Here is a 57671-nt window from a genome sequence, read left to right on the forward strand (position 1 = left end):
GTTTGTGGCAGCAATGACGATGATGCCGTCATTCACTTCAAAGCCGTCCATCTCAACCAGCAACTGGTTAAGTGTTTGTTCGCGCTCGTCATGACCACCGCCCATGCCTGCACCACGATGCCGACCGACTGCGTCGATTTCATCGATGAAGATGATGCACGGCGCATGCTTCTTGGCTTGTTCAAACATGTCACGGACACGACTTGCGCCGACACCCACGAACATTTCAACGAAATCAGAACCGGAAATGGTGAAGAACGGCACCTTGGCTTCGCCGGCGATTGCCTTGGCGAGCAAGGTTTTACCGGTACCCGGAGGTCCGACCATCAATACGCCACGAGGAATTCGTCCGCCCAGACGTTGGAACTTGCCCGGATCGCGAAGGAATTCAACCAGCTCGCCAACTTCTTCTTTGGCTTCATCGCAACCGGCAACATCGCCCAGCGTGGTCTTGACCTGATCTTCGGAGAGCAGTCGTGCCTTACTCTTACCGAAGCTCATCGGCCCGCCTTTACCGCCAGCACCACCCTGCATCTGCCGCATGAAGAACATGAAGACGGCGATGATCACCAGGATCGGGAAGCTTGCTACCAATAGCTGAGTCCAAATGCTCTGCTGCTCTGGCTGCTTACCTTCGATAACCACGTTGTTATCAACCAAGTCACCAATCAGGCCGTTGTCCTGAATTGCAGGACGAATGGTCTTGAAGGTGTCGCCATCAGCGCGTTTACCGGTGATGACGTAGCCGTCTACGGCAACCTTCTCGACCTTGCCATCCTTAACCTGCTGGATGAACTCGGAATAATTGAGGGTTTGCGGCTCGTTTGGACTGGAGAAGTTGTTCATCACTGTCACGAGGACAGCGGCGATGATCAACCACAGGATCAGATTCTTTGCCATATCGTTCAATTAGCTACCCTCTGAAGCAAGCTCCACGCAGGAGCGTGCCTCGCATGATTTCACCGGCCTAACTTACTACATTACCTGCGGGTGTTGCAGGCGCCGTCTGTAACCCTTTGTGAAACTTTGACTACACGATGTTCGTTTATGCTTCGCTGACAGGCTATTAAATAAAAGCTATCGCCTCTACATCAAAGCCGCTCATCGCTTTCAGCCCCTTTAATGCCGCGGAATCCACGACCCAACAAGTACTGCTCACGGGACCGATCACGGGAAGCCGCCGGCTTGCGCATCTGGACCTTGTCAAACACTTGGCGAACCGACTTGTGGAACACGTCGAAACCATCGCCCTGGAAAACCTTGACCAGGAAATCGCCACCTGGGCGCAAGACCCGACCAGCTAAATCAAGCGCCAACTCGCATAAAAACATCGCGCGCGGCATGTCAACAGCAGCCAGTCCACTCATATTGGGGGCCATATCGGAAATCACAAGGTCTACTTGTGTATTACCGACCGCTTCGAGGATTTGTGCCAGCACAACATCCTCGGTGAAGTCACCTTGAATAAAGGTCACATCCGGGATGCTGTCCATCTCTAGAATGTCCGAAGCGATCAAACGCCCCTGACCACCGATCAGACGACTGGTGACTTGCGACCAACCACCAGGCGCAGCACCGAGGTCGATTACGGTCATTCCCGGACGGATCAGTCGGTCCTTCTCCTGGATCTCTAGCAGCTTGTAACTGGCGCGCGAACGGTAGCCATCTTTTTGCGCCATTTTGACGTAATGGTCATCGAAGTGTTCTCTCAACCAGTTATGGCTTGTTTTGGAACGGGCCACGGGCCACCTCAAAAAATAAACGAGTCGTGATTAACTGGGCGGTCCCGGACTCGCTCGGGTAAACTGGCCGCCGCTTTTTACAAGATCAGACGCAGGGGTCAGATTATGCCGCTCACTCAAGAGCAGAAGAAACAGTACAAATCTATTGGTCACCATCTGAAACCGGTATTGACTGTGGCTGACAATGGTTTGACTGAAGGTGTTGTAGCCGAACTAGAACGCGCATTGAGCGATCACGAGCTGATTAAAATCAAGCTCAACATCCTCGACCGCGAAAGCCGCCTGGCGCTCATTGCAGAGTTATGCAAAGTCGGCAAGGCAGACCTAGTACAAATCATCGGTAAAATGGCGTTGATTTATCGCAAGAACGCCAAGGTAAACAAGCTACTGTCCAACGTACACCGCGCCGTATAACTGTATAAGAGGTCAAGGGCGTGCATTGTGCGCCCTGCCACTTTCACCCGGTATCGGCTGAATAACCAGCAGTAGACCGGACAACGCTAACACCAGGTAACTCAACAATTGCCAACGCACAGCGTCCGGCAACCATCGATACAGCACGTAATGGCTGGCTGAAGCCAAGGTCGCAATCACCAACAATTGCCCGCGCACATCAAGCCAAAGACTTGACAGGCGCTCGACCTGTACCAGCACAATCATCTGCAACGCCGCGCAAAAAGCCGCGAAACCCACCAGCAACGCTCCCGACAGATTTGCAACCTCATCAATCAGTAACGGCGCCAGCCCTGCCTGATCAAGCACCGTCAACATCGCTAGATGCAGCAGTACAAGACCGCCCACCCAGAGCGTTTGAGCGACTTGCCAGATGATTGCGCCCGCACGTAGCGGGCGACCGCGGTTAAAGGTGACTGACTTCGACAATCTCGTACTCAATCACGCCACCCGGCGTCTTGACGATGACCACATCACCCTCCTCCTTGGCAATCAAGGCGCGAGCAATAGGCGAGCCCACCGAGAGCTTGCCCTGTTTGATATCAGCTTCGTCTTCGCCGACGATCTGATAGCGCACACGCTCGTCAGTTTCTACGTTTGCAATTTCTACGGTCGTGCCGAAGATCACCTTGCCGGTGTGGGCAATGGTTTTCACATCGATGACGACTGCGTTCTGCAGACGACCTTCGATATCACGAACACGTGCTTCAACCATGCCCTGCTGCTCACGAGCGGCATGGTACTCAGCGTTTTCCTTGAGGTCGCCCAGCTCTCGAGCAGTGCCGATGTCCTGGCTAAGCTTGGGACGAATCACCTTGGTCAGGTGATGTAATTCCTCTTCGAGAGCGCGCGCGCCCTCGACGGTCATTGGGTATTTAGTCATACGTTCAATCCTGCATGTAGATCCTGCAAGCGACGCACGGTCTTCTCTGGACCGAACTTGAGCGCTTCACAGATAGCCTCGCCCGCAGCGATGGTCGTCGTGCAGTAAATCTTGTGCTGCAAGGCGTTTCGACGAATGGAGTAAGAATCAGCGATCGATTGACGGCCTTCAGTGGTGTTGATGATCAGCGTGACTTCGTCATTTTTGATCATGTCGACAATGTGCGGACGACCTTCGGTCACCTTGTTCACACGGCGCACTTCCAAACCTGCCGCCTCGATGACTTTAGCCGTGCCCGCGGTTGCAACGATTTTGAAGCCGAGCTTGATCAGGTCGCGTGCGACGCCGGCCACCAAAGGCTTGTCGTCGTCACGGACGCTGATAAACGCAGTACCGCCGACCGGCAATACTTCACTGGCGCCCATTTGGGCCTTGGCAAATGCTTCGCCAAAGGTGTCGCCCACGCCCATCACTTCGCCGGTAGACTTCATCTCTGGGCCAAGGATAGGGTCAACGCCGGGGAACTTGGCGAAAGGGAAAACGGCTTCTTTCACGCTATAGAAGTTCGGAATGATTTCTTTGGTGAAACCAATTTCCTTCAACGTCTTACCAGCCATGACCCGTGCAGCGATCATTGCCAGCGAAACGCCGATGCACTTCGATACGAACGGCACGGTACGCGACGCGCGCGGGTTGACTTCGATGACGTAGATGTCTTCGCCTTGCAGCGCCAACTGTACGTTCATCAAACCGACCACACCCAGTTCGAGGGCCATTTTCTTGACCTGCTCACGCATCTCGTCCTGGATATGCGCAGGCAGCGAGTACGGAGGCAGTGAGCAGGCGGAGTCACCGGAGTGAACGCCGGCTTGTTCGATGTGCTGCATGATGGCGCCGATCACAACATCGGTACCATCGCAAACTGCATCGACATCCATTTCGATGGCGCAGTTGAGGAAGTGGTCCAGCAGCACAGGGCTGTCGTTGGACACGCTTACTGCATCGCGAAGGTAACGTTTCAATTCGTCTTCTTCGTAGACGATTTCCATCGCTCGGCCGCCCAATACGTAGGACGGACGCACGACGAGCGGGTAACCAATCTTGCCGGCGGCACGAATCGCTTCTTCTTCGCTGCGCACAGTCGCGTTTGGCGGCTGACGAAGGTTCAGGCGCTCGACCATTTGTTGGAAGCGTTCACGATCTTCCGCACGGTCGATGGCGTCAGGGCTGGTGCCGATGATCGGCACGCCCGCTTCTTCCAACGCACGGGCCAGCTTCAATGGGGTCTGACCACCGTACTGGACGATAACGCCTTTAGGCTTCTCGACGCGGACGATTTCCAGCACGTCTTCCAGGGTGACAGGCTCGAAGTACAGACGGTCCGAGGTGTCGAAGTCAGTGGACACAGTTTCCGGGTTGCAGTTGACCATGATGGTCTCGTACCCGTCTTCGCGCAGTGCCAGTGCCGCGTGGACACAGCAATAATCGAATTCGATGCCTTGACCGATACGGTTAGGACCGCCGCCCAAAATCATGATCTTGTCGCGGGTCGAAGGATTGGCTTCGCACTCTTCCTCGTAGGTCGAGTACAGGTAAGCAGTGTCTGTCGCGAACTCGGCCGCGCAGGTGTCAACGCGCTTGTAGACCGGGAAGATCTCGAGCTTGTGACGATGACGCCGCAGGTTTTTCTCAGTAACACCCAGCAGCGTGGCCAGACGACCGTCAGAGAAACCTTTGCGCTTGAGGCGGAACATCAGGTCACGATCAATCGTCGCCAGACCCAAGGTTTTGATTTTGGCTTCTTCTTTGATCAAGTCTTCGATCTGCACCAGGAACCAGCGATCGATCATGTTCATGCTGTAGATCTGGTCAACCGTCATACCGGCACGGAAGGCGTCTGCCACATACCAGATGCGCTCGGCGCCCGGCACGGTGAGTTCGCGCTTGAGCACGGTCATGCTTTCCGGGTTGGTCAGGTCCAGCTTAGGGTCCAGACCGTTGACGCCCACTTCCAGACCGCGCAAGGCTTTCTGCAGGGACTCCTGGAAGGTCCGGCCGATGGCCATGACTTCGCCGACCGACTTCATTTGCGTGGTCAGACGAGCGTCAGCCTTCGGAAACTTCTCGAAGGCAAAGCGTGGCAACTTGGTGACGACGTAATCAATCGATGGCTCGAACGATGCCGGGGTCTTGCCACCGGTGATTTCGTTCTGCAATTCGTCGAGGGTGTAACCGATGGCTAGCTTGGCTGCGACCCGAGCAATCGGGAAGCCGGTGGCTTTGGAGGCCAGGGCCGAGGAGCGAGAAACCCGCGGGTTCATCTCGATCACAACCATACGACCAGTGTCAGGGCAGATGCCGAACTGGACGTTGGAGCCGCCGGTTTCAACGCCGATTTCACGCAGTACCGCCAACGAGGCGTTACGCATGATCTGGTATTCCTTGTCGGTCAGCGTTTGAGCTGGCGCAACAGTGATGGAGTCGCCGGTGTGGACGCCCATCGGGTCAAAGTTTTCGATGGAGCAGACGATGATGCAGTTGTCCTTTTTGTCGCGGACCACTTCCATCTCGTACTCTTTCCAGCCAATCAGCGACTCATCGATCAGCAGCTCTTTGGTCGGTGACAGGTCGAGACCGCGTGTACAGATTTCTTCGAACTCTTCGCGGTTGTACGCGATACCGCCACCGGTGCCGCCCATGGTGAACGATGGGCGGATGATGCAGGGGAAGCCCAGCTTCTCCAGCACAACGTACGCTTCTTCAAGGGTATGGGCGATGCCGGAACGCGGGCAGTCGAGGCCGATGGACTTCATCGCCTTGTCGAAGCGCGAACGGTCTTCAGCTTTGTCGATGGTGTCGGCGTTGGCGCCGATCATCTCAACACCGAACTTCTCCAGAACGCCTTCGCGCTCCAGGTCCAGTGCGCAGTTCAATGCCGTCTGGCCGCCCATGGTTGGCAGCAGAGCGTCTGGACGCTCTTTCTCGATGATCTTGGCAACCGTCTGCCACTTGATCGGCTCGATGTAGGTCGCGTCGGCCATCGACGGGTCGGTCATGATGGTGGCTGGGTTGGAGTTCACCAGAACCACGCGATAACCCTCTTCGCGCAGGGCTTTGCAGGCCTGGGCGCCGGAGTAGTCGAATTCACAGGCCTGGCCGATCACGATGGGACCGGCGCCGAGAATCAGGATGGTTTTTATATCTGTACGTTTTGGCATGGGGTTGTCACTCAAATCCTTGGGTCAGTCGGCAAGCCGTCTTGAACATTTGTCTCAGGGCGTTGGGCGGATCAGCCAGACACTTTCGTCTGGGCTCAGCCCAACCCTCTGCGTGCTAAATCTCAAGTCAGCCGGTTAGCGCCGCTTGGCCATAGCGTCGATAAAGCGATCAAACAGGGGTGCAACGTCGGTAGGTCCCGGGCTCGCTTCAGGGTGACCCTGGAAGCTGAACGCGGACTTGTCGGTACGCTCGATGCCTTGCAAGGTGCCATCGAACAGCGACTTGTGAGTAACGCGGACGTTGCTCGGCAAGGTGCTTTCGTCGACGGTAAAACCGTGGTTCTGGCTGGTGATCATGACGACACCGGTGTCCAAATCCTGGACCGGGTGGTTCGCGCCGTGGTGGCCGTGATCCATTTTCAGGGTCTTGGCGCCGGAAGCGAGTGCCAGCAACTGGTGACCCAGGCAGATACCGAAGATCGGCGTCTCGGTTTCCAGCAGCTCCTGGATAGCCTTGATCGCGTAATCGCACGGCTCAGGATCGCCAGGTCCGTTGGACAGGAAGATCCCGTCGGGACTGAGCGCCAACACGTCGCTGGCCGGGGTTTGCGCCGGGACCACCGTGACGCGGCAACCACGATCAACCAACATACGTAGAATGTTCAGCTTGATGCCGTAGTCAAACGCCACTACGTGGTAAGGCAGATCAGCGGCAGCGATCTCTGGGTGGCTGTCAGTCGCCAGATTCCAGACCCCCGAACGCCACTCGTAGCTTTCTTTAACGCTGACCACTTTCGCCAGATCCATGCCTTTCAGGCCTGGGAAGCCGCGTGCGGCTTCGATCGCAGCCTCTTCGGAAATGTTGTCGCCAGCCATGATGCAGCCGTTTTGTGCGCCTTTCTCACGCAGGATGCGGGTCAGGCGACGGGTGTCGATACCGGCAATCGCCACCACGTTATTGGATTTCAGGTAGTCATCCAGGGACATCGTGTTGCGCCAGTTGCTCGCTACCAGCGGCAAATCGCGGATAACCAACCCGGCCGACCAAACGCGGTCAGACTCGGCATCTTCCGGCGTCGTACCGGTGTTGCCGATGTGCGGGTAAGTCAGGGTAACAATCTGTTGGGCATAGGAAGGATCGGTAAGAATTTCCTGATAACCGGTCATTGCGGTGTTAAACACCACCTCACCAACGGTTTGACCGTCGGCTCCAATGGCTTCGCCGCGAAAAATGCTGCCATCAGCAAGGGCGAGTATGGCTGGCTTAGTCAAGAAGACCTCCCGGTAAATAAAGCCTGAAAGGGCGTTCGCAGGTTGTAAAAAAGCGGAATGACGTAGACACGTCACCCCGCTTCTTCTCGAATTATCTGCGCTTTTAGTGGACACACTAAAGCTGTAGGTTACAGAAAAGAGGTGTTTTGGTCTACCGCCAATGAGTCTGAAAGACAGGGGAATACGACGGAACAGCGCTAGGCGGGTAAAAACGGGGCCAAAACCCATGAAAAACACCGGCCAAACTTTCTGTGAGCCGGCAGAAATCTTTATGTGGGGGCGAACTTGTTCGCAAATCTAACGAGTCGGTTCAACTGCAACACCGCGCCGCTGCTTTCGCGAACAAGTTCGCTCCCACCAGATTTTCGCTGCTTCAAGAATAATTAACGCAGATCCAGTACGTCTTGCATGTCATACAGACCAGGCGGTTGATCGTTGAGCCACAGGGCGGCCCGGACGGCGCCCTTGGCAAAGGTCATGCGACTCGACGCCTTGTGCGTGATTTCCACGCGCTCTCCGTCTGCCGCGAACAACACCGTGTGATCACCTACGATGTCGCCGGCGCGAATGGTCGCAAAGCCAATGCTTTGGCGATCACGCGCACCGGTCTGGCCTTCACGACCATAAACCGCAACCTTCTCTAAGTCTCGACCCAACGCACTGGCGATGACTTCACCCATGCGCAGCGCGGTACCTGAAGGGGCATCGACCTTGTGCCGGTGATGCGCCTCGATGATTTCGATATCAACATCATCACCCAGCACTCGAGCAGCCGTATCCAGGAGTTTCAGGCACAAATTGACGCCGACGCTGAAGTTGGCGGCAAATACGATGGGGATATCCTTCCCCGCCTCAGCCAGACGCTGCTTCTCTTCCAGCGTGAATCCGGTGGTGCCGATGACCATGGCTTTGCCTGCCTTGCGGCAAAACGCCAGGTTTTTCAGGGTCACCGACGGGTGGGTAAAGTCGATCAGCACATCGAACTCGTCAGCCACTTTGGTTAAATCACCCGATAACTGAACACCGATCCGACCCAACGCGGCCAGTTCACCTGCGTCCGCGCCCACCAACGAGCTGTCTGGACGGTCGACCGCCGCCGTCAAACCTGCGCCAGGCGCTTGCTGAACGGCTTCAATCAGGGTTTTACCCATGCGCCCAGCGGCGCCCATAACTGCAATACGTCGCATGCCCAACCCTCTTGGTAGCCCTTACAAATCGCCGAAGAAACGCTTAACACCTTCAAACCAGCCACTGGCTTTAGGTGAATGCGAACTATCGCCCTCAAGGGTTGCACGGAACTCTTCGAGCAACTCACGCTGACGTCGGCCCAGGTTGACCGGGGTTTCGACTGCAACACGGCACATCAAGTCGCCTGCGCCGCCGCCACGTACCGGGGCTACACCTTTGCCTTTCAAGCGGAACTGTTTACCGGTCTGCGTACCTTCCGGGATTTTCAGTTTGACCCGACCGTCCAGCGTCGGCACTTCCAACTCACCGCCCAATGCGGCATCGGCGAAGCTGATAGGCACTTCACAGAACAGATGCTTGCCGTCACGCTGGAAGATCGCGTGTTCGCGCACATTGATTACAACGTACAGATCACCGGTTGGCCCGCCTTGGGTGCCGGCCTCACCTTCACCCGACAGACGAATGCGATCGCCGGTATCCACGCCAGGCGGCACTTTCACCGACAGTGTTTTGTATTCTTCAACTCGGCCTTCGCCTTTGCACGACTCGCACGGGTCGGAAATGATCTTGCCGTGCCCGTGGCAACGCGGGCAGGTTTGCTGCACAGAGAAGAAACCCTGCTGCATGCGCACCTGGCCAATACCACCGCACGTCGGGCACGTAATCGGCGCGGAACCTTTTTTGGCTCCCGAACCGTCGCACGGCTTGCAGTTGACCAAGGTAGGTACGCGAATGCTGACGGTAGTACCGCGCACTGCCTCTTCGAGGTTCAGCTCGAGGGTGTAGCGCAAGTCGCTGCCACGCTGAGCGCCACCACGCGCGCCGCCACGGCCACCGCCGAAGAAGTCACTGAATACGTCGCCGAAGATATCGGAGAAGTTTGCACCGCCAGCACCGAAACCGGCACCGCCGCCCGACTCAACACCCGCATGACCATACTGATCGTAAGCCGCGCGCTTGCTGGTATCGGAAAGCACTTCGTAGGCCTCATTGGCCTCTTTGAACATGTCTTCGGACGCTTTGTCGTCGGGGTTGCGGTCTGGGTGGTGTTTCATCGCGAGACGGCGATAAGCCTTTTTCAGGTCCGCTTCACTGGAGCCGCGCTCCACACCCAATATCTCGTAATAGTCACGCTTTGCCATAAGTCTTCCGCACTCTAGAGGACGTCCGGCAAAACCCTCCTGAGTTTTGCCAAACTCGTTGAGCCCGATACTGACCCGGACCCAACTCACGTCGATTCAACCACCCTGGCTTTTCGCACAACGGCCAGCCGGCCGGCCGCACGCGTCTACCGAGGGAAAAAGGACAACATAGGTCAGCCACAGGAGCGTCTGACTTTGCCGCATGGCTTTCGGGTCAAACCCGCCAGCCTGAAAAAATCGTCTATTCCAGACACGCCAACGCGGGAGCAAGCTCCCGCGCGGCGACATCCTACCAGTGACCGCCTGACTGCGGTCAACTGGCTTTCAAGTAGGCTTGCGCTTACTTGTGGTCTTTCACTTCTTCGAACTCTGCATCAACGACGTCGTCGGCTTTTGCAGGCTCTTCAGCGTGAGCGTCGCCCGCGCCTTGCGGCTTCGCGGCTTCTTCGGCGTACATTTTCTGAGCAACCGGAGCCGTCAACTTGGACAACTCTTCAACCTTGGCTTCGATGGTCGCTTTGTCGTCGCCTTTAACGGCAGCTTCCAGAGCAGTCAGCGCAGCTTCGATGGCGGTTTTTTCTTCCGCAGTTACTTTCTCGCCAGCATCGACGATCATTTTACGAGTCGAGTGGACCAGTGCATCACCTTGGTTGCGGGCAGCGGCCAGCTCAACGAACTTGTTGTCTTCTTCAGCGTGGGCTTCAGCATCACGCACCATCTGTTGAATTTCTTCTTCAGACAGACCGGAGTTGGCCTTGATGATGATCGACTGGGTTTTGCCCGTTGCCTTGTCTTTGGCGCCTACGTGCAAGATACCGTTGGCATCGATGTCGAAGGTCACTTCGATCTGAGGCACGCCGCGTGGAGCTGGCGGAATGTCGGCCAAGTCGAACTTGCCCAGCGATTTGTTCTGCGCCGCTTGCTTACGCTCGCCCTGCAGAACGTGAATGGTCACTGCGCCTTGGTTGTCATCGGCAGTCGAGAACACTTGGGATTTCTTGGTAGGAATCGTGGTGTTTTTCTCGATCAGCGCAGTCAACACGCCGCCCATGGTTTCGATACCGAGGGTCAGCGGACTAACGTCCAGCAGCAATACGTCTTTAACGTCGCCAGACAATACCGCGCCTTGGATAGCAGCACCCATTGCAACCGCTTCGTCCGGGTTAACGTCTTTACGCGCTTCTTTGCTGAAGAACTCAGTCACCAGCTTCTGCACTAGCGGCATACGTGTCTGGCCACCGACCAGGATCACGTCGTCGATTTTGCCGACTTCGATGCCCGAGTCTTTCAGCGCGATACGGCAAGGCTCGATCGTGCGCTTAACCAGGTCTTCAACCAGTGCTTCCAACTTGGCGCGAGAGATTTTCACGTTCAAGTGCTTAGGACCGGTTGCGTCTGCAGTGATGTACGGCAGGTTAACGTCGGTCTGCAGGCTGGAAGACAGCTCGATTTTGGCTTTTTCAGCAGCTTCTTTCAGGCGCTGCATAGCCAGCGGATCACCCTTAAGGTTCATGCCGCTTTCTTTCTTGAATTCGTCAACGAGGTAGTCGATCAAACGAATGTCGAAGTCTTCACCACCCAGGAACGTATCGCCGTTGGTGGCCAATACTTCGAACTGGTGCTCGCCATCAACTTCAGCAATTTCGATAACCGAAACGTCGAATGTACCGCCGCCCAAGTCATAAACGATGACGGTGTGATCGCCCTTCGCTTTGTCCATGCCGTAAGCCAGAGCGGCTGCGGTTGGTTCGTTGATGATGCGCTTAACGTCCAGACCCGCAATACGGCCGGCATCTTTAGTCGCCTGACGCTGGCTGTCGTTGAAGTAAGCCGGCACGGTAATAACCGCTTCAGTCACCGCTTCGCCCAAGTAGTCTTCGGCGGTTTTCTTCATCTTCTTCAGAATTTCAGCCGAAATCTGAGGAGGCGACATTTTTTGACCGTTCACTTCGACCCAAGCATCGCCGTTATCAGCTTTGACGATCTTGTACGGGACCATTTGAATGTCTTTTTGCACAACTTCTTCGTCGAAGCGGCGACCGATCAAACGCTTTACTGCATACAACGTGTTGTGCGGATTGGTCACTGCCTGACGCTTGGCGGATTGGCCAACCAGAATTTCGCCATCGTTTGCATAAGCCACGATAGAAGGCGTGGTGCGCGCGCCTTCGGCGTTTTCAATAACTTTAACATTGCCGTTTTCGAGAATGGAAACACACGAGTTGGTGGTCCCCAGGTCGATACCGATGATTCTGCCCATGTTTACTTTCTCCTGAAACTTGGATTTGGTTGCCGCAACTGCGTTTACAAATTGCGGTAGCACTTAAACGCATGACTTCTAAATGGGGGCCTGATGGCTGATTTCAAGCCTGTTCATCAATCGATGGCCTTACCGGCGCAACAGGCTTACTAACCACGACCATGGCCGGACGCAGCAGGCGACCGTTGAGCTGATAACCCTTTTGAAACACCTTGAGCACACTATTAGGTTCGACCTCTGCACTTTCCTGCATGGCCATCGCCTGATGGTGTTCAGCGTTGAACGGTTCGCCGTGTGGATCAATAGACTCCAACTGATAACGCTTCAGGGTGTCCTGGAACATTTTCAGCGTCATCTCAATACCTTCGCGCATCGGACGGATGCTTTCATCGTCCGGGCTGGACAAGTCCAGACCACGCTCCAGGCTATCGATGATCGGTAACAGATCGCCTGCGAATTTTTCCAGGGCGAACTTGTGAGCCTTTTCTACATCCTGCTCGGCACGACGGCGGACATTCTGCAGATCCGCAGCAACTCGCAGGGATTGGTCCTGCGCGGCAGCCAGCTGCTCTTCAAGCCCTTGCACACGCGCCAACATGTCATCACCCGAAACCGCTTCAGCGGTCTGATCTTGAGTCTGCGTATCCAGATTCTGTTCGTCAGCCATAGATTTCTCCTTTCAATTACATCCGTGAGCTCAACTCACGCTTCTGTCCCGCTATATGGGGTCTTAATTTTCAGCTTCAAGGGCATTGAAGCGTGCAACCACGCTGAGTTTCGTCAGCGCCTGACTGCACAAAATCGCTCAACGGACTTAAAACCGCGTTAAATCATCCAAATCGAGCTAACGGTGGGCATTGTCAGCCAGAAACAAAACACTGTATAAATAACCAGACAAATTGCTTGGGAGCCGCCTCTATGCTGGTGCACCTGTCCGTTCATAACTATGCCATCGTCGAACATCTCGATCTCGAGCTGGACCGAGGCATGAGTGTCATTACTGGCGAAACCGGCGCCGGCAAATCGATCATGCTCGATGCGCTAGGCCTGACGCTGGGCGACCGCGCCGACAGTGGCGTGGTCCGCCCCGGCGCTGACAAAGCCGATATTCTTGCCACGTTCGACCTGACCGACATTCCCGAAGCGCGCGCCTGGCTTCAAGAGCGTGACCTGGACAACGAGGGTCCGTGCATCCTGCGCCGGGTGATTACCGCCGAAGGTCGCTCGCGCGCCTATATCAATGGAACGCCCTGCCCCCAAGGTGATTTGAAGGCGCTCGGCGAATTTCTGATCGACATTCATAGCCAGCATGAACATCAATCACTGCTTAAACCTGACACCCACCGCCGTTTACTCGACGAATACGCGGGTGCCAACGACCTTGCCCGGCAGGTCCAGCTGGCCGCGCAACGCTGGCGTCAGGCGCGACAAGAGCTGGAACGACTGTCCAACTCTGGCGACGAACAACGCTCGCGTCATCAACTGCTCAGCTACCAGCTTGAAGAGCTGGAAAGCCTGGGTCTTGGTGAAAACGAACTGGAGCAGTTAGAGCAAGAACACAAAACCCTCACCAACGCCGAAAGCCTGCTGAGCATTTGCCGACAGGTCGTTGAGCAATGCAGTGAAAACGACTCAGGCAATGTCTTGACTGCGCTGACTGCCAGCCTGAACCGCTTGAGCGCTGTCACCAGCTCGCCGACCGCCATGAGTGAAGCCGCGAGCATGCTGTCCAGTGCGCAGATTCAGGTTGAAGAAGCCGTGGGCGAACTGAATCGCTTTCTGGACCATTTTGATGCCGATCCGGCGCGCCTTCAGCAGTTGGAAGAGCGCCTGGATATCATTTACACCCTGGCACGCAAACACCGCATTCAACCCACGGATGTTGCCGCGCTCCAGCAACGGCTACTGGACGAGATTGATTCGCTCAACGCAAGCGATGAATCCATTGAACGTCTCGAAAATGAATTGGCGTCCTATGCCCGTCATTATCAGGACAAGGCGCGGGAACTGAGTGACCTGCGTCAACTCTCGGCACCAAACCTTGCGTCGGCCGTCGAGCAGGAAATTCAACGGCTCGGGATGCCCGGCGGACGGTTCAGCATCGAACTACGACCCAACACCGGCAAAGAGTTGCTGCCCAATGGCCTGGAACAGGTCGAGCTATTGGTCAGCGCCAACCCAGGTCAGCCGCTCAAAGCATTGGCCAAGGTGGCCTCGGGTGGCGAGCTGTCCCGTATCAGCCTGGCAATTCAGGTGATTACCGCGCAAACCTCGCGGGTGCCGACGCTGGTATTCGACGAAGTCGATGTCGGGATTGGTGGACCCACCGCAGAAATCGTTGGCCAGCTCTTACGACGCTTGGGCGACCGCGGACAAGTGATGACTGTCACCCACTTGCCGCAAGTGGCTGCGCAGGGCCACCAACATCTGTTCGTGCATAAAGTGCGCGACAGCGAAGTGACACGCACCGCGGTGTCAAAGCTGAGCAAGAATGAACGCATCGAAGAAGTGGCACGCATGCTCGGCGGCATCGACCTGACCAAGGAATCCCTTGCCCACGCGAAAAAGATGGTTATCACCGCTAAGGTTTGAACGCCAAAAAGCCGAACACCAGACAGCACAAAGGCGACCCTGGGGTCGCCTTTGTCGTAGCTGCCGGAAGGTTAAACCTTCTTCTTGCGCACGTAGAGCACCAAGTTGTGGTCCACCAACTCGTACCCATGCTTTTCGACAATCCCTTTCTGGAGCTTTTCGATTTCTTCTTCGAAGAATTCGATCACTTCACCGGATTCCACGTTGACCATGTGGTCGTGGTGGCCGCCGTCAGCCAGTTCGAATACAGCATGACCGCCGTCGAAATTGTGGCGAACCACCAATCCAGCAGCTTCGAACTGAGTCAGTACACGGTAAACCGTGGCCAGGCCAACATCTTCGTTGGCTTCCATAAGCGCCTTGTAAACGTCCTCGGCACTCATGTGACGTTGCTCGGCGGAATCGAGCATCTGTAGAATTTTGACCCGTGGCAGGGTCACTTTAAGTCCGGCTTTGCGTAGTTCGCTATTTTCAACCATGGTCAGCTTTCTCGCGGATGCTGCTTCGCAGCTTCTCTTATTGCGGGTATGATCGGGGTTTTGTTTCCCCCAGCCAAGATAGTGGAAGTCGCCCACCGATGCAAAACACCAAGCTCCTGCTAGCCAGTTTCACCTTCGTGGGACTGATCGCACTCGCCGGTTGTTCAATCCCCGGGGTTTACAAAATCGACATCCAGCAAGGCAATGTCGTCACGCAGGACATGATAGACCAGTTACGCCCGGGAATGACCCGTCGGCAAGTACGGTTTATTATGGGCAATCCCTTGCTGACTGACACCTTCCATACGGATCGTTGGGATTATCTTTATAGCCTGCAGCCTGGGGGTGGTGAACGCCAACAGGAGCGCATGACGCTTATTTTTAATGCCAATGACCAACTGGCCAGTCTTTCCGGTGATTTCAAGCCGGGCGTAAGCCGTGACGAAGCCATTCTTGGCAAGCACAGCGACACGACTGTAGAGCCAGGCAAGGGTGAAACACCTAAAGCCGACGAGCCGCCAAAACCGGGCTCGTTGCTTGAACAGATCCAAAATGATGTGGATAAAGTCGAGTCCGTACCGGTGCCGACCCAGGTACCGCTGCAAACGTCGCCACAGTGACGTTGCCGCAACACCCATAAAAAAGCCCGGTTCGCCGGGCTTTTTTACGTCTGCCGATAATCGGTAAATCCAGGCGACCTACGGTGTATCGCCCTTACTCTTGGCCAACGCCGCTTTGGCAGCGCGCAACCGACGTATTTCTTTCGGGTCAGCCAGCAGCGGTCGGTAGATCTCGATTCGATCACCGGCCTGCAGTACGTGGGTATCCGCGCCGCTCAATACTTTGCCAAATATTCCTACCGGACAGTGCATCAGGTCCAGCTCGGGAAAGTGTTTACCAATGCCGGACGCGAACAACCCACTGCGCACCGTGGTTCCGGCGGGCAGGTCAAGACTTAGCAGCATTTGCCGATCGATAGCGGCATAGACCACCTCGATTGTGATCATTGCCTCAGCCATGCAGTTGTTTTGCCCGCTGACAAAACGCGTCGACCAAGGTGTTGGCCGCTTGATTGAACAAAGGTCCCAAGGTCGCCCGGATGATCGGCCCCGCGTAATCGAACGACAGATCGAGACTAATCTTGCAGGCCTTCTCACCCAACTGCTTGAACGTCCAGACGCCATGCAACTGACTGAAAGGCCCCTCTTCCAGATTCATCTCAATCGATTGCCCCGCCACCAGCGTGTTGCGCGTCACAAAATGCTGGCTCAGCCCCCCTTTGGCGATTTCTACCCGGGCGCGCATGTGCACATCGCTGACGTCCAGTACCACGCCCGAAGAACACCACGGCAGAAATTCCGAGTAGTGAGCGACATCGTTTACCAAGTCATAAAGCGCCTGAGCCGGGTAAGGCAGCAGGGCTGAACGTTGAATATGGGTAGTCATGTCAGCGTCACTTCCAAATAAATTGCGTCTGCATCATTCACGAAAATTTGGCCTGATGCCAACGTGCAATGCTCAAACCACTGGAGCAATGGATGAATATCGAGCGCACATTGTCCGGGATTCAATCAAGGTGCTCAAGCACGCAGGTTCACCGTAGCCGACAGCGCACTGACTCCCTATACTGCGTCCCCTATGGCTAAGCTCAAGAAACACCCCACAGGGACCATCGCGCAAAATAAAAAAGCGCGTCACGATTACTTCATCGAACACAAGTTCGAGGCCGGTCTGGTCCTGGCTGGCTGGGAAGTAAAAAGTCTGCGTGCCAGCAAGGTGCAGTTGGTCGACAGTTATGTGCTGCTCAAGGACGGTGAGGCTTGGCTGATGGGTAGCCATATCTCGCCGTTGACGACCGCTAGTACACACGTCATCGCTGACCCGACACGTACCCGAAAACTATTGCTCAACCACCGAGAGCTCGAAAAGCTCAACACGGCGGTCCAGCAAAAAGGCTATTCCTGCGTAGCCCTTTCCATTTACTGGAAAGCGCATTTGATCAAGTGCGAAATCGCGCTGGGCAAAGGCAAGAAGGAATACGACAAGCGCCATACCGAGCGTGAGCGCGACTCTGACCGCGAGCTGCAACGTGCGGTTCGGAGCAAGGGTAAGGACGACTGAGTTCGACGCAGAACCGTGTTGCACCCTTCGCGAATGCATTCGCTCCCGCAGTAGATTTGCGTCTTTGTGTGGGAGCGAATTCATTCGCGAAAGCGTCAGCTCAGACAACCCTGATTTTCCTCAAACCCCCTTGCGCCGCTCCGCCCTCGCCGTTCGCTGCACTTGTTGCCGCACCTCTTCGAGCACCTCTTGAACGTACAACAGATGACGACTGGAAACCTCGCGGGCGTCGTCCGCCCGACCTTCGATGATCGCCAGGTACAACTCACGGTGCTGATTGATCAGCATGTCGCGGGTCTCGGTGCGCTGCTTGTACATGCCGCCGATGTTGGTCACTACGTTACGCTTGAGCAAATCAAACAAGCCGCGAATCGTGTGCAGCAGAACCGCGTTATGGCTGGCTTCAGCGATAGCCAAGTGGAAATTGGCATCGGCTTCGCCCTCTTCGGCACGGCTAACCTCGCCGACCCGAGAATAACAACTTTGCAGCAACTCGAATGCCGCCCTCAGACGATCGCGATCAAGGTCGGTGGCACGCTGAGCAGCGTAGTAGGCGCACGACGCTTCGAGCGTTTGCCGGAATTCAAGCAAATCACGTTGAGCCTCTGGGTTGCTTTCCAGCAAGTGCAGCAACGGATCGCTAAACGTGGACCCAAGATTCTCGACCACATAATTACCGCCGCCCTGACGACTGATCAGCAGCCCTTTAGCGGTGAGCTTCTGGATTGCCTCACGCAAAGACGGGCGAGACACACCAAACTGTTCAGCTAAGGCACGCTCGGCAGGCAAGCGCTCGCCCGACTTCAAGGTGCCCTCAAGAATCATTCCTTCGAGTTGTTCGACAATATCGTCAGACAAACGCCGCTGACGCACCTGATCAAACCCCATAACGCTCTCCAAACCCCCGGACATTTACCGAGATTGCCTATTCTCGCCGATAGCCACAGCGCTGGCACCCTTCAGAAACCACCGAAAACAGCCCATCAGCGGATTACTTTCAGTAAATCGACGAAAGTATTAGCAGGGCAAATTGACACACCCGTAGTAACGCTTCTAACCTAGCGCCCAGACATTGTAAATTGGTATTACCAATTATCCAATGCCGACGTTCGAAGGACACTCTCCACGGCGTCGCAATGCCTTTCGCCATAACGAAAGGTTTGACTGGTGAACTGCGCAACTCGTTTGTCAGCATCGGTTCGATGGCAGCTATGCTCACTGCTGGCCCGAATCAACATGCGACCTACAAGCGACACAGGGCACCGGGCCTGACCAACAATAATTAGGGGCCTCCACCTATGCAAACCTGGCAACAGCTGTACACCCCACTTGGCAGTCTTGGCCTTTCGGCCATCGCAGCAGTCATTCCCATCGTGTTTTTCTTCGCGGCACTGGCCGTATTTCGGCTTAAAGGGCACGTTGCGGGCACGATCACCATGCTGCTGTCAGTGTTGATTGCGATTTTCGCTTTCCACATGCCGACTGACATGGCAATTGCTTCTGCCATTTATGGCTTTGGTTATGGCCTGTGGCCCATTGCCTGGATCATTGTTGCAGCCGTATTCCTCTACAAACTGACCGTCAAGAGCGGCCAGTTCGAAATCATCCGCAGTTCTGTACTGACCATCACCGATGACCAACGCCTACAAGTGTTGCTCATCGCGTTCTGCTTTGGTGCCTTCCTTGAAGGTGCGGCAGGGTTCGGCGCTCCGGTAGCGATTACCGCAGCACTGTTGGTCGGTCTTGGCTTCAACCCACTGTACGCTGCAGGCTTGTGCCTGATTGCCAACACCGCGCCTGTTGCGTTCGGTGCACTGGGTATCCCAATCATCGTTGCCGGGCAGGTTTCCGGGATTGATGCATTCAAAATCGGCGCAATGGCCGGCCGTCAATTGCCGCTGCTGTCGCTGTTCGTACCGTTCTGGCTGATGTTCATCATGGACGGCAAGCGCGGCGTCAAAGAAACCTGGCCAGCAGCGTTGGTTGCCGGTGGCAGCTTCGCGGTTTGCCAGTTCTTTACGTCGAACTTCATCGGCCCAGAACTGCCGGACATCGTGTCCGCACTGGCCAGCCTGATTTCTCTGACCTTGTTCCTGAAAGTCTGGCAGCCAAAACGCACTGCCGGTGCCACCATGGCCGGTGCAACCTCGTCGGCAGTAGTTGTCGGCAGCCCAGGCGGCTTTGGTCTGCCACGCACCTCAATCGCGTCGGAATACAACGGCGGCCAGATCTTTAAGGCATGGTCCCCGTTCCTGATTCTGACCGTCGTCGTCACTATCTGGACGCTCAAACCGTTCAAAGCATTGTTCGCCGCAGGTGGTGCGCTGCAAGCCTGGACCATCGCTATTCCAGTCCCGCACCTTGATCAACTGGTCTACAAAGTCGCACCGGTCGTCGTCAACCCAACCGTGATGCCTGCGGTGTTCAAGTTCGACATGATTGCCGCCTCCGGCACTGCTATTTTGATCTCGGCGCTGCTGTCGATGATTGTGCTACGGATCAAGCCGCAAACGGGTCTGAGCACGTTCAAAGAAACATTGATGGAGTTGCGTTGGGCGATCATCTCCATTGGCATGGTGCTATCGTTTGCCTTCGTGATGAACTACTCGGGCATGTCCACCACCCTTGCGTTAGTACTGGCATCTACCGGCGCTGCGTTCCCGTTCTTCTCGCCGTTCCTCGGCTGGCTGGGCGTGTTCCTGACGGGTTCCGATACGTCTTCCAATGCCCTGTTCGGCTCACTGCAAGCCACAACGGCTCACCAATTAGGCGTCAGTGACGTGCTCATGGTGGCAGCGAACTCATCGGGCGGCGTGACCGGCAAAATGATCTCGCCACAATCGATTGCAGTCGCTTGCGCGGCTACCGGTCTGGTTGGCCAAGAATCCGACCTGTTTAGGTTTACCCTCAAACACAGCCTGTTCTTTGCTGCCATCGTCGGTTGCATTACGTTGATCCAGGCTTACTGGCTCACCGGCATGTTGGTGATCTGAGTACCTGATTAATAGCAAGACGCACCACCCGTAACTGCACCCTGCAACGACCTGGCGCCGGACTAACCACCCGGCGCCAACCATTCATAACCCGGTCTGCAACGCGGCAGAAAGTTTCAGCGATTCATCTTTCAGTCGCTGCGCTGGACGGATAACCGGGCCCACCCGGAGAAACCGCCTGATGAGCGAGCTTTATTACAACGCCGTGCCGAATGCGACCCGTGTCGCACCGCCACGCGCCGCACCACGCCAATACCCTGACGTGAAGCCCGAGCGGGTTTACCTGTTCGGCACCTGTGTGGTCGACCTGTTTTACCCAGAAGCCGGCATGGACGCGATCCACTTGCTCGAACGCGAAGGCATTCGGGTTGAGTTCCCCCAAGGACAAAGCTGCTGCGGACAACCGGCGTACACCTCCGGCTATACCGACCAGGCCCGTGAGGTAGCGCGCTCGCAACTGGCGTTATTTGCTGGCGACTATCCCGTTGTCGTGCCGTCGGGTTCCTGTGCCGGCATGCTGCGCGAGCACTATCCCGACTTGTTCAAGGACGAGCCGGAAACACTGAAACAAGTCCATGCCCTGGCTGCTCGCACCTATGAGTTGGCCGAATTTCTGCTGTTCGTGTGCAAAGTTCAACTGCACGACAACGGCGCACCGACCAAAGTCGCACTGCACACGTCCTGTTCCGCACGCCGGGAAATGAACACCCACCTGCACGTCAGAACGCTGCTCTCGCAAATGAGCAACGTGGAGCGGGTCGAACACGGCCATGAAAGCGAATGCTGTGGCTTCGGCGGTACGTTCAGCGTGCGCATGCCAGACATTTCAGGGGCGATGGTGGCTGACAAAACCCGCTCGCTGAAAGAGTCCGGCGCGCACCAAGTGGTGACGGCCGACTGCGGCTGCTTGATGAACATCAATGGCTCGCTGGAAAAACAGCGCGAATCACTGCGTGGCCAGCACTTGGCCAGTTTCCTGTGGCAACGCACTGGAGGTGGGCAATGAACACCCATACGCGAATTCCTGTCGTCGAAGTCGAAGAAGACTTCCGCACCCGTGCCCACAAAGCCTTGGGCGACCCACAGTTGCGTAAAAACTTCCGCACCGCCATGGACTCGCTGATGACCAAGCGTGCCGTGGCCTTCAGCGATGCCGACGAACGTGAACGCCTGCGTGAGCTGGGCAATGCGGTCAAAGCCCGTGCGCTGTCCAAACTGCCCGACTTGCTGGAACTGCTTGAAACCAACCTGACCCGCAATGGCGTGATCGTGCATTGGGCAGAAACAGTAGATGAAGCCAACGCCATTGTTCTGTCGATCGTCCAAGCCCATGAAGCCAAACAGGTGATCAAGGGCAAGTCGATGGTCAGCGAAGAAATGGAGATGAACGATTTTCTTGAGGCTCGCGGCGTCGAGTGCCTGGAAGCCGACATGGGCGAATACATCGTCCAGCTCGACCACGAAAAACCGTCGCACATCATCATGCCGGCGATTCACAAAAACGCGGTTCAAGTGGGCAACCTGTTCCACGAAAAGCTCGGCGTGGACTACACCAACGACGTTGATCAACTGATCCAGATTGGTCGTCGGGTCCTGCGTCAGAAATTCTTTGAAGCGGACATCGGGGTCTCTGGTGTGAACTTCGCCATCGCCGAAACCGGCACGCTGTTGCTGGTGGAAAACGAAGGCAATGGCCGGATGTGTACCACGGTCCCGCCGGTGCACATTGCCGTCACCGGGATTGAAAAAGTCGTGGAAAACCTACGCGACACGGTGCCGTTACTGTCACTGCTGACCCGCTCGGCGCTGGGTATTCCGATCACCACTTACGTCAACATGATCTCCGGCCCGCGCAAAGCCCACGAACTGGACGGCCCGCAAGAAGTGCATTTGGTGCTGCTGGATAACGGTCGCAGCCAGGCCTTTGCCGACAGTGAACTGCGCCAGACGCTGAACTGCATCCGCTGCGGCGCGTGCATGAACCATTGCCCGGTTTACACCCGCATCGGCGGCCACGCCTACAGCGAGGTTTACCCCGGCCCGATCGGCAAAATCATCACGCCGCACATGGTCGGCCTGAAGAAAGTCCCGGATCACCCAAGCGCTTCGTCGCTGTGTGGCGCGTGCGGCGAAGTGTGCCCGGTGAAAATCCCGATCCCGGCATTGCTGCGTCGCCTGCGGGAAGAAAACGTCAAATCCCCGGACGACCCGCACAAAGTCATGCGCGGCCAAGGCAGCAAATACTCGCGCAAAGAACGCTTCGTCTGGAACGCTTGGGCATGGCTCAACAGCTCGCCAATGATCTACCGCGCATTCGGTTTCTTCGCCACCCGCTTGCGCAACTTGACGCCTGGCAACATCGGCCCTTGGACGCAAAATCACAGCGCGCCGAAACCGGCTGCGCGCTCATTGCATGAACTGGCCCGCGAGCATTTGGCCAAACAGGGTGAGAACAAATAATGAGCGCCAGACAGAACATCCTTAACAAGCTGCGTAACAGCCTGACCGGCGCGACGCCGATTGCCGATAATTTCGACGAAGACCTGGTCACCACGCCGTGGAGCTACGCCCCCGAGCTGCGGGTCGCGCAACTGCGCAAACTGATGGAGGCGGTGCATACCGAAATCCACCTCAGCACCGAAAACGCATGGCCGCAGTTGCTCGGGAAGTTGGTCAGCGACCGGCAATTGCCGAGCCTGCTGATAGCCCCTGGAACGCCCCACGGTCGGCGGATCAGCGAGCACTGGTCGATCCACCCTGAACTGCCGCAGCTCAAGGCTTATGACCAGCCCATAGAAGCCTGGAAAACCGAGTTGTTCGATGACACCCCGGCCAGTTTCACGACGACTTTGGGCGCGATTGCCGCGACGGGCAGCCTGATTATCTGGCCGACCCGCGAAGAGCCACGCCTGATGAGCTTGGTACCACCCGTGCATTTCGCCCTGCTCAAGGCCAGCGAGATTTACGAGAACTTTTATCAGGTCCAGCAAAAACAGCAGTGGGCGGACAACATGCCGACCAACGCACTGCTGGTGTCCGGCCCGTCGAAAACCGCTGACATCGAACAAATCCTGGCTTACGGCGCCCACGGCCCGAAAGACTTGATCGTACTGATTTTGGAGGACGCATGAGTCTGCCCGCCGCATTTTTGCGCGAAGCCGAACGACTGATCCCGCAGAACAGGCGCTTCGACGATCCGTTGTCGACGCTCGCCTTCGGCACCGATGCCAGCTTTTATCGGCTGATCCCAAAACTGGTGATCCGCGTCGAGTCCGAAGACGAAGTGGTAGCACTGCTGAAACTGGCCCAGACCGAACGTGTTCCGGTGACATTCCGTGCGGCGGGCACCAGTTTGTCGGGCCAAGCCATCAGTGACTCGGTGTTACTGGTGCTGGGAGACAACTGGAACGGTCGAGAGATTCGCGAGCAAGGCACGCAGATTCGTTTGCAACCCGGCGTTATCGGCGCTCAGGCCAACGCTTGGCTCGCGCCATTCGGACGCAAAATCGGCCCGGACCCAGCTTCGATAAACGCCTGCAAAATCGGCGGTATCGTGGCTAACAACTCCAGCGGCATGTGCTGCGGCACCGCGCAAAATAGCTATTACACCCTGGCGGGCATTCGCTTGGTATTGGCGGATGGCAGCCGAGTGGACACTGAGGACGCAGGCAGTGTCGCCGCGTTTCGCGACAGCCATTCAGACCTGCTGGAAAACCTCGCGCGATTGGGCCGCGAGACCCGAGCCAACCCTGAATTGGCTGCAAAAATTCGCCACAAATACCGTCTGAAAAACACCACCGGTCTATCGCTGAATGCGCTGGTGGATTTTGACGAACCGCTGGATATTCTCAGCCACTTGCTGGTCGGTTCCGAAGGCACGCTGGGATTTATCAGCGCCGTCACCTACGACACCGTTATCGATCATCCGTTTAAAGCGTCAGCCCTGATTGTGTTCCCAGACGTCGAGACCTGCTGCAACGCGGTCACCGTTCTGAAAACCCAGCCAGTGGCCGCCGTCGAGTTGCTGGATCGCCGGAGCATGCGCTCCGTGCAGAACAAACCGGGCATGCCTGGGTTCGTACGTGAGCTGTCGGAAAACGCCTGCGCCTTGCTGATCGAGTCCCGCGCAGCGTCGCAACTGCTGCTGCACGAACAACTCGTCCAGATCATGGCCTCACTGACGGCGTTTGCGGTGGAGAAGCAGGTCGACTTCACCGAAGACCCGCTGGAAAACGCGCGCCTGTGGGCCATCCGCAAAGACACCTTTCCGGCCGTCGGCGCGGTGCGTAAAACCGGCACCACGGTGATCATCGAAGACGTGACCTTCCCGGTCGAGCAGTTGGCGATTGGCGTGCGGCGCTTGATCGCGCTGTTCGAGAAACACCATTACGACGAGGCGATCCTGTTTGGCCATGCGCTGGAAGGCAACCTGCACTTCGTCTTCACCCAAAGCTTTGAGAACCCCGTGGAAGTCGCGCGCTATCAGGCTTTCATGGAAGACGTCACGCAGTTGGTGGCCGTGGAGTTTGGCGGCTCATTGAAAGCGGAGCACGGCACCGGCCGCAACATGGCGCCGTTTGTTGAGCTGGAATGGGGCAGCGATGCCTATCAACTGATGTGGCAACTCAAACGCCTGCTCGACCCTAACGGCATCCTTAACCCGGACGTCGTGTTGAGCAATGACCCGCAGATTCACTTGAAGCATTTGAAGCCGCTGCCTGCTGCGGACGAAATCGTCGACAAATGCATCGAGTGTGGTTTTTGTGAGCCGGTGTGTCCGTCAAAGGGACTGACACTCAGCCCACGGCAACGCATCGTTATCTGGCGTGATATTCAAGCGAAGAAACGCGCAGGCATCGACACCACCGAGCTGGAACGCGATTACCACTACCAAGGCATCGACACCTGCGCGGCCACTGGCCTGTGTGCGCAACGTTGCCCGGTGGGGATCAATACCGGTGAGCTGGTCAAGAAGCTGCGCAGTCGAGACGCCACCCATGGCAAAACCGCCAATTGGTTGGCCGAGCATTTCAAAACCACCTTGCAAGGCGCACGCTTTACCCTGCACGTGGCCAACGGCGCAAGGATGTTTCTGGGCGCACCCCGCCTGGCAAAACTCTCTGCTGCGCTGACCAAAGCATCAGACGGCCGTGTGCCCTTGTGGACCGCCGCCATGCCGCAACCGGAACGGGCGATTCGCTTCAGTCCGCCGGTGACCGATCTGCGTCCTCGGGTTGTGTATTTGGCAGCCTGTGTCTCGCGGGTCATGGGCCCGGCAGCCAGCGATAGCGAACAAATGTCGCTGCTGGAAAAAACCCAAGGCTTGCTGGAAAAAGCCGGTTATCAGGTGGTGTTCCCGGACAATCAAGACAGCCTGTGTTGCGGCCAGCCGTTTGCGTCCAAAGGCTATAACGAACAGGCCGAACACAAACGCCAAGAACTGCTCGCCGCCTTGTTAACGGCCAGCCGTGGCGGGCTCGACCCGATCTATTGCGACACCAGCCCTTGCACCTTGCGCCTGGTCCAGGACCTCAAAGACACACGCCTGGATCTGTATGACCCCGTGCGTTTCATCCGCACCCACCTACTGGATAAATTGCACTTCACGCCACAGCAAGAGCCGATTGCCGTACACGTGACCTGCAGCACCCAGCACTTGGGCGAAAGTCAGGCATTGATCGAATTGGCACGGTTGTGCAGCGTCAACGTGGTCATTCCCGAAGGCATTCACTGTTGCGGGTTCGCTGGCGACAAAGGCTTCACCACGCCGGAACTGAACGCGCACTCGTTGCGTACGCTGAAAGAAGCAGTGCAGTTCTGCAACGAAGGCATTTCAACCAGCCGCACGTGTGAAATCGGGCTGTCCCAACATGGCGGCATCGATTACCACGGGCTGGTTTATCTGGTAGATCGAGTGACTCAGCCTAAGTCGCTTTAACCGTCGTGAGGGGCTGAAAAACGCCCTTTCATGGTGCCAAACCGTCTAAAGATGGCTTTTTCACATGAGATAGCAGAAATAATAGAACCCCTGTGAACTGCAACAGTCCATCTCTGTAGGCCCTTTACGAACGGGCTTATAACAGACCTCGGACGGCCTCATCGACCGGCTATTCCGAGTCCATAGGCTTAGGAGATACACATGAAGCGTACCGTACTCACAGGGTTGTTCCTCACTGCCGCACTGTTGGCTTCCCCGGTATTCGCCGCTGAAGACCTGTGTGGAGCGAATCTGCAGACCATCAAGGACAGCTTGTCGTCGAGCACCAACCTGGGTAATGACGAGAAGATGAACCTTGAAGAAACTCAAAAATCAGCCATGGCCGCCCACAAGGCCGGTGATGACAAGAAATGTATCGAACTCACTACCAAAGCAATCGAACAAAACGACAAAACCGATACCGGTAATGGCGACGGTAGCGGCGCGAAATAATTTGGGCACACGCACACGGCCAGCCTCTGGCTGGCCTGTTTTTCAGCAGCGCTGCCAGACAGGAGAGGTCGACGGACTCCGTTCATTGGGGTAGACTCCGCCACCTGACTGCTCACGCGGTTGCTATCGGGGCCGATTAGGATTCGACGCTGGTTGCGAAACTCTAGGTGCATGCCGAGTTGGTAACAGAACTCGTAAATCCACTGTTGCAACTTTTATAGTTGCCAATGACGAAAACTACGGCCAGGAATTCGCACTCGCCGCTTAATTGCGACGACTAGAGCCTGAGCTTCTGGTTACTTCGGTACCAGCAATCACTAGAGGATGCCTGTAAACTCGAAGTGATTGTCATGCAGAACAGGATCGCCGTGCAGTACGTTGTGGACGAATCGGCTAAAACTTACACAACTCGCCCAATGCACCCTGCCAGTCGGGTCGCTGAGGGTTAACTTAATAGACACGGCTACGCATGTAGTACCGACAGCGGAGTACTGGCGGACGGGGGTTCAAATCCCCCCGGCTCCACCACTTCAACATCTAAAGACGTCCACGGACGTCTTTTTTTGTGCCTGAAATCCAGTAAATACGGGGGTTTCAGCGCTTTTGCGGTCTTTTGAGAGTTTTGGAGTTCCAGCCATTCGGGTATTCCAGACGGTATTCCAGACGGTATTCCAGCTTATCCGGTGCTAATCTTTGGAATACCGAATCAGTGCCTGAGGACAATCTCATGCCTGCTCAAACCCTCCGCCTCTCCGATCGACAGCTCAAGGGAGTCAAACCCGCGTCCAAGGATTACGTCCTTACTGACGGTGACGGTTTGCAGCTCCGAGTACGCAGCAACGGCTCGTTACTGTGGAATTTCAATTACCGCGAACCGGTGACCAAGAAGCGTATCAACATTGGCTTCGGGACTTATCCCGAACTGTCACTGGCGAATGCACGAAAGATGGCAGTCGATGCGCGCGAGCTGCTCGCCCAGGGCATCGATCCGAAGGTGCAACGCAATACGTTGAATGAAGCTAAGCGCGCAGAAACGGAACACACCTTTGAGAATGTGGCCACCGCCTGGTTCGAGCTCAAGAAAGACTCGGTCACTCCGGCCTACGCCGAGGACATCTGGCGGTCGCTCACGCTGCACGTGTTCCCAGATTTGAAGACGACTCCACTCGCGAAAATCACTGCGCCGATGGTGATCGGATTGCTTCGCCCAATCGAAGCGAAAGGCAGCCTGGAGACGGTCAAACGTCTTAGCCAGCGGCTAAACGAGATCATGACCTACGGCGTAAACTCCGGCCTGATCTTCGCCAACCCGCTCAGTGGCATACGGGCGGTTTTCAAGAAACCCAAGAAAGAAAACATGGCAGCGCTTCCACCCGAAGAGCTCCCCGAGCTCATGCTGGAAATCGCAAATGCCATCATCAAGCGCACGACCCGTTGCCTCATCGAATGGCAGTTGCACACGATGACTCGGCCCGCCGAGGCGGCGACTACCCGATGGGCAGACATCGACTTCGACAAACGCATCTGGACCATCCCTCCGGAGCGAATGAAAAAGCGTCGTCCGCACACAATCCCGCTGACCGAACATGCACTCTCGTTATTGGAGACGCTTAAGCCCCATAGCGGCCACAGGGAATATGTGTTCCCGTCAGATAGAAGCCCGCGCACCCATGCGAATAGCCAGACAGCCAACATGGCGTTGAAACGAATGGGCTTTCAGGACCGCTTGGTCAGCCACGGCATGCGCTCCATGGCCAGCACAATCCTGAACGAACATGGATGGGATCCGGAGCTAATCGAAGTCGCGCTGGCGCATGTCGATAAAGACGAAGTTCGAAGCGCCTACAACCGGGCGGATTACATCGAACGCCGACGCCCGATGATGGCGTGGTGGAGTGAGCATATTCAGAAGGCGACAATGGGCAGCTTGTCTGTAACTGCACTCAATGATGCTAGAAACCACGAGCCTGTGACCGACAGACGCTAGCTACCAGATGATTTAGACGGGGAAGAGGTCTTGGGTAAATATATGCAGTGGTTGAAAAGCAAGTTCGCGGAGACACCAGTACCTTATCGATTTTACTCGGCCTCCTTGGCTTTGTTCGCTCTTGGGGTTCTCCTATCACGCGTCTGGGATAAAGCCGCTATCGATATTGCGAACACAATATCTTCAGCCTTGATCATTGGCGGATTTCTCATGTGGTGTCTTCCTGCAGCACGTTGGATGCGAGACGTTTGGGAGAGGCCATTTGGCAAGACACCTATCGTTCTGTTGCATGTGCTGGTCTTGCTCGTGGCAACCAGTCTCTCGCGCTTTGTAGTTTCCGACGCACTCGGCTTGCCACCGCAGTCGTTTGATTTAACCGTGGGATTTCTCGCTTTACTCTTTTACCTGCCTGCATGGATGGCGGTAGCTGCCGTAATTTTTGTGATTTTTGGTTTCCTGCTATTTGTAGCCGTTTTGATCGTAATGTTCGTCGTAGGATCAGTCCAAATTCTCGCGCCTTTATTGAAGGTCGTCGGATTCAATTATTCGCCTACGCGAAATTCGGCCATGGCTCTTTTTCACTCGGCGGGCGCCATTGCGACTGGGCTTGTTTTGCTCACAAGCTACTCCTTCCTAACCGAGGCATACCAACCTTGGATTCTATCGGCGATCAGGCTTGTCGCCGTTAAAGCCGACTTCCATTCAGCGCCTAATTATCCAGGTGTAAACCCAGGTGAGAGGGTGCATCCACTCGAAAATGGGTACATAGCCTACGCCCGTGTCCAAGACGACAAAAGCCTAGTTATCGGCGTGAGATCTCAGGATACGAATAGGTATGATCAGTCGCTCCCTAACCCGATTCCCTCGGTTAAAGAAATGAAGCTGCCTTTTTTTGAAATACACCGTTTGCCGGAAGAGCGTAGCTCCTCCAACTGATTCATAGCACGTCATGCCGCAGGCAGAGTGGCACCGCTGCCATCTGCAACTGAACCAGCACAATTGGAGTCATCGGTGGCGACCAGTGCAGTCGGTGGCGACAGTCGCCGAATCCTGAATTTCCGCGCCCCTCCGGCCAAGCCCCTGCGCATGGCAAGGCTCTGCATCCCCATGCGCAGGGGCTCACATTTAAAGACAAACGAATGGTTAATCGCGTATCCCTCACGACTCACGATTATGTTCAAAAGCAGCTCGATAACCTTTTCATGGCGACAGTGGCGACAGTGGCGACAACCCACGTCCTGCCTGGCCTGGCGCATGGCGACAAAAGTGGCGACAGTCGCCACTTTGTCGACGACATCGGTTAAAGGCTTGACCACTTTTAACCACAGGCGTACGAATCATCACGTAAGCCGCTGTCATCGACAGCAACCCTTAGAGGAAGCCTGAACCTAAAAGGTTACGCCACCGTGTGGATGGTTCAACCAAGTGCGATTAGCGTCCGATAGCTCGCACGGTTACAGCTCCGGCTGTGATGGATGCCTACTTCACCTCAATGCCGTCCGCGGCATCTGCTCTCCACATCGCTGCCCAGCAGCAACTTCACTCCTTGGCTCATGTCCTGAACCAACTCGTGCCTGTCTCTTTCTTATGGAAAGAGACAGGCACTCAAACCACTGCTGCAGCCCATGCCGTACGGGCCTTTGCGGCAGTTCACTTAGTGACAATCGGTGTGACAAACACCAACGTCACCCGCCACAGCGTTGCCGATGATGGTGCCGCAGCCCACGGAATGGACTGCACCTGACTGACAGTCAGGCATGCCCCGGTCATCGACATCACTGCCTGCACTCACCTCAGGATCTCGCGGCATTGGTCTCGTCAGCCAGCGCAGCCTCCACCCGCCCATCTCTTCGAGATGTTCAGGAGGCCAGGTCATGAGATGCCCACGCTCCCGGTCGTAAGGAGCCGCCCAGTCCCGCGTCAGTGGACACCCTAACAGGCCGCAGGGGCCTTGATCCCTGATAACACTCAGCATTCGTGGCGGGATGACGTGGGGAAAACCGGGAGAACAGGAGAGACGCGTGATGCTGCAACGAATCTGGCGCTCGCCGCCACAGCCATTGCTGGAGGCCAACCCAGCACCCTTGGATTATCCGGTGGCCGCACTCGGTGATCTACTCGCCTCCGCCGTTGAACGCCTGGCCCAGGTACTCGGCGTACCTCAGGCCATGGCCGCACAATCGGTACTGGCCACGTCGGCACTGGCGACTCAAGGCCACGCCAACGTAGAACTGGACGGGCGGATTTATCCGCTGTCGCTGTACCTGCTAACCGTGGCGTCGTCCGGAGATCGCAAAACCGCCGTGGACCGCTGGGCACTGCAACCCGCCCGCGAATGGGAACGCCAGCAGTGGAAGGCATACCGGGAAAAGCTTGCCCGCTATCGCGCCAACGTCGCGAAGTCCCAGCTACTTCTGACCACTAACGAGGGAGGCGAAGACCCGCCGATCTTTACCGAGCCGGAGCCAGCCACACCTCGATTGATCAGCAGCGAACCAACCATCGAAGCACTGACCAAGAGCTTGTGTTTTGGTTTGCCCAGCATGGGCCTATTCAGTGACGAAGGCGGTCAATTTCTCGGCAGCAGCACCATGAGCCGCGACAATCGCCTCAAGGCCGTGACCACTCTATCAGCGCTGTGGGATGGCAGTCCCATTGACCGCTCGCGGTCCATGCCAGGCGAAAGCCTGCGGGCCTATGACCGACGCCTCAGTCTGCACTTGATGCTGCAACCTTGTCTCGCGGGACAATTGCTCAAGGACCCGCTGCTCAACGGTCAGGGCATCTTCGCCCGCTGCCTGATCATCTGACCAAACAGCCTCGCCGGGCAGCGCCTTTATCAGCCGGTCGATCTGAGCAAACACCCCCAACTGCAACGTTATCGCCAACGCATCAGCACCTTGCTGCATCGCCCCTGGAGCGTGGGCAACGATGGGTCGCTGGAGCCTAAAGCCCTGCCCCTCCGAAGCCTGGCCCGACAAACCTGGATCAACCTGCACGACACCATCGAAACGCAACTCGGCGAGTTCGGTGAACTGGCCAATGTCCGGGCCAGCGCCTCCAAGACTGCGGACAACGTGCTGCGCATCGCCGGAGTGTTTGCCGTGCTGGAAGACAGCGAAATGATCGAGGTCACGCACATCCAACGCGCCTCGACGTTGATGGACTACTACCTCACCGAAATCCAGCGCCTGACTGAACAGGAACCCGCCAACACCTTGCTGGAAGAGTCCGACCGGCTGCTGCGCTGGCTGCAGGAAAAGCACTGGTCGACGTTTACCGTTCGCGACCTGCTGCGCAACGGTCCGCGCTTCGCCCGCAAAAGCAGTCATCACACCCTGACCCTACTGGTCGAGCTGATGGACCACCAATGGCTGAGCACTGACGGCCGCAACTTCGAGGTGCGTGATGTTTCGACTCAATGAAGCCCTGCGTAACCGACGCAGCCAAGTCAAAAAAGCCCCGCCCTTACAAGTTGTCGCCACGTCCCGCGCTAGCTACCACGCGGGTTGTCGCCACCGTCGCCGTTGTCGCCAAAAACCAAGCCGACGACGTCCTCATTGAGGATTTGATGGATCAACTGCGCAGGGAAGGTGCAGATCTATTTTACCTGGATAACCAGCTGTGCCTACGACCGATGGACTGGAATCAATTCCACCGGGTGAGTGATAACTGGCGTGATCTGCTGGCCTACCTGCACAGGCATGAGGAGGAGAACCAAAATGGCTCTCGTCGGCAGGCGTGACGGCCGCAATTTTGGCTACGGCCGCCAGTTGAGTTATGCCGGTCCGCAAGCGCTCAAGGATCTGTTCGGCGGCGGTCACTTCGCCACGGTGAAAGCGCATAGCGATCGCTGGAAGGCGTTCATGCATTGGTGTCGGTCAGAGGACGGTCCCGGCTACAACGATGCGCGTCAGATTGATCGCAGCACGTTGCAGAACTACGCCGCGTACCTGCGTCAGCAGATCCAGCAAGGCGACCTCGGAATCGCTACCGCGCAGAACCGCCTGAGCAGCGTCAACCGTGCCCTCGCCGCGCTGCGCGGTGATCAGGACGTCAAGATCGTCAGTCCGAGCCGGGCGCTAAGCATGCAGCGATCGACCATCCGCACCTGCGCACCAAACGGCCAGGATCGCCAACACGTACGGCGAGTGCTTGAGGCACTAAGCGAACAGCGCCACAACCGGGTGGCCGCGATTGTTCTGTTGGCGAGAGAAACGGGCATGCGCCTGCGCGAAGCGATCCTGGCTGACCTGCCACGCCTGCAACGCGAGGCAGAACAACTAGGTCGCATCAATATTCAAGACGGTACCAAGGGCGGTCGCTCAGGGGCATCAGCGCCGCGATGGATCGCGGCTACTCAAGAGGTGAAGACGGCGGTGGAGTTGGCTAGAGATGCGTCGCCGCCCGGTAGCCGCAATTTGCTGGCTGGAGAAGAAAGCTACGCTGCGTTCTTGCAACAGACCGTGCGTCCTGCTCGAGAAATTTTGCATGAGCAAGGAATTAAAGGCTTTCATGAATTGCGAGCGGCCTACGCCTGCGAACGTTACGAGGAGCTTACGAACCACTCCGCCCCCATTAATGGTGGCAATTGCTATCGCCTTAACCGCGACCTTGATCGACAGGTGCGCCAACAGATCAGCGTTGAGCTCGGGCATAACCGGAATGATGTGGTATCGGCTTACATTGGAGGTCGAGCGTGACCAGACCCTTTGATATGGCGCTGTTCCTGAGCGGTGTCCTGACCGGTTCGAAGGCCACGCAGCAACGTCACTTAAAGCAAGCCCAGATCATGCAAGCGGCCATTCAACAACGATGGCAACAAGACAATCCCTGGGCTTGGCAGCGCAAGTATGTGCGTTGGTTCTTCACCCAATACCTGAAAAATCATTCCGATGACACCCGATGTTACTATCGACTCACTGCTCTATTGATCGGAAAACGATTAGGGCGTCAGCTGTGCTCACTGAGTACTCGATAAACTGAATGCGAGTAGCGGGAGACGCCGTTTGAGGACTATCTCTGTCACCGAAGCGGTATCGAAAAGTAGCGTGAGCAGAGCAAAAGGATATGCACAAAAATATCAAACTAGATGTACTTTCCACCAATATCGGTTGATAGTATCAATTATGCATATTCAAGCCCTGGAGGTGAATAGTAAATAATCACAACTACTCTAGGATCGACTTCAAACACGACTTAAACCTACTAATATCGGATCACTCGAGAGATTCACCGAAATAACTAACACACCATCCGCATTACATATAAAAACAGCGCCTGCCCTACCGATCTCACGAAAGGGGCAAACTTCCTATATCATCTGACCTACAAAAATCACCGCGACATAGAAAAAATCTTAACTGTAACTATATTACACTGATACGAAAATCTTCAGATCAACATCGTTGCTGTGAGCCGTCGATATCCAGCTCTGAACTAACTGGTATGCCTGAAGGGATTCCGGACTTCCTCCATGGCCTTTATTAAGTTGCCCTTCGAAATGAGACGCCGAAAAACTATTTGCGGCGACTATCCAAACTTCCTTTCGTACGCGGCTTGACTTCCGTCTTTGAGCGATAATTTTCCAAGCTTCTTCAACTGCTGCCTCTCTCGCTTTCTCGTCAGGAGCTTCAAACCTAACACCCTGCAGCAGTCTTACCCTTTCTGCCATTTTCTCCGGTGCATTTCGCGTGGGCCAAGCCACTGCTAAAACACCCCAGTTTGCAGCCTTGAGATTTTTGTCGCCAGATATGAGCATCTCTATATTTTTGATGGCTTGCCCACCTACCTCTGCTAGCGCACCAGCGGATGACTGCGGGTTCACTACAGCACTGCCACACTTGACATGAACATAAATCAGCTTACTCACTGATGAGATTATAAAATCAGCAGGCTCGGTGTCCATGTCTGTACAAAACACAAGATCAACATCAGGGATATACCTGTGAAATGGGCCTAACTGGGATCTTGTAGGATCGAGACGAGAGTTCTCTTTCAGCTTATCAAGCAGGAAAAATATAGAATCTTCATTAAATTCCTCACCGACTACCTGAATGACTTTCTTCTTACCCTTAATTTTTTCAACATAACCTTTCTCATCAAGTTGATCGTTGAGCAGGTCAGGCATACCGATTACTATATTTTGCAAACTAGAAGTGGCAATTTTAAATTCACCCTCAACAGGAAGCTTTAGCTCGTAAAACCTGCCCTTGGAGTAACTCACGCCACCATCCAAAAGAACCTTGTGCAGATTATCATGTAAAGGCTCAAGAAAATCTCCGTATTGCTCACCGCGTCCGTTGATATCGTATAAAATTTCAACCTGCGACTCGAAAACCACAAAAGGGCTATGAACACAGAGGGAAATATTAACTTTGAACTCCGGAAAGCCCGAATCAAAAATCAACCCATTGTTATTTTCAAAATATATAAAATTATTATCTATTGCAACATCTTTCCCATCATATTTTACCTGGATAGGCTGGGGAAAATCACTAAAGTCAATTATCACACTTTCGATACAAAGAGCGAGATTAACCGGAATAGGCTTAGCAAATGAATGTAAAAGATTACTATTTACCACCCTATCAACAGAGATCACACCTTCCATAAACTCAAGCCATTGATCTAGCTCATCCAGCATATATTGACCATCTTTTTGATCAGAGATTCTTCCTGAGTCAACTCCTACGTAATAACTACTTTGTTTCCCGCCAAGAATGTCAAAGTTATCACATTTTACAGTTGCAACACGATACGCCGAATTCCGCTGCAGATCAGCTATAGCTTCGAGATCTCGCCCCTTTATCGAAACACTTTCCGGGCGTTTATTTGTTGTCCCAACAGACTTACTGCTTGCTTCCTTTGTAACGGTCTTATCACCCAAACCCATTACATTGAGTAATCTTGCGGGCTCGATAGCGCCACCGATACATAATTCCGCATCGTAGCTAAATTTTCGCCCCCTACTATCATAGACAGCAACAATTTCCTGCTGGAATTTTTTTAGAAGCGTAATTTCTAGCGAGGGTTCAAAAAAGAATTGATCTTTTAAAAATCTCGACCTATTAAAGGCTATTGAAACAATAACCTTAATCCCCCCCGCAACCTGGAAGGTCTTGGCCAGCTCGCCAGACTGATTACTTCTCCAATAAAGCAAATCAGTAGCTGCTTGAACATTAAAATTACTAAACGTATTAACAAAGCAAACCGATGCAGTAGGAATTACTAGCGAGGCTTCAGGCCTAAAATCATTTATATCAAATTTCTTCAAAAACCTATTACCATAATAACTGGCATCTGGAAAAGAGCTTAGATAGATTTCAATGAGCTTGTTAACATCCAATGAGGATATAAACTTACGGGCTGCCGCGGGCGTACTAAGTGACTTGTCGAAGTACCGATAATTTATCCAAATCCTTTCATTAGCGTTAACACCACACTCGATAACTAACGGCTTAACCCCCTTATATAACCTAACAATACGACCTATCGTCTGAACTAGCTCACGACCTGAGTTCACCGCATACGTGAGAACCAGCAGCTTTGCCTGAGGAATGTCAACACCTTCATCAAGCTTTCTCTGATGAATAATTATCTCATATTCCGAATCGCGTAAATTTGCAGGGACATCCACTTTCACATTTGCTCTAGGATCTTTTACGTATTGTTCATGAACCGCCAAGACCGTAAAAGACTCATTCAACAAATGGTAGTAACGCTCTATATCCGAAAATTCCTTACACTTAACAATGCATTTAGCACCAGGGTTATCTTTCAAAAAAAGACTTATGCTGTCCACTAGCGCATCAAATTTCGCCACGCAGAATTCTGGCTCCGTCAACACTCCTTGATGTAAAGCCTCTTCAAATGTATAGATAAAACTTGAGCCATCATCGATATCAAATTGAAATAAATCGTTCCGATACGGAGTTGCCGTAATCACAATTTTATGTGCTCCAGCATTACGCACTAGCCCTTTCCAAATAGGTGAGGGTTCGGAGTGCCCCTCATCAACTATAATTAGATCAATATTACCCTTAAGATCTTCAAGTTCCCCTGAAGAAAAACTTACAAGCTTTTGAAAAGTAGATACATATATTCCGGGCTTACTAGTATCATCAACATCATCGAAAACGCTTTTCTTGATTCCTTTGTAGTTCGGCACAAGCGACTCAAAAAAACGTCCATTTATTTCTTTAACTAGCTGATCACAAACAGCTCTACGATGGCATAAAACAAGCACTCTAGATTGCTTGCATGCGTGTGCTACAACAGCTATGACTCCTGATTTACCTGCTCCCGTTGGCAAGCTTATCAGGCAAGATTTTGAATCCAGTGTATCAACTGGTCTTTTTACGTATTTCAAGGCTGTCTCGATGCTGCGCTTCTGGCAAGTCCTCAGCGCATCCCACAACTCTGAAACCAAAAAGAAACCTCCAACTTTAACATTCATAAATTACATCCTTGTATGGTGACCACTTAAAAACCACGTACATAGGCAGAGAGCTGCCCCGAGCAGAGCAAGGTAGCATTATGCCAGCCCAACGAAAAGCGCACCACACCTGAAATCATCCATACTAAACAAAAATAGCTTACGGAGCAGCGCGATCAATATATTTCATTCCTATGCACTCCCCTCTCGCCATACGAACACTAGTGACGGCTTTTACTACTTTGATCACTCGCACTAACTATAATGGTGAATTACCTAAAGTTTTTCGGTTGATGCGCGAGGGTAATCTGCTACTTCAGCAAAATGCCAGAAACGACAAAAGCAGTCAGAAGCGAATTTGCTGATCCTGATTGCTTGGCCAGTGTGTTAGAGACTGGTCTCAACGAGACGATCAAAAACCAAGCTTGCGGTTAATGGGTGTGTGCATCTGGCCGATACGCTGGAAGCGCTACCAAAAAACACCACCAACTCGGACAACCTGAGCTCTAAGGACTACCAGTGATCGTTTACGCTGCGACCAAACAGCAATTTCTCAAAGACAGCGATAACGACGACATTGAGGAGGTGATTCTCAGGCATTTCAAAGAGGCCACCGGCAAAAAAGTGGGGGCGTCGGAGATAAGGTCATGGCAGGGCTCATTGAGCTATATGGCGAAGGTGCTTCGAGACGACGGCCTGCCCAACGATGCGGGGTTGGCCATTGAGCTGCATATTCCACAATCGTCGAAACGAATCGATTTTTTGCTCACCGGCCGAGGTGAAAATCAGATCAAAAACGCGGTGCTGATCGAGCTCAAGCAGTGGAGCAAAGCGACCGCTACCACCAAGGACGCGATTGTAAAAACCGCACTGGGGGGAGGTCTCGTAGAAACCATTCACCCCTCCTATCAGGTCTGGTCCTATGCGGCACTGTTGGAAGGTTTCAATGAAGCCGTCTACGACAAAAGCATCGAGATACGTCCCTGTGCCTACCTCCACAACTACGTCAGCGATGGCGTGATCAACTCAGCACACTACGATGCCTACACCAGCAAAGCACCGCTGTTTCTCAAGGGCCCAGAGGAGCTCACGAAGCTACGAAGCTTTCTTAAAAAATACATCGTTCATGGCGACAACAAGGAAGTGCTGTACGAGCTCTCCAACGGGAGAATTCGCCCTTCTAAAGCGTTGGCAGAGGCGCTGAAGGGATTGATGAAAGGTAAGCCCGAGTTCGTATTGATCGATGATCAGAAAACGACTTTTGAATCGGCTCTTGCCGCAGCAAGTGCCGCGTCTGAGAACGCGCCAAAAGTACTGATCATCGAAGGTGGCCCAGGTACCGGAAAAACGGTCCTGGCGATAAACCTCTTGGTCAAGCTCACAGGGTTAGGATTGTTGAGTAAATACGTCTCGAAAAATGCCGCGCCCCGAAAGGTGTACGAAAGCAAATTGGTCGGCACCGTCAAACGTAGCCATTTTTCCAACTTCTTCTCTGGTTCCGGGGCGTTCATTGATACCGAGCGCAATACCTTCGACACGTTGGTTGTAGACGAAGCCCACAGGCTCAACGAGAAAAGCGGTCTCTACGGGAATCTGGGTGAAAACCAGATCAAGGAATTGATCGAGTCAGCCAAATGCGCAATTTTTTTCATCGACGAAGACCAGCGTGTCACCTTAACCGACATCGGCACCAAGAAGGCCATTCGAGCGTTCGCCAAAGCAAAAGGCGCAACCGTCGAAGAGTACACGCTGTCCTCCCAATTCCGCTGTAGCGGTTCCGATGGCTACCTGGCGTGGCTGGACGACGTGCTAGATATTCGCGCTACAGCCAACCCGTTACTTGATACCAGTGAGTACGAGTTCAAGATCTTTGATACTCCGCAGGCGATGCACGCTGCTATCGAACAGAAGAATCACGATAACAAGGCGCGAGTTGTCGCGGGTTACTGCTGGCCTTGGCTGAGTAAAAAAGACCCCAAGGCTGCCGACATCGTTATTGGCGATAGCTACGCCCGTCAATGGAACCTCGACCAGGACGGTAGCTTATGGATCATCGCTGAAAACTCCATAGAGCAGGTAGGCTGCATCCACACCTGCCAGGGGCTGGAGGTGGATTATATTGGCGTAATCATTGGCCCAGATTTGATCGTCAGGAACGGCCAAGTGCTGACGGTGCCTTTAGAGCGCGACAAGCATGACAAATCGATTCGGGGCTGGAAGAAACTGATGAAAGAACAGCTGGATCTGGCTCGCCATGAGACGGACTTGATCATCAAAAACACCTATCGAACATTGATGACCCGCGGCATGAAAGGCTGCTACCTGCATTGCACTGATCAGGAAACTGCGCAGTATTTTAGAAGCCGCCTTGCCGAATACAGCGGTAAATGACTTCACACTTGGCCTTCAGTCGTATAAATGCCTTTGACCAATCTGCCGAGATTGTTTGATAGCGATCTGCTCACTGAGGGCCTTCTCGACTGACTGCAATCGGCAGCTATGTGCAGTTCACTGCCAATCATGGTTACGAATGATTCTGGCCAGATTGATTGCAAACGAGTGATCAAGTGGAGTGGAGTATTCCAATTGGTATTCCAGCCAGAAACAAAAACACACATTAGCTATATATATCAATCTCTTGCCGAACCAATTAAAATTACCCCGGCCCAAACGAAACACCATCAAAGCCCGCCCAGTGCGGGCTTTGATGCATCTGAAGCATCTGAAGCATCGAGAGTGGATGAGTCGATCCGGGGTCATGCCGATAAATGGCGTGATCCATCGACTTTGATATTGGGCTCGCCTTCCTCAGCAAGCCCCCGTAATCCAGCGCATACCCTTTATTGTTTCGACATCAACGCCGCCGAGCGGGTGACCGCCCTTTCATCATCTGAAGAGAGGACTGGTTGTTCAGCGAATCATCTAAAAGCGCGAAGGCCAGCGCTGGACTTTACAGCTTGGTCGCGACGGCCAAAACCGACTGCCAAGAATCTACGGGTGGCTGCCAACAGCGGCTTCGTCGGTTTAAGCTGTCGGGGTTACGAAGAGTCTAATGAACACAAGCGGAGAAACGATCATGAAATACGACGACAAACTGATTGAAGAAACCGTGCTTGCCCTGCTGACAACCTTCAGTTTTGACAGAGGCAATGCTTGGAAGGGGTTCGACTTCGAGATAATGAACCGATTGCATGAACTTGGTTTCATCAGTAACCCGGTGAACAAGAACAAATCGATTTGGTTGACGGAGGAAGGACTGGAGCGAGGACGGCAGATAGCCGACCGGTTGTTTGGGATCAGGGCTCAAGGGGAGCCTATATCCGACTTGGGAAGCTGAGATCGCGCGAGGAAATACATCAATTCGTACAGTCGTAGACGCATACCTAGCCGAGCCAGAAAACTGACTGTCGGATTGAGCGCGGTGTAGAAGCCTTTTTGTAATTCGAGCGCTAGCGCGACTACCTTTCGAACACAGGCTCCGCCATGCCTTTAACCCCCGGCCGCACAGCAAAAATACCTCCCGCCAACGGCTGCTCACTCAAATCCCCAGCCGGGCGAATTGAAGTAACAAACAGCGTGTCCAGCTCCCTCCCCCCAAACGCACACATCGTCGGCTTTTTCACTGGCACACCGATGGAGCGATCCAGCCTGCCCTCGGGTGTAAAGCGGTGAATCAGCCCGGCATCGTTTGCGCAGATCCAATAGCAACCTTCGGCGTCGATTGCGGCACCGTCAGGGCGGCCAGGGTGTTGGTTCATATCGACGAACACGCGACGGTTGCGGGGGGTGCCGCTTTGCGTGTCGTAATCGAAGGCCCAGATCAGTTGCACTGACGGGTGGGAGTCGGAGAGGTACATCGTCTTGCCGTCAGGACTGAATGCCAGGCCATTGGGAATCATAAAACCTGTCAGTTGGGGGTTGAGAGGTTCGCGCCGCCCGGACACGTAACGATACAACGCACCCGCCGCCGAACCCGTTGCCATATCGAGCGCCATGGTGCCTGCCCAGAAACGCCCCTGACGATCACAACGACCATCGTTGAAGCGCATGCCTGGGTGCGCGTGGTTCACGTCTGTCAGTCGGGTGCTGTTCAGTTTTCCATCAAGGCTGGCGTCGAGCATGAACAAGCCGCTCTCCATCCCCGCGATCCAGTTGCCGGTGGGAGTGGAGGCGATGCAGGCGAGCATCTCGGCAGTTTCCCAGCTGTGCGTCTGACCGTTTTCCGGGGCCCAGCGATGTAGCCGCCGGGCAGGAATATCAACCCAGTAGAGCGCCTGTTCCCGAGAGTTCCACACTGGGCTTTCGCCAGTGGCATTACGTGCGTCGAGAATCAGTTCAGCGTCCATGGCGGTTCCATTGGCGAATTCGGGAAGGGCATCCAACGGAGGATTTTAATCGTCGCCGAAGGGGCCAAGTGCAACAAAGGCGCCGCCCTGGTAAAGCATGATGGGGTCGCTTGCAGCCGGTAAGGGTTGTGCTTCGACCTGACTACGGAACGCTTCGGAATTGTCTTGAGCGTTAAAGCCCAGGTGCGCGGCGTAACGGTTATCCCACCACGTGGTTTGATTGTTGGAAACGCCGTAGACCACCGTGTGGCCGACATCCGGTGCGTACAAGGCACGTTCCAATAATTGAGTCAGATCGTTATAGCTCAACCAGGTGCTCAGCATCCTGCGGTTTTGCGGTTCTACGAAAGAAGAGCCGATGCGAATGCTCACGGTCTCTATGCCGTAGCGATCGAAATAAAAGCTGGCCATGTCCTCGCCATAAGACTTGGACAAACCGTAATAACTGTCCGGACGGCGCAAGGAATGGGCGTCCAGACCCTGCCCCTGCGGGTAGAAGCCGATGACGTGATTGGAACTGGCAAAGATGACTCGCTTAACCCCATGCCGACGGGCCGCTTCATAGATGTGGAAGACCCCACAAATATTGGCGCCCAGGATGTCCTCAAAAGACCGTTCGGTCGAGACACCGCCAAAATGCAGAATCGCATCGACCCCCTGAACCAATTCATCAACGGCTTTCTTGTCAGCAAGATCGCAATAACGGATTTCCTCGCTTTCATCCACCGCTGGCGCAATGTCAACAATGTCGGAGAGACGCAAAACGCTGGTCAAAGGCTTCAGGCGCTTGCGAAGTACTTTGCCTAGCTCACCGGCGGCACCTGTTAGCAGAAGACGATTGAAAGGTGGGCGCGCACTGATCGTTGAAGTCGTCATGGCAGATTGGCTCGAGTTATTTTTATTGACATACGTTGTCGTACAACAGGTGGATTATCGACATGCTCCCTTATGTTGTCAACGCGTTACGAATAACCGACGCGTTAACACGCAGAGTGCGCTTTTTCTGACCATAATTGATGCTATGAATACGGATTTATATAATCCAAGGTGCAAAAAGTCAGTTGACACATAAATACGATATTGGCTATAAATGGCAAAGATGTACGACGACCTACAACATGCAGGTCCGTTATTATAAAAATAATACAGTGAGTGTTGCCCATCATGGATGCATCCCACGAGGCTGTTTTTCCAATCGATTTTCCAATTTTCGATCTGATCGGTTTACCCACCCGCAGAGCCTCGCCTGCTGTTTGAGGCGGTCTTCGCGAGGGGCCTGATTGTGCTCGTCATACACTCGACATCCTGGATACGCGGAGGGATGCCGCACACTTCAAATCCAATAATAATTAAGGTGAAGGGATGAAAATCAAAGGCATCCGCTGGTGGATGGTCGGCCTCGTGACGGCTGGTTTGATTGTCAATTATCTGGCCCGGAACACCCTGTCGGTCGCGGCTCCAACGCTGATGAACGAGCTAAGTATCTCGACCGAGCAGTACTCGCACATCGTCGTCGCCTGGCAACTGGCCTACGCATTTATGCAGCCAGTGGCTGGCTACATCCTTGATGCCATCGGTACCAAGATGGGTTTCGCAGTGTTTGCCATTGCCTGGTCGGCAGCCTGTGCCGCAGCTGCATTCGCTACGGGCTGGCAGAGCCTGGCATTCGTTCGCGCCTTGCTTGGGCTCACCGAGGCCGCGGGCATACCCGCCGGGGTCAAGACCACCACCGAATGGTTTCCAGCCAAGGAGCGTTCGGTCGCTATCGGTTGGTTCAATATTGGATCCTCGATTGGTGCGCTGCTCGCGCCGCCATTGGTGGTATGGGCCATTCTGCAAAGCGGCTGGCAACTGGCATTTCTGATGGTTGGTGGGTTGGGGCTGGTCTGGAGTGCCGTCTGGCTGCTGCTGTACAAGCATCCGCGTGATCAACAACGATTGAGCGATACCGAACGTGATTACATCTTGGCCGGGCAGGAATCCCACTTTAAAGATGCCACGTCGAAAAAAGGGAACTGGAAGACGATCATTCGCAGCCGTAACTTTTATGCGATCGCCTCAGCACGCATTCTGTCGGAGCCAGCCTGGCAGACATTCAATGCCTGGATTCCCCTGTACCTGATGACCGAACGGCACATGAACATCAAGGAAGTTGCCATGTTTGCCTGGCTACCCTTTCTGGCCGCAGACCTTGGCTGTGTGCTGGGTGGTTACCTGAGCCCACTGTTTCATCGTTACTGCAACGTATCGCTGTTTACGTCACGGAAGATGGTTTTGCTGTTCGGCTGTTCTTGCATGATCGGACCGGCCTGTATTGGGTTGGTGGACAGTGCCTACGCCGCGATTGCTCTACTGTGTGTAGGCGGTTTTGCCCATCAGACGCTTTCGGGCGCGCTGTACTCAATTACTTCAGACTCATTCGGTAAAAACGAAGTGGCGACGGCTACCGGCATGGGCGGCATGTTTGGGTACTTGGGGGCTGCTGCATTCACGGCGGTATTCGGTGTTCTGGTGACACAGATCGGCTACAGCCCTTTGTTCGTGGTGTTGGCGATTTTTGACATTGTCGCTGCCATTATCGTTTGGGCAGTTGCTCGAGAAATCACTGCTGGACCCGGGGTTCAGAACCATGATGTGACGGGTTCCAATCAAGGCTCCGCTTTACCTTCGGCGTAAGTTATCTGCTCGAGCCAATGCAGTTGGTTCGAGCATCTCTTTTATCGAGCCACCGTATGGAGCGTTATCCCCGACGGTTTTGATCGTTCCGTGGATTCTCCGAATAAGGCCTCCAGTGCTCTGAGTGGTTGGCAACACACTTAATTGCCAACTAACCGCGGCTGTAAAATACCAAACGCTTATGTACCGCTTATCCGCACGCAGATTCGGACAGCAAATATTATAAAAATAGACCAAAGGAGCACTACATTGAACAAGCAAAAACTCGCAGCAGCTATTGCACTGGCCGCACTGTCGCTACACGTTCAAGCAGATGATGCTGCGAAGCCACAAGGGTTTCTGGAAGACAGCAAACTTTCCCTCAGTTCACGTACCTATTATTACGAGAACGATGATCACTCCGCTAATGGGATCAACCAGCGCGAAACTGTTGAAACTCTCAAGCTCGACTATAAATCCGGCTTTACCCAAGGGCTAATCGGGGTCGGGGTCGATGCTCAACTGATCTACGGTCTGCACCTTGATGGCGGCCCAGGTCACCACCCAGGCACAGGTAACTCATTCTGGCCAAGTGACAGCGACAACTCGGCTCAGGACGACGTGGCCCGAGGGGACGCAAACGTCAAATTCCGCGTGTCCAAAACTGAATTACACGTGGGTGGCGCTCTGTTTCCTCAGATGCCAATCATGATGGCGACCGACAGCCGCACGATGCCGCAGAACTTCGACGGCGGCATGATTACCTCCAGAGAAATCGACAACCTGACGCTGAACGCGGGTCAACTGGAACACTCCACTGGCCGTGCATCGACCAACAGCACCTCGCTGTCAGTTGCAGGCGCAACCGAAGGCAGCAACCAATTCCGTTACGCGGGTGCCGACTACAAAGTCACCAAAGACCTGACCGTGCAGTATTACCGCGCGAACCTGCAAGACTTTTATACCCAGAACTTCTTTGGCTTGATCCACGTATTGCCACTGGGTGACGACCAGTCCTTCAAGACTGATTTGCGCTACTTTAGCAGCAGCTCTGACGGCAAAAACAGCAGCGGCACGGCCGGTTACGCGTTCAACAACAACGGTGGTTATGCCAAGCACGCCAATGAAGTTGATAACGTCACCTGGAGCACCATGTTTACTTACCAGTTGGGCGGCAGCAAATTTATGCTTGGCTATCAGAGCGTCAGCGATGACGGCGGCTTCGTAATGCTGAACCAAGGTAACGTCACCAACAACGGCAAGTCTTTGGCAACTAACGGTTCCAACAGCGAAGACAACGGCGGTACCAGCTTCTACCTATACACCAACTCAGTGATCGGCAGTTTCATTCGAGCAGGTGAAGACACTTCGTTCGGTCAATACACGTACGACTTCGCACGGGTCGGCGTCCCTGGGTTGAGCGCTTTTGTTAGCTATTTGCGTGGCGATAACATTAAAGATAAGACACTTAACGGTGTGAATCACACAGAATGGGAACGCGACGCAGGTGTGGACTACGTGTTTCAGAGTGGCTACCTGAAGGGCTTCGGTACGACGCTGCGTACGGGTAGCTACCACGCAGGCGGCACAGGGGTCGCGAACCAAGACCAGACTCGCCTGATTTTCAACTACACCTACAACTTCCTGTAAGCACTTAACTGCATCGGGGGGAGGCGGATTTATCTCCGCCTCCCTCTCATCACCGGTTATGCGTGGGCTATATCACCGCCCCAACCCCTTCCTAAACCGATACGAAACAAACCCTGCCGACCAAGCTGGCTTGGATTGCAGCCTAAATGTCCGTGCCGGCGGCAGGTCCACGGCGGCTAATAGCTTCGGTGGAATTCCTCCCAAGTAATCACTGTGGTCGTATTTCCATTCGTTCGGGATTTCCCAGTGGGGGTCTACGTTGTCGGGGCATGGCAAGTCGGGGCCGTCGCGGCCCAGGGCGCCCTGCCAATAGGGATGACCCTTGTCGACCACGCCCGCCAAGGGATTGCCGAGGGGAAAGGCGACTGCCAGTACGTGGTCTTCAAGGGAGGCCAGTATCGACAGCGTCTTCAACTTGCCCGCCGTCGCCTTGTATTGTGTGTTCAGGCAATTGTCGTTGATGGCGCCGGCCATCAAAATTGCTTGGGTCACTGGCAGCTTCATTTGGGTGATGGTTTCTAAAATGACCCGTGCCCCGAGGCTGTGGGAAACAAAAGACAGGCTGGTAGCGGCGCCGAAATGACGGTCGACAAACGCGGCCAACAAACCCGCGCTGGTTATGGCTTCGCTGTCTTCAAAGGGATAATCCAGAACCGGCACCCAGCGTGAATCCCCCGGCCATAGAACCCCTACAAACAGGGTATTTGGCCCCAACTCCAATAATCGCTCCCACCCGGTCAGGCTTTCAATGCCGTCATTGCGGTTCACATTAAAACCGTGGGTGGCGAATAGCACGTCGTGCCCTCGCGCTTGCCTGACTAACTCGTCGAAGTTTGGGTAATGCCCATATCCCTGGCGGACGATAACCTCGCTGGCCGGGATGCCACCTACGCTGTCAGCGCGTAAATCAAGAAACCACGTCATGGCATTGGCCCTATTTACGGAACGCCTCGGCGGCCTTGGCACCTGCAGCGATAGCACTCGTCAGGTCTTTGGCGACAGGGGCGACCGGGGTGGCGGCCAATCCCACAAGCAGTGCTACGCCCAAAGATTTGAAGGACTGGTCGTACGCATAAAAGCCGACGACGGCCAACCCGATTGAAACCACGACCGACAGTGCTTTGGCACTGTTCCGGTAAATTTGGTCGCCGCGTTCGTAGCCTTGATCGAGTATCGCGGTGAGCATTAAATCGAAACGTGCCCATGCGTCGCCTTCTCTTAAGGTAAGCCCGGTGCCGTTGCTTATCTTCTCCGCCAAGGAGGCCAGCACTTCGGCGTTCATGCCGGTCGCCGTCGCGTAAGCGCCAGCGGTGGCGGTGCTGAACCGGAGCTTAAGCAACGATTTCGCGATGGCTTTTTGACCCTCCAGCGCCGTGCCGTTTAGCCAATTAGCACGCAGCGTTAACATCAGTTGATGTGAACCTAGAGATGAAGCCATTTGCGGCGTGATAGTGGTTTCATTAAATTCTCCCTTTGGGAAAAATAACGCCACGACACGCTCGATCTCCGAAAACCCACAGTTAGAGACCCCACCACCGAACGCTTTTGTAGTATCGACTAACGCAAAAGCAGCGGTGCCCAGTCCGGCCGCTGCTGCGATGCATTGGGAGATCGTATCTATCAACGCAATATCCGCCATGTCGCTTCTCCTCGCGAGATCAGCCTCATGAAATACGCCTGCATACCCGAAGTGCTCGGGGCCGCAAAATAACAACTATAGCGTTACCTGCGCCCAACGCTAATCCGGGTCGCTTTCTATCTAACGCGCTTTAGATCTCTGACGGGAACCGAACTCAACCCGCTATAATCAAAATCGTTCAGGCCATTTGGCCGTCATGCCTTCGGAGTTTCCATGAAGCGCTGTGTACTGATTGGCTTGTTCCTAACTGCAACCACATTGGCGCTCCCGGTTTTTGCCGGAAACGAAAGCAGTCTCTGCCAGATCAACCTCCAAAAAGTAAGAGACGCTCAGTCGAGTAATCCGGGGATGAACGATCAGGTCAGGGGGGATATCGACTCTACGCTGCACCGAGCCGAAGCGGCATTTGCCCGAAATAACGACGACGGTGCCCGTGAGTGCATTTCGTTAACGACCCAGGCGATGCAGAAAATTCAGAGTAATTGACACTCCGTCATCCAGAAACACGGCAAGTTTCAGGCGCTCGGTGAGGCGCCTGGAACTTTTTCGCTAAAGAGAAATTTCAGCCAAGGCACGATGTCTTTAATTCACCCCTCTGAATTAAAGGTTATATCCATGAAATTTTCGACGTTTTCTCAGGCTTTGTCGAAGTGGGCCGGCAGCGCCAAAACATTTTTGGCGGCGCTTGTGATGATTCTGATTTGGGGGATGACGGGACCATACTTTCACTACAACGACACGTGGCAGCTGATTATTAACACCTCGACCACCATTATTACGTTTCTGATGGTATTCGTGATTCAAAATACCCAAAATCGTGATAACGACGTGCTGCACATCAAGATAGATGAATTGCTGCGAGCGACCACCGATGCGCAAAACGCCCTTCTCAGCCTGGATAAAATGGATCACAAAGAGCTAAGAGCGTTGCGCAAAAAATATGAGGCGCTGGGCGACGAGGAAACCCTCGACCGCAATCTCGCTGCAAAAATAGAGAAGAAAGTGTCCGAATAAGGCACCTATAAAAAGGGCGTTCCGTGAACGCCCTTTTTAATCAGGCTCATCACGCCGCTTTCATGTCCGCCATCAACGACTTCTTCAACTGAGCTTTCATCACTTCCATTTCCTTACCGATCTCCTCGAGTTTTTCCTTACCCAAAAGCTCCTCGCACTGAGGAAACATTTCCTCCTCCTCTTCTTCGATGTGGTGCTCCAGCAATTCCTTGACCACTTTGACTCGCCCAGCAAATTCGGGTGTGCTTGGGTCGGTGACTTTTAAATCCGGCAGCACCAGAGAGTCCACGGTGCGATGCTCTTCCTTGGCTTCGTAATACATGATGTCCTGTTCTTTGCTGCCGGCGGCTTTAAACGCGGGGTACAGAATCTCTTCTTCGAGCTGTGTATGGATAATCAATTCCATTTCCAGCTTGGTTAACAGGTCGGCGCGTTTCTTAAGCGCACGATCCGACGACTCACTGAGCTGAGTGAGAATTTCCTTGACCCGTACATGGTCTTGAACAAGCATGTCGATAGCATTCATCACGGTTCTCCAAAGAAAAAGTGGCAACTTATATGCGGGGTCGCCTGCTCGGGCTGATAAGTGTCAGAGCAATATTGCTCACTCAAGGCATTTAGCATCTTCCATGCCTATTCCAACAGAAGATTAAATACACATAAAAACAATGAGTTACCAGTACCCACTTGAACGTGCTCCGTGCAATTTGCATGACAACTTAAAAAACAAACAGTGCATATTGCCGCAACGTTAGTTAACTAATAAATTAGCCATATCCACTCATCAGACAACAGTGAACTTAGCGGAGCCTACTTTCTTCTTCGCAGCGGGTAAATGCGACCGCTCAACCGGAAGGATGGCCCGGGCTGTTTAACAAACGTTAGAGCGACGCGGTATTGAAGGTCTTACCGTCTTCAACGGCGTCGATGCACGACGCGCCTACCGCTCGATGCGGCATAACTGGATCAGTGAAATGGTCATCGGCGCACGACTGCAAGACTACTCTCACCCATCGGCGACGTATCCCTGAGACAGCGGCCAACTAAATCCGTAGGAGCCGACTTGTTGGCGAAGCAGTGTCTCAGAAAACCGCATTAGAACCTTCGCCAACAAGTTCGCGCCTACAGATGTCTGGCGTTAGCTGAGATGCGAACTCATGCCCGGTGTCAAAATCACCTTGCGGCAATCTTCTTCTTTTTTGTCGAAGATTTTGTAACCCTCCACCGCATCCTCCAGGGACAACCGGTGAGTGATGATGGCTTCCGGTGTCAGCGCGCCGCTTTCGATATGTTCCAGCAGTTCGGGCAAATAGCGCTGCACGTGGGTCTGGCCCATTTTGAAGGTCAAGCCTTTATCGAAGGCGTCGCCAAACATGAACCCATGAATAAACCCTGCGTAGACGCCCGGCACGCTGACCGTACCGCCGCGACGCACGGCGGCGATGCACTGACGCAGGGCTTTGCCGCTACTGCCTTCGAGCTTGAGCGTGGCCAATACCGTTTCAGTGGTGCTGCCCTTGGCCTCGAAACCCACAGCATCGACCACACCATCCACGCCTCGCATCCCCGGCGTTTGGCGGATGATGGTGTCGGCAGGATCATCGTCCTCATCGAAATTGATTGGAATAACGCCGTAGGTGCTGTGAGCGTACTCCAAGCGATACGAATGATGGTCAACCATGAAAATCTTTTCGGCGCCCAGCATGCGTGCGCACGCCGCGCTGAGTAACCCCACCGGCCCAGCGCCATAAATCGCGATGCTTGAGCCCTTACCGATTCCAGTGTTCAACACCGCCTGCCATGCGGTGGGCAAAATATCGGACAAGAACAACACCTTCTCGTCGGCCAATGTACCCGGCACTTTGAAAGGGCCGACGTTGGCCTTAGGCACCCGCACATACTCAGCTTGGCCGCCTGGCACGCCACCGTATAAATGACTGAACCCAAACAGTGCCGCGCCAGGTGGGATCGACTTTTTGTTCATAATCGCGCCGCGCCCGGTATTAGTGGTTTCACAGGCGGCGAACTGATCCTGCTGACAGAAAAAGCAGCTGCCACACGCGATCACAAAAGGGATCACAACCCGATCACCTTTCTTCACTGCCGTGACCTGCGAGCCCACTTCTTCAACCACCCCCATGAATTCATGGCCAAAGATATCGCCATGCTCCACAGCAGGAATTTTGCCCCGATAAAGGTGCAAATCGGAGCCGCAAATAGCCGTGGCCGTGACTTTCAAAACGATGTCGTCCGCATCTTGTATGACCGGATCTGGAACGGTATCAACCCTTACGTCATGGGCGCCGTGATAAGTAAGTGCTCGCATGGAGTGCTCCCCGAGTGTGCAGCTATGCAGTGGTCAAAAGGGAGGCTGCGTCAGGCTAGCCTCCACAGAAATTGGGAAGCCAGCGCGACGGCAAAAGTTCAGGGGACGTGGACCAGCGGGGAGGAGCGCCTACAAGCATCCGGGCTTTTGGACTGCGCGTCTGGTGCCGCCGCTGTGGGAACCGAATTTATTCGGGAAGGCGTAGTGTCAAACACGGACTCAGTGGATTTGAAATCCATTCCCGAATAAATTCGGTCCCACAGATTTGAACTGACCCCCAAAAGTTGGATCCCACAGAAGACGGTGCATCAGACCGCGTTTACAACCTCGCCGCGCTCCAGGAACGCCTTCAAATTGCTGAACACCACCGCTTCCATGCCCAAACGGGTTTCTTCGGTGCCGCTGCCAATGTGCGGCAATAGCACGACGTTCGGCAGTTCAAGCAAAGCGCTTGGCACCTTAGGTTCTACGTCGAAAACGTCCAGCCCGGCGGCGCCGAGTTTGCCGTTGACCAGCGCGGCGACCAATGCGTCTTCATCAACCACCGTGCCCCGCGCAACGTTGATCAACGTGCCGGTTTCGCCCAGTGCTTCGAGCACGTCGGTGCTGATCAGGTGATGGGTCGAAGGACCACCAACGCAGGTCAGGACCAGGAAGTCCGACCAACGCGCCAGTTCGATCAAGTCCGCTTCGTACTGAAGGGGGCTGGTCGCATCAGGTTTACGGTTGTGATAACGCGCTTCCATGCTGAAGCCGCTGGAACGCTTGACCACTTCTTTGCCGATGCGCCCCAAGCCAACGATGCCAAGTTTTTTTCCGGTCACGCTGCGGCCCAACGGGAAAGGCTTGGCGCCCCATGAGCCGTCGCGAACAAAGCGGTCGCCGAGGGCAATCTTGCGGGCGCTGTCGATGATCAGGCCCATGGCCAGGTCGGCAACACAGTCATTGAGGACGTCCGGCGTATTGCTAATCTGAATCCCACGCGCATGGGCGGCGCCTAAGGCGATTGCGTCATAACCCACACCAAAGCTGCAAATCGCTTTCACGGAGGGCATCGCCGCCAATTGCGCCGCTGAACAACCAAAGCGAGCCGAGGTAATAACGATGTCGAACTCGGCGCCGCGCTCCTTGAGAAAGGCGACCGGGTCTGCCTGGGTCCAAAGTTGCTGGACGTCATGGGCTGCGGCCAATTGTTGATTGAATCGGTCAGTCAGTGGGCCGACTTGCAGCAAACGTGGATTAGCCATCAAACAATTCCTCTGTTGGATAACGTCGAGCCGCGCCCGACGCTTGTTTCAGCCTTAGACGGGTTTGAGCACGATACGGTGTAAACGGCCCAGCAGCAGTGAATAGGACAAAGTGCCCATCAACGCGACCAGCCCGATGAAGTTGAATGCCCAGGCAAACGAGCCCGTGCTCTGAACAATGAAGCCGACCATGATCGGAGTCACGATGCCGGCCAGGTTGGCCGACAGACTGGTAACACCACCGGTCAAGCCGATCAATTCTTTGGGCGCTACTTCCGAGACCGCCGCCCAAGACGCTGCAGAAACACCTTGAGCAAAAAAGGCAACGGTCAGAATCGCGATGCACAGCTCATTGGATTGCACGAAGTTGACCAACACGATGGACATGCCCAGCGCCGAGCCGATCACCAACGGCGCCTTGCGAGCGAAGGACATCGAGAAGTTGCGACGGATCAGCAGGTCCGAGAAATAGCCTGCCAGTAACACACCGACGGTAGCGCCGATGTAGGGCAGCGCAGCAAAGATGCCGACCTTGACCATGGTCATCTTGCGCTCTTCCATCAGGTACGTCGGGAACCAGGTCAGGAAGAAATACAGCGCCGAAGAGCTGGCGAACTTGCCGATGCAGATCGCCCAAATCTGTCGGTAGGTAAACAGCTGACGTACCAGTTTCCAATTGAAAGGCGTACGTTCTTTACTGCTCTGGGCCAGACCGCCGCCCTCTTCGATGTAGGTCAGCTCTTCTTTGCTCAGGTGTTTGTCCGCCAGCGGGTCCCGGTATTTCCAGTACCAAATACCGCCGAAGATCACCCCTACGCCGCCAGTGACATAGAACACCTGCTTCCAGCCGTACGTGGTGGCAATCCACAGCAACAACCCGGAAAACAGGGCGGTGCCGATGTATTGGCCCATGACATAGATACTGGTGGCCAACCCTCGCTCGCGGGTCGGGAACCACAAGGTCACCGCTCGGCTGTTGGCCGGAAACGCTGGGGCTTCCATGGCGCCGATGGTCAAACGCAAACCGAAGAGCATGCTGAAGTTGCTGACGGCCCCTTGAAACACCGTCGCGATGGACCAGACCACCAGCGAAATGCCGTAGGTAATTCGTGAGCCAAAGCGGTCAGCCATGTAGCCACCGGGCAACAGCGCGAAGGCATAGGTCCAGGCAAACGCGGAAAAGATCAGCCCCATTTCGATCTTGTCGAAACCGAGGTCTTTGGCCATGAACGGCGCGACGATGGAAATGTTGATGCGGTCGACGTAGTTGATCACTGTTGCGATAAGCACCAGTGCCAACATGAAATAGCGCCGCCGGGTCGGCAACGCCGTGGATACGCGCGTGGCAATTGCCGGACGAACGAGGGTCTCGGTCTGCATCGTTGTACCTTCTTTATTTTTATTAGGGTTCATCGATCAAGCATTGTCGCGGCTGGGCATGGAGATGCAGGAACGAGGTGCTCCCTCGTTCCTGCTGTTCAATCGCCGGTATTACGTAATAGGCGCCGGGTTGAACAAAGTGATGTCGTTGTGCAAACGCAGCGCTTCGGCGCAGGTTTTTTTCTTGCCGCTGGCAACGTCCAGGTAGAAGTGGAACAGCTCCCAACCCAGGTCTTCGATGGTGGCGCGCCCGGTGGCGATGCGGCCTGCGTCGATGTCGATCAGGTCGGGCCAACGCTGTGACAGTTCGGTGCGCGTCGACACCTTCACCACCGGCGCCATCGCCAAGCCATACGGCGTACCGCGCCCAGTGGTGAACACGTGCATGTTCATTCCGGCAGCCAGTTGCAACGTACCGCAGACAAAATCACTGGCTGGCGTTGCACAGAAAATCAACCCTTTACGCGTGAAGCGTTCGCCAGGGCCAAGCACCCCGTTGATCGCGCTGCGCCCGGATTTGACGATGGAGCCCAAGGACTTCTCGACAATATTCGACAGCCCGCCCTTTTTGTTACCTGGCGTGGTGTTGGCACTGCGATCTGCCTCACCCTTGGCCAAGTAACGGTCGTACCAGTCCATTTCGCGAACCAATTCTTGCGCCACTTCGACGGTTTCAGCGCGGGAGGTCAGCAAGTAAATTGCATCACGCACTTCGGTGACTTCGGAAAACATCACCGTCGCACCGGCGCGCAACAGCAGGTCCGAGGCGTAGCCCAGTGCGGGGTTAGCAGTGATGCCAGAAAACGCATCACTGCCACCACACTGCATGCCCAAAATCAGCTCGGACGCCGGCACGGTTTCGCGACGACGTTGATCGAGTTTCTTCAAGCGGGTCTCGGCCATGTCCATGATCTGCTCGATCATTTCCACGAAACCGTGGCTCGAGTCCTGAAGCCGATACAGCCACGGATCGTCGAGGTCCACCGAGCTATCGTTTTCGTGCATGACTTGCCCCGGCTGCAATTTCTCGCAACCCAGGCTGATCACCAGCGCTTCGCCGCCCAGGTTCGGGTTGCGCGCCAAGTTGCGCACGGTACGGATCGGAATGTAGGCATCTTTTGCCGTGATCGCCACGCCACAGCCATAACTGTGGGTCAGCGCCACCACGTCATCGACGTTCGGGTATTTAGGCAGCAACTCGTCACGGATGCGCTTGACCGCATGATCAAGCACCCCGGTGACGCATTGCACGGTGGTGGTGATACCCAGAATATTACGCGTACCGACGGTGCCGTCAGCGTTGCGATAGCCTTCGAAGGTGAAGCCTTCCAGCGGCTCGGCTTGTTCCGGCACATCGGTGGACAACGGCAGGCTGTCCAGTGGCGGCGCGGTCGGCATGCGCAGTTGATCTTCCCTGACCCAACTGCCGCGCGGGATCGCCTGCAAGGCAAAACCGATGGTGTGCCCATAACGAATGATGGGCTCCCCTTCGGCGATGTCCACCAAGTTGACCTTGTGGCTTTGCGGCACGTTATCCAGCGTTACCAAACCGTTGTCGAACTGGGTGCCCGCAGGCACACCTTGATCGTTGACCACGACAACTACGTTATCGAGGGCATTCAACTGAATGTAGCGTGGCGAATCGGCATGTTGAATCAGGTTCATCACGGTTTCCTCAGGATTTGGCTTGAGAAAGCTTTTCGGCGCCATCGCCGATTGCTGGGCCCTTAAGTGGCGGCTCTTTCAATTCGACGCGTTTGATCTCTCCGACGATGAACAGGTAGCTAATCACCGCCACCAGCGCGTTGGCGCCGACGAACACCAGTGCCCACTTGAACGAGCCGGTTGAGCTGATGATGTAACCAATCACAATAGGGGTGGTGATCGACGCAATGTTGCCGAACATGTTGAACAAACCACCGCTCAAACCGGCGATTTGTTTTGGCGAGGTATCGGAAACCACAGCCCAACCCAATGCTCCGACGCCTTTGCCGAAGAAGGCCAGGGCCATGAAACCGACCACCATCCATTCGATGTCCACGTAGTTGCACGCAACAATCGTCGTCGACAGCAGCAACCCGCCGATAATCGGCAGCTTACGGGAGAAGGTCAGCGAATGACCTTTGCGCAGCAGGTAGTCAGAAATGATCCCGCCCAATACGCCGCCGATGAACCCACAGATCGCCGGCAGCGAAGCAATGAAGCCGGCTTTCAAAATCGTCATCCCACGCTCCTGAACCAGGTACACCGGGAACCAGGTTAGGAAGAAGTAGGTAATGCCGTTGATGCAGTACTGGCCCAGGTAAACACCGAGCATCATCCGGTTGGTCAGCAACTGACGAACGTAGTCCCACTTGGGGCCGCCGCTGGCGCCTTTGCCCTTGTCCTGATCCATGTCGACCAGACCGCCGTTGTCGGCAATATGGTTGAACTCGGCTTCGTTGATCATCGGGTGATTGCGCGGGCTGTGGATAACTTTCAGCCAGATCGCGGAAAACACCAGACCGACACCGCCCATCACCACAAACACGTGCTGCCAGCCGAAGCTGTAAACGATCCAGCCCATCAGCGGGGCGAACAGTACCGTGGCGAAATATTGTGCGGAGTTGAAGATGGCCGATGCGGTGCCGCGTTCAGCCGTCGGGAACCAGGCCGCCACGATCCGTGCGTTACCGGGAAAGGACGGCGCTTCAGCCAGCCCCACCAGGAACCGCAGCATGAACAGCGCGACGATGGCCGTGGAGACGCCGAATTCACCGACATAGCCTTGCAGCACGGTGAACAGCGACCACGTGAAAATACTCAGCGCATAGACTTTTTTCGACCCGAACCGGTCAAGCAGCCATCCGCCAGGAATCTGGCCAGCCACGTAGGCCCAACCAAATGCGGAAAAAATAAAACCGAGGGTAACGGCATCGATGCCGAGACTTTTTTGCAGGCTTGAGCCCGCGATAGCAATGGTTGCACGGTCGGCATAATTGATCGTGGTCACCAGAAACAGCATGAGCAGAATCAAATAGCGGACGTGAGTCGGCTTGGCGTGTGGCATGTAACAGTACTCCCACTATTATTTTTTTTTGCGGGTAATCAAGTTGCCGGTGTTTCAGTTCATCCCGTGGGAGCTGGCTTGCCTGCGAACAAGCGCGACGCGGTGTATCAGGAAAACCGCGTTGAGGCATTCGCAGGCAAGCCAGCTCCCACAGGGATTGGCGTCGGGTCCTACGAACCGACGTAGCTAGTTTTTACCACGGTGTAGAACTCTTGCGCGTAGCGACCTTGCTCGCGCGAACCGTAGGAAGAACCTTTACGGCCACCAAACGGTACGTGGTAATCAACACCCGCTGTTGGCAGGTTGACCATCACCATCCCGGCTTGGGAATGACGCTTGAAGTGGTTCGCGTATTTCAGCGAAGAGGTGGCAATACCCGCCGACAGACCGAACTCGGTGTCGTTGGCCATGGCCAGTGCAGCTTCATAATCAGCAACACGAACGATGTTCGCCACTGGACCAAAAATCTCTTCCTTGCTGATACGCATCTGGGCAGTGCTGTCAGCAAACAACGTTGGCGCCAAGAAGTAGCCTTCGGTGTCGCAGGTGACCAATTCACCGCCCGAAACCAAACGTGCGCCTTCTTGCTGACCGATGGCGACATAGCTCATGTCTTGATCCAGCTGGGCTTTGGACACGACTGGACCGATATCAGTACCGGATTTCAGTGCGTGACCCACTTTAATCGAACGCATGCGCTCGGCCATGGCTTCAACGAACTTGTCGTGGATGCCAGCCGTTACGATGAAGCGGCTCGACGCCGTGCAGCGTTGACCGGTTGAATAAAACGCGCTCTGTACCGACAACTCGACCGCTTGCTTGAGATCAGCGTCGTCGAGAATGACCTGTGGGTTTTTGCCGCCCATTTCCAGCTGTACTTTGGCTTGACGCGCGATGCAATCAACAGCGATCTGACGACCCACGCCGACTGAACCGGTGAAGCTAACGCCATCGACTTTGCGGCTTTTGACGATCACATCGCCTACCACACGGCCGCTGCCCATCACCAGGTTGAACACACCCGCCGGGAAGCCCGAACGGGAGATGATTTCAGCGATGGCCCATGCGCAACCTGGTACCAGGTCAGCCGGTTTGATCACTACACAATTGCCGTAAGCCAAAGCCGGTGCAATTTTCCAGGCTGGAATCGCAATCGGGAAGTTCCACG

48 protein-coding genes, 1 other RNA gene and 1 pseudogene (2 of these 50 running past the window's edge) are annotated in these 57671 nt (G+C 54.8%); 24 read left to right on the forward strand and 26 right to left on the reverse strand.

All coding sequences use genetic code 11. The features are described from left to right. Both ftsH and rlmE read right to left on the reverse strand, forming a co-directional pair. A protein-coding gene (gene ftsH, locus RHM65_RS02020) for an ATP-dependent zinc metalloprotease FtsH (protein ID WP_322167623.1) crosses the window boundary here: on the reverse strand, nt 1–900 show its start. It extends 1011 nt beyond the left edge of the window; only the first 900 of its 1911 coding nucleotides appear in the window; it begins with the start codon at nt 898–900; the stop codon falls past the left edge of the window. A gap of 191 nt (nt 901–1091) precedes the next feature. Beyond that, nucleotides 1092–1742, reverse strand: a complete 651-nt coding sequence (rlmE, locus tag RHM65_RS02025) for a 23S rRNA (uridine(2552)-2'-O)-methyltransferase RlmE (protein WP_322167622.1) — start codon at nt 1740–1742, stop codon at nt 1092–1094. A gap of 105 nt (nt 1743–1847) precedes the next feature. On the opposite strand from rlmE, the gene RHM65_RS02030 reads away from it, so the two are divergent. Continuing rightward, nucleotides 1848–2156 carry a YhbY family RNA-binding protein gene (locus RHM65_RS02030; RefSeq protein ID WP_322167621.1) on the forward strand — a complete coding sequence of 103 codons (309 nt, stop codon included), beginning with the start codon at nt 1848–1850 and terminating at the stop codon, nt 2154–2156. 12 nt (nt 2157–2168) lie between these two features. On the opposite strand, the gene RHM65_RS02035 is transcribed toward RHM65_RS02030, so the two are convergent. The 8 genes from RHM65_RS02035 to grpE all read right to left on the reverse strand — a co-directional run bounded on the left by RHM65_RS02035 (nt 2169) and on the right by grpE (nt 12825). Further along, on the reverse strand, nt 2169–2573 hold the full coding sequence (locus RHM65_RS02035) for an MFS transporter (protein ID WP_416194782.1): 405 nt from the start codon (nt 2571–2573) through the stop codon (nt 2169–2171). 28 nt (nt 2574–2601) lie between these two features. Further along, a complete protein-coding gene (gene greA, locus RHM65_RS02040) occupies nt 2602–3078 on the reverse strand; it encodes a transcription elongation factor GreA (RefSeq protein WP_299833840.1) in 477 nt (158 codons plus the stop codon). Further along, nucleotides 3075–6296 (reverse strand): carbamoyl-phosphate synthase large subunit, encoded by a 3222-nt coding sequence (gene carB, locus RHM65_RS02045; protein WP_322167619.1) that lies wholly within the window; start codon nt 6294–6296, stop codon nt 3075–3077. Before carB ends, greA begins: the two co-directional genes overlap by 4 nt. 135 nt (nt 6297–6431) lie before the next feature. Beyond that, complete coding sequence (gene carA, locus RHM65_RS02050) at nt 6432–7568, reverse strand: glutamine-hydrolyzing carbamoyl-phosphate synthase small subunit (protein ID WP_322167618.1); 1137 nt, start codon at nt 7566–7568, stop codon at nt 6432–6434. Between the two features lie 383 nt (nt 7569–7951). After that, a complete protein-coding gene (dapB, locus tag RHM65_RS02055) occupies nt 7952–8755 on the reverse strand; it encodes a 4-hydroxy-tetrahydrodipicolinate reductase (RefSeq protein ID WP_322167617.1) in 804 nt (267 codons plus the stop codon). Nucleotides 8756–8776: 21 nt separating this feature from the next. Then, nucleotides 8777–9898, reverse strand: coding sequence for a molecular chaperone DnaJ (gene dnaJ / locus RHM65_RS02060; protein ID WP_322167616.1), 1122 nt, complete (start codon nt 9896–9898; stop codon nt 8777–8779). 340 nt (nt 9899–10238) lie between these two features. Continuing rightward, a complete protein-coding gene (gene dnaK / locus RHM65_RS02065; protein WP_322167615.1) occupies nt 10239–12158 on the reverse strand; it encodes a molecular chaperone DnaK in 1920 nt (639 codons plus the stop codon). A 103-nt stretch (nt 12159–12261) separates the two neighbouring features. Continuing rightward, nucleotides 12262–12825: a nucleotide exchange factor GrpE gene (gene grpE / locus RHM65_RS02070; protein ID WP_322167614.1), complete on the reverse strand. Its 564-nt coding sequence runs from the start codon at nt 12823–12825 to the stop codon at nt 12262–12264. Nucleotides 12826–13076: 251 nt separating this feature from the next. Between grpE and recN the strand changes: the two genes are divergently transcribed. Next, complete coding sequence (recN, locus tag RHM65_RS02075) at nt 13077–14750, forward strand: DNA repair protein RecN (protein WP_322167613.1); 1674 nt, start codon at nt 13077–13079, stop codon at nt 14748–14750. Nucleotides 14751–14821: 71 nt separating this feature from the next. Here recN and fur read toward each other — a convergent pair whose 3' ends face one another. Further along, nucleotides 14822–15229 carry a ferric iron uptake transcriptional regulator gene (gene fur / locus RHM65_RS02080; protein ID WP_297836013.1) on the reverse strand — a complete coding sequence of 136 codons (408 nt, stop codon included), beginning with the start codon at nt 15227–15229 and terminating at the stop codon, nt 14822–14824. A 98-nt stretch (nt 15230–15327) separates the two neighbouring features. Here fur and RHM65_RS02085 point away from each other — a divergent pair, with 98 nt between their 5' ends. After that, nucleotides 15328–15849 (forward strand): outer membrane protein assembly factor BamE, encoded by a 522-nt coding sequence (locus RHM65_RS02085; protein WP_322167612.1) that lies wholly within the window; start codon nt 15328–15330, stop codon nt 15847–15849. A gap of 78 nt (nt 15850–15927) precedes the next feature. On the opposite strand, the gene RHM65_RS02090 is transcribed toward RHM65_RS02085, so the two are convergent. Next, nucleotides 15928–16248, reverse strand: coding sequence for an RnfH family protein (locus RHM65_RS02090; protein WP_322167611.1), 321 nt, complete (start codon nt 16246–16248; stop codon nt 15928–15930). Next, nucleotides 16241–16675, reverse strand: coding sequence for a type II toxin-antitoxin system RatA family toxin (locus RHM65_RS02095; protein WP_322167610.1), 435 nt, complete (start codon nt 16673–16675; stop codon nt 16241–16243). The genes RHM65_RS02090 and RHM65_RS02095 overlap by 8 nt, the downstream gene beginning before the upstream one ends. 192 nt (nt 16676–16867) lie before the next feature. On the opposite strand from RHM65_RS02095, the gene smpB reads away from it, so the two are divergent. Next, nucleotides 16868–17350, forward strand: a complete 483-nt coding sequence (gene smpB / locus RHM65_RS02100) for an SsrA-binding protein SmpB (RefSeq protein ID WP_322167609.1) — start codon at nt 16868–16870, stop codon at nt 17348–17350. 120 nt (nt 17351–17470) lie between these two features. On the opposite strand, the gene RHM65_RS02105 is transcribed toward smpB, so the two are convergent. Continuing rightward, nucleotides 17471–18238 (reverse strand): FCD domain-containing protein, encoded by a 768-nt coding sequence (locus tag RHM65_RS02105; RefSeq protein WP_322167608.1) that lies wholly within the window; start codon nt 18236–18238, stop codon nt 17471–17473. A 410-nt stretch (nt 18239–18648) separates the two neighbouring features. On the opposite strand from RHM65_RS02105, the gene RHM65_RS02110 reads away from it, so the two are divergent. From RHM65_RS02110 to RHM65_RS02175, 14 genes and pseudogenes are all read left to right on the forward strand, one after another. Next, the gene (locus tag RHM65_RS02110) at nt 18649–20343 is read left to right on the forward strand and encodes a lactate permease LctP family transporter (protein ID WP_322167607.1); all 1695 of its coding nucleotides are present in this window, start codon (nt 18649–18651) and stop codon (nt 20341–20343) included. Nucleotides 20344–20524: 181 nt separating this feature from the next. Then, a complete protein-coding gene (locus tag RHM65_RS02115; RefSeq protein WP_322167606.1) occupies nt 20525–21349 on the forward strand; it encodes a (Fe-S)-binding protein in 825 nt (274 codons plus the stop codon). Next, nucleotides 21346–22803 (forward strand): LutB/LldF family L-lactate oxidation iron-sulfur protein, encoded by a 1458-nt coding sequence (locus RHM65_RS02120; protein WP_322167605.1) that lies wholly within the window; start codon nt 21346–21348, stop codon nt 22801–22803. The genes RHM65_RS02115 and RHM65_RS02120 overlap by 4 nt, the downstream gene beginning before the upstream one ends. Further along, nucleotides 22803–23474 carry a lactate utilization protein gene (locus RHM65_RS02125; RefSeq protein ID WP_322167604.1) on the forward strand — a complete coding sequence of 224 codons (672 nt, stop codon included), beginning with the start codon at nt 22803–22805 and terminating at the stop codon, nt 23472–23474. The genes RHM65_RS02120 and RHM65_RS02125 overlap by 1 nt, the downstream gene beginning before the upstream one ends. After that, entirely contained in the window at nt 23471–26281 is a 2811-nt protein-coding gene (locus RHM65_RS02130; RefSeq protein WP_322167603.1) for an FAD-binding and (Fe-S)-binding domain-containing protein, read from the forward strand. Before RHM65_RS02125 ends, RHM65_RS02130 begins: the two co-directional genes overlap by 4 nt. Nucleotides 26282–26482: 201 nt before the next feature. Then, nucleotides 26483–26773, forward strand: coding sequence for a hypothetical protein (locus RHM65_RS02135; RefSeq protein WP_322167602.1), 291 nt, complete (start codon nt 26483–26485; stop codon nt 26771–26773). 128 nt (nt 26774–26901) lie between these two features. Continuing rightward, nucleotides 26902–27301: a transfer-messenger RNA gene (gene ssrA, locus RHM65_RS02140) on the forward strand. A 199-nt stretch (nt 27302–27500) separates the two neighbouring features. After that, nucleotides 27501–28760, forward strand: coding sequence for an integrase domain-containing protein (locus tag RHM65_RS02145; protein ID WP_322167601.1), 1260 nt, complete (start codon nt 27501–27503; stop codon nt 28758–28760). A gap of 30 nt (nt 28761–28790) precedes the next feature. Further along, entirely contained in the window at nt 28791–29696 is a 906-nt protein-coding gene (locus RHM65_RS02150) for a hypothetical protein (protein WP_322167600.1), read from the forward strand. Between the two features lie 203 nt (nt 29697–29899). Further along, entirely contained in the window at nt 29900–30064 is a 165-nt protein-coding gene (locus tag RHM65_RS02155) for a hypothetical protein (RefSeq protein ID WP_322167599.1), read from the forward strand. Nucleotides 30065–30784: 720 nt separating this feature from the next. Next, nucleotides 30785–32185: pseudogene (locus RHM65_RS02160) on the forward strand (YfjI family protein). Between the two features lie 146 nt (nt 32186–32331). Then, nucleotides 32332–32505, forward strand: coding sequence for a hypothetical protein (locus RHM65_RS02165; RefSeq protein ID WP_322184209.1), 174 nt, complete (start codon nt 32332–32334; stop codon nt 32503–32505). Further along, nucleotides 32483–33463: an integrase domain-containing protein gene (locus RHM65_RS02170; RefSeq protein ID WP_322167597.1), complete on the forward strand. Its 981-nt coding sequence runs from the start codon at nt 32483–32485 to the stop codon at nt 33461–33463. The genes RHM65_RS02165 and RHM65_RS02170 overlap by 23 nt, the downstream gene beginning before the upstream one ends. After that, entirely contained in the window at nt 33460–33741 is a 282-nt protein-coding gene (locus tag RHM65_RS02175) for a hypothetical protein (protein ID WP_322167596.1), read from the forward strand. Before RHM65_RS02170 ends, RHM65_RS02175 begins: the two co-directional genes overlap by 4 nt. A gap of 393 nt (nt 33742–34134) precedes the next feature. Here RHM65_RS02175 and RHM65_RS02180 read toward each other — a convergent pair whose 3' ends face one another. After that, nucleotides 34135–37218: a DEAD/DEAH box helicase gene (locus RHM65_RS02180; protein WP_322184211.1), complete on the reverse strand. Its 3084-nt coding sequence runs from the start codon at nt 37216–37218 to the stop codon at nt 34135–34137. Between the two features lie 498 nt (nt 37219–37716). Between RHM65_RS02180 and RHM65_RS02185 the strand changes: the two genes are divergently transcribed. Together RHM65_RS02185 and RHM65_RS02190 are read left to right on the forward strand one after the other, a co-directional pair. Next, entirely contained in the window at nt 37717–39588 is a 1872-nt protein-coding gene (locus RHM65_RS02185; protein WP_322167594.1) for a DUF2075 domain-containing protein, read from the forward strand. Nucleotides 39589–40273: 685 nt separating this feature from the next. After that, the gene (locus tag RHM65_RS02190) at nt 40274–40534 is read left to right on the forward strand and encodes a DUF6429 family protein (RefSeq protein WP_322167593.1); all 261 of its coding nucleotides are present in this window, start codon (nt 40274–40276) and stop codon (nt 40532–40534) included. A gap of 121 nt (nt 40535–40655) precedes the next feature. On the opposite strand, the gene RHM65_RS02195 is transcribed toward RHM65_RS02190, so the two are convergent. After that, on the reverse strand, nt 40656–41543 hold the full coding sequence (locus RHM65_RS02195; RefSeq protein WP_322167592.1) for an SMP-30/gluconolactonase/LRE family protein: 888 nt from the start codon (nt 41541–41543) through the stop codon (nt 40656–40658). A 45-nt stretch (nt 41544–41588) separates the two neighbouring features. After that, nucleotides 41589–42419, reverse strand: coding sequence for an NAD(P)-dependent oxidoreductase (locus tag RHM65_RS02200; protein ID WP_322167591.1), 831 nt, complete (start codon nt 42417–42419; stop codon nt 41589–41591). 486 nt (nt 42420–42905) lie between these two features. Between RHM65_RS02200 and RHM65_RS02205 the strand changes: the two genes are divergently transcribed. Beyond that, entirely contained in the window at nt 42906–44219 is a 1314-nt protein-coding gene (locus tag RHM65_RS02205; protein WP_322167590.1) for an MFS transporter, read from the forward strand. Nucleotides 44220–44468: 249 nt separating this feature from the next. After that, nucleotides 44469–45848: an OprD family outer membrane porin gene (locus tag RHM65_RS02210; RefSeq protein WP_322167589.1), complete on the forward strand. Its 1380-nt coding sequence runs from the start codon at nt 44469–44471 to the stop codon at nt 45846–45848. A gap of 72 nt (nt 45849–45920) precedes the next feature. On the opposite strand, the gene RHM65_RS02215 is transcribed toward RHM65_RS02210, so the two are convergent. Together RHM65_RS02215 and RHM65_RS02220 are read right to left on the reverse strand one after the other, a co-directional pair. Beyond that, nucleotides 45921–46772: an alpha/beta hydrolase gene (locus tag RHM65_RS02215; RefSeq protein ID WP_322167588.1), complete on the reverse strand. Its 852-nt coding sequence runs from the start codon at nt 46770–46772 to the stop codon at nt 45921–45923. A gap of 10 nt (nt 46773–46782) precedes the next feature. After that, nucleotides 46783–47487 carry a hypothetical protein gene (locus tag RHM65_RS02220; RefSeq protein WP_322167587.1) on the reverse strand — a complete coding sequence of 235 codons (705 nt, stop codon included), beginning with the start codon at nt 47485–47487 and terminating at the stop codon, nt 46783–46785. Nucleotides 47488–47700: 213 nt separating this feature from the next. On the opposite strand from RHM65_RS02220, the gene RHM65_RS02225 reads away from it, so the two are divergent. Then, the gene (locus tag RHM65_RS02225) at nt 47701–47973 is read left to right on the forward strand and encodes a hypothetical protein (RefSeq protein WP_322167586.1); all 273 of its coding nucleotides are present in this window, start codon (nt 47701–47703) and stop codon (nt 47971–47973) included. A gap of 129 nt (nt 47974–48102) precedes the next feature. Continuing rightward, nucleotides 48103–48501 carry a low affinity iron permease family protein gene (locus RHM65_RS02230; protein WP_322167585.1) on the forward strand — a complete coding sequence of 133 codons (399 nt, stop codon included), beginning with the start codon at nt 48103–48105 and terminating at the stop codon, nt 48499–48501. A 49-nt stretch (nt 48502–48550) separates the two neighbouring features. Here RHM65_RS02230 and RHM65_RS02235 read toward each other — a convergent pair whose 3' ends face one another. The 7 genes from RHM65_RS02235 to RHM65_RS02265 all read right to left on the reverse strand — a co-directional run. Next, a complete protein-coding gene (locus RHM65_RS02235; protein ID WP_322167584.1) occupies nt 48551–49027 on the reverse strand; it encodes a hemerythrin domain-containing protein in 477 nt (158 codons plus the stop codon). 612 nt (nt 49028–49639) lie between these two features. Beyond that, nucleotides 49640–50827, reverse strand: coding sequence for a zinc-dependent alcohol dehydrogenase (locus RHM65_RS02240; RefSeq protein ID WP_322167583.1), 1188 nt, complete (start codon nt 50825–50827; stop codon nt 49640–49642). Between the two features lie 308 nt (nt 50828–51135). Continuing rightward, a complete protein-coding gene (locus RHM65_RS02245; RefSeq protein WP_322167582.1) occupies nt 51136–52074 on the reverse strand; it encodes a 2-hydroxyacid dehydrogenase in 939 nt (312 codons plus the stop codon). Between the two features lie 54 nt (nt 52075–52128). Continuing rightward, complete coding sequence (locus RHM65_RS02250; protein WP_322170716.1) at nt 52129–53454, reverse strand: MFS transporter; 1326 nt, start codon at nt 53452–53454, stop codon at nt 52129–52131. Between the two features lie 111 nt (nt 53455–53565). Continuing rightward, a complete protein-coding gene (gene garD, locus RHM65_RS02255) occupies nt 53566–55119 on the reverse strand; it encodes a galactarate dehydratase (protein WP_322167581.1) in 1554 nt (517 codons plus the stop codon). Nucleotides 55120–55129: 10 nt separating this feature from the next. Continuing rightward, nucleotides 55130–56503, reverse strand: a complete 1374-nt coding sequence (locus RHM65_RS02260) for an MFS transporter (protein WP_322167580.1) — start codon at nt 56501–56503, stop codon at nt 55130–55132. 170 nt (nt 56504–56673) lie between these two features. Then, on the reverse strand, nt 56674–57671 hold the 3' portion of the coding sequence (locus RHM65_RS02265; protein ID WP_322167579.1) for an aldehyde dehydrogenase family protein. The gene runs 448 nt beyond the window's last position; the window shows 998 of its 1446 coding nt (coding positions 449–1446); its start codon lies beyond the right edge, outside the window; its stop codon occupies nt 56674–56676.

It is taken from the genome of Pseudomonas sp. CCI4.2, assembly GCF_034350045.1.
GTDB lineage: Bacteria > Pseudomonadota > Gammaproteobacteria > Pseudomonadales > Pseudomonadaceae > Aquipseudomonas.

Coding starts and splice junctions, on each gene's coding strand:
- RHM65_RS02030 (WP_322167621.1), top strand. CDS start 1,848: ATGCCGCTCACTCAAGAGCAGAAGAAACAGTACAAATCTATTGGTCAC.
- greA (WP_299833840.1), bottom strand. CDS start 3,078: ATGACTAAATACCCAATGACCGTCGAGGGCGCGCGCGCTCTCGAAGAG.
- carB (WP_322167619.1), bottom strand. CDS start 6,296: ATGCCAAAACGTACAGATATAAAAACCATCCTGATTCTCGGCGCCGGT.
- dapB (WP_322167617.1), bottom strand. CDS start 8,755: ATGCGACGTATTGCAGTTATGGGCGCCGCTGGGCGCATGGGTAAAACC.
- dnaJ (WP_322167616.1), bottom strand. CDS start 9,898: ATGGCAAAGCGTGACTATTACGAGATATTGGGTGTGGAGCGCGGCTCC.
- dnaK (WP_322167615.1), bottom strand. CDS start 12,158: ATGGGCAGAATCATCGGTATCGACCTGGGGACCACCAACTCGTGTGTT.
- grpE (WP_322167614.1), bottom strand. CDS start 12,825: ATGGCTGACGAACAGAATCTGGATACGCAGACTCAAGATCAGACCGCT.
- recN (WP_322167613.1), top strand. CDS start 13,077: ATGCTGGTGCACCTGTCCGTTCATAACTATGCCATCGTCGAACATCTC.
- fur (WP_297836013.1), bottom strand. CDS start 15,229: ATGGTTGAAAATAGCGAACTACGCAAAGCCGGACTTAAAGTGACCCTG.
- RHM65_RS02085 (WP_322167612.1), top strand. CDS start 15,328: ATGCAAAACACCAAGCTCCTGCTAGCCAGTTTCACCTTCGTGGGACTG.
- RHM65_RS02090 (WP_322167611.1), bottom strand. CDS start 16,248: ATGGCTGAGGCAATGATCACAATCGAGGTGGTCTATGCCGCTATCGAT.
- RHM65_RS02095 (WP_322167610.1), bottom strand. CDS start 16,675: ATGACTACCCATATTCAACGTTCAGCCCTGCTGCCTTACCCGGCTCAG.
- smpB (WP_322167609.1), top strand. CDS start 16,868: ATGGCTAAGCTCAAGAAACACCCCACAGGGACCATCGCGCAAAATAAA.
- RHM65_RS02105 (WP_322167608.1), bottom strand. CDS start 18,238: ATGGGGTTTGATCAGGTGCGTCAGCGGCGTTTGTCTGACGATATTGTC.
- RHM65_RS02110 (WP_322167607.1), top strand. CDS start 18,649: ATGCAAACCTGGCAACAGCTGTACACCCCACTTGGCAGTCTTGGCCTT.
- RHM65_RS02115 (WP_322167606.1), top strand. CDS start 20,525: ATGAGCGAGCTTTATTACAACGCCGTGCCGAATGCGACCCGTGTCGCA.
- RHM65_RS02120 (WP_322167605.1), top strand. CDS start 21,346: ATGAACACCCATACGCGAATTCCTGTCGTCGAAGTCGAAGAAGACTTC.
- RHM65_RS02125 (WP_322167604.1), top strand. CDS start 22,803: ATGAGCGCCAGACAGAACATCCTTAACAAGCTGCGTAACAGCCTGACC.
- RHM65_RS02130 (WP_322167603.1), top strand. CDS start 23,471: ATGAGTCTGCCCGCCGCATTTTTGCGCGAAGCCGAACGACTGATCCCG.
- RHM65_RS02135 (WP_322167602.1), top strand. CDS start 26,483: ATGAAGCGTACCGTACTCACAGGGTTGTTCCTCACTGCCGCACTGTTG.
- RHM65_RS02145 (WP_322167601.1), top strand. CDS start 27,501: ATGCCTGCTCAAACCCTCCGCCTCTCCGATCGACAGCTCAAGGGAGTC.
- RHM65_RS02155 (WP_322167599.1), top strand. CDS start 29,900: ATGGTTAATCGCGTATCCCTCACGACTCACGATTATGTTCAAAAGCAG.
- RHM65_RS02165 (WP_322184209.1), top strand. CDS start 32,332: ATGGATCAACTGCGCAGGGAAGGTGCAGATCTATTTTACCTGGATAAC.
- RHM65_RS02170 (WP_322167597.1), top strand. CDS start 32,483: ATGGCTCTCGTCGGCAGGCGTGACGGCCGCAATTTTGGCTACGGCCGC.
- RHM65_RS02180 (WP_322184211.1), bottom strand. CDS start 37,218: ATGAATGTTAAAGTTGGAGGTTTCTTTTTGGTTTCAGAGTTGTGGGAT.
- RHM65_RS02190 (WP_322167593.1), top strand. CDS start 40,274: ATGAAATACGACGACAAACTGATTGAAGAAACCGTGCTTGCCCTGCTG.
- RHM65_RS02195 (WP_322167592.1), bottom strand. CDS start 41,543: ATGGACGCTGAACTGATTCTCGACGCACGTAATGCCACTGGCGAAAGC.
- RHM65_RS02200 (WP_322167591.1), bottom strand. CDS start 42,419: ATGACGACTTCAACGATCAGTGCGCGCCCACCTTTCAATCGTCTTCTG.
- RHM65_RS02205 (WP_322167590.1), top strand. CDS start 42,906: ATGAAAATCAAAGGCATCCGCTGGTGGATGGTCGGCCTCGTGACGGCT.
- RHM65_RS02215 (WP_322167588.1), bottom strand. CDS start 46,772: ATGACGTGGTTTCTTGATTTACGCGCTGACAGCGTAGGTGGCATCCCG.
- RHM65_RS02220 (WP_322167587.1), bottom strand. CDS start 47,487: ATGGCGGATATTGCGTTGATAGATACGATCTCCCAATGCATCGCAGCA.
- RHM65_RS02225 (WP_322167586.1), top strand. CDS start 47,701: ATGAAGCGCTGTGTACTGATTGGCTTGTTCCTAACTGCAACCACATTG.
- RHM65_RS02230 (WP_322167585.1), top strand. CDS start 48,103: ATGAAATTTTCGACGTTTTCTCAGGCTTTGTCGAAGTGGGCCGGCAGC.
- RHM65_RS02235 (WP_322167584.1), bottom strand. CDS start 49,027: ATGAATGCTATCGACATGCTTGTTCAAGACCATGTACGGGTCAAGGAA.
- RHM65_RS02240 (WP_322167583.1), bottom strand. CDS start 50,827: ATGCGAGCACTTACTTATCACGGCGCCCATGACGTAAGGGTTGATACC.
- RHM65_RS02245 (WP_322167582.1), bottom strand. CDS start 52,074: ATGGCTAATCCACGTTTGCTGCAAGTCGGCCCACTGACTGACCGATTC.
- RHM65_RS02250 (WP_322170716.1), bottom strand. CDS start 53,454: ATGCAGACCGAGACCCTCGTTCGTCCGGCAATTGCCACGCGCGTATCC.
- garD (WP_322167581.1), bottom strand. CDS start 55,119: ATGAACCTGATTCAACATGCCGATTCGCCACGCTACATTCAGTTGAAT.
- RHM65_RS02260 (WP_322167580.1), bottom strand. CDS start 56,503: ATGCCACACGCCAAGCCGACTCACGTCCGCTATTTGATTCTGCTCATG.